47 protein-coding genes (2 of these 47 running past the window's edge) are annotated in these 57,671 nt (G+C 39.4%); 28 read left to right on the forward strand and 19 right to left on the reverse strand.

The window, feature by feature from the left end:
* Positions 1 to 417, forward strand: the end of a protein-coding gene (locus M2419_RS08575; RefSeq protein WP_153847344.1) for a DUF808 domain-containing protein. 453 nt of this gene lie to the left of the window's left edge; the window shows 417 of its 870 coding nt (coding positions 454-870); its start codon lies off the left edge, out of view; the stop codon is at positions 415 to 417.
* Between the two features lie 82 nt (positions 418 to 499).
* Here M2419_RS08575 and M2419_RS08580 read toward each other — a convergent pair whose 3' ends face one another.
* The 3 genes from M2419_RS08580 to acnA form a co-directional block, all read right to left on the reverse strand.
* Positions 500 to 1,885: a WG repeat-containing protein gene (locus tag M2419_RS08580; RefSeq protein WP_159726657.1), complete on the reverse strand. Its 1,386-nt coding sequence runs from the start codon at positions 1,883 to 1,885 to the stop codon at positions 500 to 502.
* A gap of 138 nt (positions 1,886 to 2,023) precedes the next feature.
* Positions 2,024 to 2,608 carry a pentapeptide repeat-containing protein gene (locus tag M2419_RS08585; protein ID WP_153847342.1) on the reverse strand — a complete coding sequence of 195 codons (585 nt, stop codon included), beginning with the start codon at positions 2,606 to 2,608 and terminating at the stop codon, positions 2,024 to 2,026.
* A gap of 278 nt (positions 2,609 to 2,886) precedes the next feature.
* Complete coding sequence (gene acnA, locus M2419_RS08590; protein ID WP_227550275.1) at positions 2,887 to 5,655, reverse strand: aconitate hydratase AcnA; 2,769 nt, start codon at positions 5,653 to 5,655, stop codon at positions 2,887 to 2,889.
* A 224-nt stretch (positions 5,656 to 5,879) separates the two neighbouring features.
* On the opposite strand from acnA, the gene M2419_RS08595 reads away from it, so the two are divergent.
* The 4 genes from M2419_RS08595 (at position 5,880) to M2419_RS08610 (ending at position 9,845) form a co-directional block, all read left to right on the forward strand.
* Positions 5,880 to 6,410, forward strand: a complete 531-nt coding sequence (locus M2419_RS08595) for a TlpA disulfide reductase family protein (protein ID WP_259254779.1) — start codon at positions 5,880 to 5,882, stop codon at positions 6,408 to 6,410.
* Positions 6,411 to 6,523: 113 nt separating this feature from the next.
* Positions 6,524 to 7,465, forward strand: coding sequence for a homoserine O-succinyltransferase (gene metA / locus M2419_RS08600; RefSeq protein ID WP_259254780.1), 942 nt, complete (start codon positions 6,524 to 6,526; stop codon positions 7,463 to 7,465).
* Between the two features lie 61 nt (positions 7,466 to 7,526).
* Positions 7,527 to 7,730 carry a hypothetical protein gene (locus M2419_RS08605; RefSeq protein ID WP_153847338.1) on the forward strand — a complete coding sequence of 68 codons (204 nt, stop codon included), beginning with the start codon at positions 7,527 to 7,529 and terminating at the stop codon, positions 7,728 to 7,730.
* Positions 7,731 to 7,841: 111 nt separating this feature from the next.
* The gene (locus M2419_RS08610) at positions 7,842 to 9,845 is read left to right on the forward strand and encodes a M13 family metallopeptidase (RefSeq protein WP_159726661.1); all 2,004 of its coding nucleotides are present in this window, start codon (positions 7,842 to 7,844) and stop codon (positions 9,843 to 9,845) included.
* Positions 9,846 to 9,918: 73 nt separating this feature from the next.
* On the opposite strand, the gene M2419_RS08615 is transcribed toward M2419_RS08610, so the two are convergent.
* From M2419_RS08615 to M2419_RS08640, 6 genes are all read right to left on the reverse strand, one after another.
* Positions 9,919 to 11,133: an MFS transporter gene (locus M2419_RS08615; RefSeq protein ID WP_153847336.1), complete on the reverse strand. Its 1,215-nt coding sequence runs from the start codon at positions 11,131 to 11,133 to the stop codon at positions 9,919 to 9,921.
* Positions 11,134 to 11,255: 122 nt separating this feature from the next.
* A complete protein-coding gene (locus M2419_RS08620) occupies positions 11,256 to 12,215 on the reverse strand; it encodes a bifunctional UDP-sugar hydrolase/5'-nucleotidase (RefSeq protein WP_182981621.1) in 960 nt (319 codons plus the stop codon).
* Complete coding sequence (locus tag M2419_RS08625; protein ID WP_259254781.1) at positions 12,193 to 12,954, reverse strand: 5'-nucleotidase C-terminal domain-containing protein; 762 nt, start codon at positions 12,952 to 12,954, stop codon at positions 12,193 to 12,195. Before M2419_RS08625 ends, M2419_RS08620 begins: the two co-directional genes overlap by 23 nt.
* Before the next feature lie 145 nt (positions 12,955 to 13,099).
* On the reverse strand, positions 13,100 to 14,167 hold the full coding sequence (locus M2419_RS08630) for an EamA family transporter (protein ID WP_259254782.1): 1,068 nt from the start codon (positions 14,165 to 14,167) through the stop codon (positions 13,100 to 13,102).
* Between the two features lie 18 nt (positions 14,168 to 14,185).
* A complete protein-coding gene (locus M2419_RS08635) occupies positions 14,186 to 14,659 on the reverse strand; it encodes an Lrp/AsnC family transcriptional regulator (protein WP_046673335.1) in 474 nt (157 codons plus the stop codon).
* Between the two features lie 184 nt (positions 14,660 to 14,843).
* Complete coding sequence (locus M2419_RS08640) at positions 14,844 to 15,347, reverse strand: FUSC family protein (protein WP_075992664.1); 504 nt, start codon at positions 15,345 to 15,347, stop codon at positions 14,844 to 14,846.
* A gap of 214 nt (positions 15,348 to 15,561) precedes the next feature.
* Between M2419_RS08640 and M2419_RS08645 the strand changes: the two genes are divergently transcribed.
* The 8 genes from M2419_RS08645 (at position 15,562) to M2419_RS08680 (ending at position 27,758) form a co-directional block, all read left to right on the forward strand.
* Positions 15,562 to 18,483 (forward strand): FAD-binding and (Fe-S)-binding domain-containing protein, encoded by a 2,922-nt coding sequence (locus M2419_RS08645; RefSeq protein ID WP_259254783.1) that lies wholly within the window; start codon positions 15,562 to 15,564, stop codon positions 18,481 to 18,483.
* A 93-nt stretch (positions 18,484 to 18,576) separates the two neighbouring features.
* Positions 18,577 to 19,227, forward strand: a complete 651-nt coding sequence (locus M2419_RS08650; protein WP_153847333.1) for a hypothetical protein — start codon at positions 18,577 to 18,579, stop codon at positions 19,225 to 19,227.
* A 139-nt stretch (positions 19,228 to 19,366) separates the two neighbouring features.
* Positions 19,367 to 20,581, forward strand: a complete 1,215-nt coding sequence (locus M2419_RS08655; RefSeq protein ID WP_159726667.1) for a DUF763 domain-containing protein — start codon at positions 19,367 to 19,369, stop codon at positions 20,579 to 20,581.
* Positions 20,582 to 20,665: 84 nt separating this feature from the next.
* The gene (locus M2419_RS08660; RefSeq protein WP_153847331.1) at positions 20,666 to 21,067 is read left to right on the forward strand and encodes a hypothetical protein; all 402 of its coding nucleotides are present in this window, start codon (positions 20,666 to 20,668) and stop codon (positions 21,065 to 21,067) included.
* Positions 21,068 to 21,245: 178 nt separating this feature from the next.
* A complete protein-coding gene (locus tag M2419_RS08665; RefSeq protein ID WP_145326753.1) occupies positions 21,246 to 22,328 on the forward strand; it encodes an efflux RND transporter periplasmic adaptor subunit in 1,083 nt (360 codons plus the stop codon).
* 21 nt (positions 22,329 to 22,349) lie between these two features.
* Positions 22,350 to 25,514, forward strand: a complete 3,165-nt coding sequence (locus M2419_RS08670) for an efflux RND transporter permease subunit (RefSeq protein WP_153847330.1) — start codon at positions 22,350 to 22,352, stop codon at positions 25,512 to 25,514.
* Positions 25,507 to 26,946 (forward strand): TolC family protein, encoded by a 1,440-nt coding sequence (locus M2419_RS08675; protein WP_259254784.1) that lies wholly within the window; start codon positions 25,507 to 25,509, stop codon positions 26,944 to 26,946. Before M2419_RS08670 ends, M2419_RS08675 begins: the two co-directional genes overlap by 8 nt.
* A 125-nt stretch (positions 26,947 to 27,071) precedes the next feature.
* Positions 27,072 to 27,758, forward strand: a complete 687-nt coding sequence (locus M2419_RS08680) for a Bax inhibitor-1 family protein (RefSeq protein WP_259254785.1) — start codon at positions 27,072 to 27,074, stop codon at positions 27,756 to 27,758.
* Between the two features lie 79 nt (positions 27,759 to 27,837).
* Here M2419_RS08680 and M2419_RS08685 read toward each other — a convergent pair whose 3' ends face one another.
* The 5 genes from M2419_RS08685 to M2419_RS08705 form a co-directional block, all read right to left on the reverse strand.
* Positions 27,838 to 28,350 carry an SRPBCC family protein gene (locus tag M2419_RS08685; protein WP_153847327.1) on the reverse strand — a complete coding sequence of 171 codons (513 nt, stop codon included), beginning with the start codon at positions 28,348 to 28,350 and terminating at the stop codon, positions 27,838 to 27,840.
* A gap of 138 nt (positions 28,351 to 28,488) precedes the next feature.
* Positions 28,489 to 28,929, reverse strand: a complete 441-nt coding sequence (locus M2419_RS08690) for a carboxymuconolactone decarboxylase family protein (protein ID WP_153847326.1) — start codon at positions 28,927 to 28,929, stop codon at positions 28,489 to 28,491.
* A 126-nt stretch (positions 28,930 to 29,055) separates the two neighbouring features.
* On the reverse strand, positions 29,056 to 29,421 hold the full coding sequence (locus M2419_RS08695; protein WP_153847325.1) for a VOC family protein: 366 nt from the start codon (positions 29,419 to 29,421) through the stop codon (positions 29,056 to 29,058).
* 27 nt (positions 29,422 to 29,448) lie between these two features.
* Entirely contained in the window at positions 29,449 to 30,480 is a 1,032-nt protein-coding gene (glsA, locus tag M2419_RS08700; RefSeq protein WP_153847324.1) for a glutaminase A, read from the reverse strand.
* Positions 30,481 to 30,583: 103 nt separating this feature from the next.
* Complete coding sequence (locus M2419_RS08705; protein ID WP_259254786.1) at positions 30,584 to 31,975, reverse strand: family 10 glycosylhydrolase; 1,392 nt, start codon at positions 31,973 to 31,975, stop codon at positions 30,584 to 30,586.
* A gap of 323 nt (positions 31,976 to 32,298) precedes the next feature.
* Between M2419_RS08705 and M2419_RS08710 the strand changes: the two genes are divergently transcribed.
* From M2419_RS08710 to M2419_RS08735, 6 genes are all read left to right on the forward strand, one after another.
* Positions 32,299 to 33,465 (forward strand): porin, encoded by a 1,167-nt coding sequence (locus M2419_RS08710; RefSeq protein ID WP_153847323.1) that lies wholly within the window; start codon positions 32,299 to 32,301, stop codon positions 33,463 to 33,465.
* Positions 33,466 to 33,485: 20 nt separating this feature from the next.
* Positions 33,486 to 34,916 carry an anion permease gene (locus M2419_RS08715; RefSeq protein ID WP_075992653.1) on the forward strand — a complete coding sequence of 477 codons (1,431 nt, stop codon included), beginning with the start codon at positions 33,486 to 33,488 and terminating at the stop codon, positions 34,914 to 34,916.
* 15 nt (positions 34,917 to 34,931) lie between these two features.
* Positions 34,932 to 35,588, forward strand: coding sequence for a succinate dehydrogenase cytochrome b subunit (locus M2419_RS08720; RefSeq protein ID WP_153847322.1), 657 nt, complete (start codon positions 34,932 to 34,934; stop codon positions 35,586 to 35,588).
* 12 nt (positions 35,589 to 35,600) lie between these two features.
* Positions 35,601 to 37,517 (forward strand): fumarate reductase/succinate dehydrogenase flavoprotein subunit, encoded by a 1,917-nt coding sequence (locus tag M2419_RS08725; RefSeq protein WP_153847321.1) that lies wholly within the window; start codon positions 35,601 to 35,603, stop codon positions 37,515 to 37,517.
* An 11-nt stretch (positions 37,518 to 37,528) separates the two neighbouring features.
* Positions 37,529 to 38,278 carry a succinate dehydrogenase/fumarate reductase iron-sulfur subunit gene (locus tag M2419_RS08730; protein WP_075992650.1) on the forward strand — a complete coding sequence of 250 codons (750 nt, stop codon included), beginning with the start codon at positions 37,529 to 37,531 and terminating at the stop codon, positions 38,276 to 38,278.
* 249 nt (positions 38,279 to 38,527) lie between these two features.
* Entirely contained in the window at positions 38,528 to 39,424 is an 897-nt protein-coding gene (locus M2419_RS08735) for a polysaccharide deacetylase family protein (RefSeq protein ID WP_153847320.1), read from the forward strand.
* A gap of 43 nt (positions 39,425 to 39,467) precedes the next feature.
* Here M2419_RS08735 and M2419_RS08740 read toward each other — a convergent pair whose 3' ends face one another.
* Positions 39,468 to 40,010: a GNAT family N-acetyltransferase gene (locus M2419_RS08740; protein WP_194932908.1), complete on the reverse strand. Its 543-nt coding sequence runs from the start codon at positions 40,008 to 40,010 to the stop codon at positions 39,468 to 39,470.
* Positions 40,011 to 40,502: 492 nt separating this feature from the next.
* On the opposite strand from M2419_RS08740, the gene M2419_RS08745 reads away from it, so the two are divergent.
* Both M2419_RS08745 and M2419_RS08750 read left to right on the forward strand, forming a co-directional pair.
* On the forward strand, positions 40,503 to 43,718 hold the full coding sequence (locus M2419_RS08745; RefSeq protein WP_153847319.1) for a TonB-dependent receptor: 3,216 nt from the start codon (positions 40,503 to 40,505) through the stop codon (positions 43,716 to 43,718).
* A 36-nt stretch (positions 43,719 to 43,754) separates the two neighbouring features.
* Positions 43,755 to 45,632 carry a RagB/SusD family nutrient uptake outer membrane protein gene (locus tag M2419_RS08750; protein ID WP_259254787.1) on the forward strand — a complete coding sequence of 626 codons (1,878 nt, stop codon included), beginning with the start codon at positions 43,755 to 43,757 and terminating at the stop codon, positions 45,630 to 45,632.
* Between the two features lie 45 nt (positions 45,633 to 45,677).
* Here M2419_RS08750 and M2419_RS08755 read toward each other — a convergent pair whose 3' ends face one another.
* Together M2419_RS08755 and M2419_RS08760 are read right to left on the reverse strand one after the other, a co-directional pair.
* Positions 45,678 to 46,889: an MFS transporter gene (locus M2419_RS08755; protein ID WP_153847317.1), complete on the reverse strand. Its 1,212-nt coding sequence runs from the start codon at positions 46,887 to 46,889 to the stop codon at positions 45,678 to 45,680.
* A gap of 88 nt (positions 46,890 to 46,977) precedes the next feature.
* Positions 46,978 to 47,637 (reverse strand): FadR/GntR family transcriptional regulator, encoded by a 660-nt coding sequence (locus M2419_RS08760; protein WP_153847316.1) that lies wholly within the window; start codon positions 47,635 to 47,637, stop codon positions 46,978 to 46,980.
* A 204-nt stretch (positions 47,638 to 47,841) separates the two neighbouring features.
* On the opposite strand from M2419_RS08760, the gene M2419_RS08765 reads away from it, so the two are divergent.
* From M2419_RS08765 to M2419_RS08775, 3 genes are all read left to right on the forward strand, one after another.
* On the forward strand, positions 47,842 to 48,201 hold the full coding sequence (locus tag M2419_RS08765; RefSeq protein WP_153847315.1) for a hypothetical protein: 360 nt from the start codon (positions 47,842 to 47,844) through the stop codon (positions 48,199 to 48,201).
* A 375-nt stretch (positions 48,202 to 48,576) separates the two neighbouring features.
* Positions 48,577 to 50,373: a serine hydrolase gene (locus tag M2419_RS08770; RefSeq protein WP_182332033.1), complete on the forward strand. Its 1,797-nt coding sequence runs from the start codon at positions 48,577 to 48,579 to the stop codon at positions 50,371 to 50,373.
* Positions 50,374 to 50,412: 39 nt separating this feature from the next.
* The gene (locus tag M2419_RS08775; RefSeq protein ID WP_088161582.1) at positions 50,413 to 50,679 is read left to right on the forward strand and encodes a hypothetical protein; all 267 of its coding nucleotides are present in this window, start codon (positions 50,413 to 50,415) and stop codon (positions 50,677 to 50,679) included.
* An 81-nt stretch (positions 50,680 to 50,760) separates the two neighbouring features.
* Here the strand turns inward: M2419_RS08775 and M2419_RS08780 are convergent, their stop codons facing one another.
* On the reverse strand, positions 50,761 to 52,281 hold the full coding sequence (locus M2419_RS08780) for a Na+/H+ antiporter (RefSeq protein ID WP_288062412.1): 1,521 nt from the start codon (positions 52,279 to 52,281) through the stop codon (positions 50,761 to 50,763).
* A 425-nt stretch (positions 52,282 to 52,706) separates the two neighbouring features.
* Here M2419_RS08780 and M2419_RS08785 point away from each other — a divergent pair, with 425 nt between their 5' ends.
* Entirely contained in the window at positions 52,707 to 53,042 is a 336-nt protein-coding gene (locus M2419_RS08785; protein ID WP_200845519.1) for a pentapeptide repeat-containing protein, read from the forward strand.
* Between the two features lie 168 nt (positions 53,043 to 53,210).
* Here M2419_RS08785 and M2419_RS08790 read toward each other — a convergent pair whose 3' ends face one another.
* A complete protein-coding gene (locus tag M2419_RS08790; RefSeq protein ID WP_075992641.1) occupies positions 53,211 to 53,675 on the reverse strand; it encodes an Lrp/AsnC family transcriptional regulator in 465 nt (154 codons plus the stop codon).
* Between the two features lie 192 nt (positions 53,676 to 53,867).
* Here M2419_RS08790 and eat point away from each other — a divergent pair, with 192 nt between their 5' ends.
* The 3 genes in view from eat to M2419_RS08805 are tightly spaced (at most 7 nt apart) and all read left to right on the forward strand, a layout consistent with a single transcriptional unit that may run on beyond the window.
* On the forward strand, positions 53,868 to 55,190 hold the full coding sequence (eat, locus tag M2419_RS08795) for an ethanolamine permease (protein WP_182332037.1): 1,323 nt from the start codon (positions 53,868 to 53,870) through the stop codon (positions 55,188 to 55,190).
* Positions 55,187 to 56,548 (forward strand): glutamine synthetase family protein, encoded by a 1,362-nt coding sequence (locus M2419_RS08800; protein ID WP_159726690.1) that lies wholly within the window; start codon positions 55,187 to 55,189, stop codon positions 56,546 to 56,548. Before eat ends, M2419_RS08800 begins: the two co-directional genes overlap by 4 nt.
* A gap of 7 nt (positions 56,549 to 56,555) precedes the next feature.
* On the forward strand, positions 56,556 to 57,671 hold the 5' portion of the coding sequence (locus M2419_RS08805; protein ID WP_182332039.1) for an iron-containing alcohol dehydrogenase. Its footprint extends 42 nt past the window's final position; only the first 1,116 of its 1,158 coding nucleotides appear in the window; its start codon is at positions 56,556 to 56,558; the stop codon falls past the right edge of the window.

The following is a 57,671-nucleotide window of genomic DNA, read 5'->3' on the forward strand; positions in this document are numbered from 1 at the left end:
GTCATTATTGCTTTGGGAACGGTTTTGGGAAAAAGCTTGTCCTTACAAATTATTACGGTTTCGGTTGTTGCTTTTCTGGCCACAGTTGGAGTCTATGGTATTGTAGCACTTATCGTTCGTATGGACGATGCCGGTTATAAATTGATTAAAACCTCACGTGAAAAAGGCCCTATTGCGAGCCTAGGTCGGTTTTTAGTCCGTGCGCTACCCTTTGTTATCAAATTATTGGCTGTTGTAGGTACATTTGCTTTAATTCTGGTTTCAGGCGGAATATTTGCGCATTATATTGATTTCTTACACCATGCGCTACCAGCTCTGCCAGGAATGATAAAAGAGCTGTTATTTGGCCTAGGGGGAGGTCTTATCGTGGTGGTTTTATTTACGATCGGCAAAGGGCTGTTTAAAAAGAAAAAATAAACTCCTATTGATCTTTGATGATCGGCAACCCTATAACAAAAAGCAGCAGATATATCTGCTGCCTTTTTTTATTATAGGGTTCTTAAATTGTGTCTGTTGCCTCTGCCGCGGCATCCATTTCTACACGTTCACCTTTTGTATTAATCAAAATTACATCGTCCGAATCCGCTAAAGAGACAGAAGCCACGCCATCACTGAAAGAGGTGGCCCCGCTGTATATAAATGGTATGGCCACTTTTCCCTGGCCATCTAAATAACCATACTTTCCATCTTTACTAGCAAGGAAAAGATTAGGTTCTTCTGTAACTGAAATCAAATCGTAGTCGGGAGCAACGATTTTATTGGTTTTTATTTCAGTAAGATTATACGTGTCGTTTTCGATGCTGATGAAATGCGTTGAATTATTTTCAGAAATATAGCTATACGTCGCCGGGACAATTATTTTGCCCGCCTGATTCAATATACCATATTTATTTTTCTGTTGAAATACGGCATAACCACCGTTAATAAACGATATCATATCATAATTTGCGGAAATTAAAATTTTGCCGGATTTATCCATGACCCCATATTTTTCGTTTAGTCCAAAAACCAGTTGCCCAAGGTGATCATCGTAACCTAAATAATCGTATTGGAAGGGGATGATTGGTTTACCGGCCAGATTAATGGCACCATATTTTTCATTTTTATATTGAACTATACTAAGATCGCCAACAAATGGTGCGATGTATAGGTATTGTGCTGGTACAATTGTTTTTTCTTCGCCGTCTTGTACCCCTATGAGATTAGTTGCAGCATCTTCAAATAAATACAGATTTTCAGCAATCTGGTTGCTCTCTTCCGAATCTTCCTCGTCGTCATAAATGGATGCTACTTGCTCATAATCCTCAGATACGATAAAATCTTTATCGTCCAGTTGGCTATCGGCGATGTTCTGGGCAATCATATCCATTCCAAGAGGTGTTGTTAGCTGTAGCACAGCCCCGGGGATTTTTTTGAACAGATCAAATCCCTCCCAATAGGTGACTGGCAATTTATCGCTATACCAGATCGATAAGGTGCTGTTTTCCTCGTTATCTTCTGAAATAGGAATTTCGACCTGAGCTAGTTTGCAGGGATAACCGGCAATCATTTTCGTTTGGTTTGGGACGAATTTGATCGCATGTGGGCTGAGCTCATTTTCTTTAACGACGTATTTTGCCAGTCCTGGGTACAATATAATTGATTGTTCTTCATTTTTTTTAATGAGAAAGATTGACTCTTCGCCGTCTCCGGAAGCCGATATAACTTTTATTTTATCATTGTTAACATACGCTTCGTAAACAGAAACTGGAGCTGCTTGTGCTTCTTCGCTGGGATCGACAGCATACGTAATGGCATAGTTGATCTTGAATGCTTTATTGATCTGGGCAAACGACATTGTGCTGGCCGCTAAGATAGCTGCGAATGATAGGGATATTTTTTTCATCTTCTTAAACTTTGAATGACAAATATCCTGATTCAAAGTGAGGTGTTTTATCCCTGAAATCCGTTATTTAACGATAAATCAACATGTTTCAAATGAATACATTGATTTTGGGAGTTAGTTGAACGGCCTTTCCCATATTTAATCAATAAACAGTTGATATTTAAGTAGTAGACCAGGCAGTTGTTCCGGACCAAATTTACTTTTTTTCATACGATTGACCTCTGGATCTAGCTGGATATTGATCGAAGACCGAAAGTCACAGCCCTCGAGATTGCATTGTACAAATCGGGCATTTAACAAATTCGTTTTTTTAAACAGCACCTGTTGAAGGTTGGCCCGTTCAAAATCCACATGTTGCAAAGAGCATTGTTCAAACTGGAACTTCTTTATATTTCTTTCAAAAAAAGAGGAGTAATCCAGAACCGAGTTGCTGAAATTGGCATGAAAGGAAAATGAACTACATTCATTAAAGTGTATGCCTAGCATTTTGCAGTCATTAAAAACAACATGATCTAATTGTGTGCCCTTTAGACTGACATTGGAAAGATTACACGATTTAAATTCACAATTTGTGAATAGGAGATCTACGAGTTCTGCGTTCTGGAAATCACATTGCTCAAAGGTGCATTTGTAGAATTCCTGAACTTGCTTTAGTTCAGGTGTAAATGTTTGTTTAGTGATTGTTTGTTCGACAAGTTCTTCCATTCTGTATCGTGTTGGCATTGATTTTAGCGAAAATAAGCAATTCTCCCGAATGATTTTACTTTAAAATAAAGTCAAAGGCGCTATTTCCGCTTGCGGACAAAATACCTGATTTCAGGGATAAAAAGGGGGATTTTTTATAGCTATTTTTGGTGTAGCCATAAAACATAATTCTTGGGGTGCTGGGGGGAAGACTGACGTATTGTAGAACTCTGGTAGGTTTTAATATAGTTTGTTAAAGGGCACTGATCAGTGCCCTTTACTATTTTAGGTATTCCGATCCGCTAATTTGCACAATGTTAGTTGTTCTTTAAATACTGACGCAGCACATATTGTAGAATACCGTCATTCTTAAAATACTCTATTTCAATGGCTGAATCAAGTCTTGCTTTCACCTGAAATGTGGTTGTTTTTCCATTTTCATGAACAGCATTTACCGTGAGGAGTTTATGAGGTGTTAAATCGGTCTCAAGTCCCGTGATGTTATAGACTTCTGTTCCATCTAGTCCTAATTTCTCTGCGTTTTCGTCATTGATAAATACAAGAGGTGCTACGCCCATACCGACAAGATTACTTCGGTGGATACGCTCGAAACTTTCAGCGATAACCGCCCGTACGCCAAGGAGGAATGTCCCTTTCGCTGCCCAGTCTCTCGAGGAACCCGAACCATACTCTTTTCCTGCCAGTACGATGAGCGCTGTGTTGTTTTTGCGATATTCCATTGCGGTTTCAAAAACAGTCTTCACCTCATTGGTGGGGAAATACCGACTAAAACCACCCTCACGATCGGTAATTTTGTTTTTAATACGCACATTGGCAAATGTTCCGCGCATCATGACTTCGTGGTTTCCACGTCTAGATCCATAAGAGTTGAAATCTTCTTTACTTACCTGATGTGATCTGAGGTATTGTCCAGCTGCAGTTTCTTCTTTGAATGAACCAGCGGGTGAGATATGATCCGTTGTCACCGAGTCACCAAGATAGAGTAATACCCTCGCATTCTGAATATCCTGTATTGGATTAGGAATTGCTTGTAAATTTTCAAAAAATGGCGATTCTTTGATGTAGGTGGACGTGTTGTCCCACTGGTAATTTTGATCAAGATTCACTTCAAGTTCTTGCCAGTCTGTCGACCCGTCGAAGATGACATCATAGACTTCTTGGAAATCCGATTGTTTGACGCAGGCATTGACGGTTTCGATAATATCCTCGCGGCTTGGCCAAATATCTTTCAGATATACGGGCTGACCGTTAGGGTCGTAATCCAATGGTTCCTCCAAGAGATTAATATCCACTCTTCCGACCAGTGCATAGGCAACAACAAGCATCGGCGACATTAAGAAGTTCATTTTTACCTGTGGATGCACACGGGCCTCAAAATTTCGGTTACCGGATAATACCGAGGCAACAATCAGTTCACCTTTTTCTACCGCCTCTGCTATTTGTGGTGGAAGAGGACCGGAGTTTCCAATACAGGAGGTACAACCGTAACCCACGGTGTGAAAACGCAGGGCATCAAGATCAGCACTAAGTCCTGATCTTTCAAGGTATTGTGTAACGACTTTTGAGCCAGGGGCTAAAGAGGTCTTTACCCAGGATTTGGTGCGAAGTCCGCGCTCGATGGCGTTACGGGCCAATAATCCTGCACCGATCATGACAGTAGGGTTCGAGGTATTGGTACAGCTTGTTATAGCTGCAATCGCAATACTGCCATCACTGACAATATACTCCTTATGATTGTGTTTGATGCGAACGGCATGAATAGACTCTTGAATAACTTCATGCGGTGAATCATGTTCGACGGGTACCTTACCAAAGGTAAACTCTGTGCCAGAGCCGCCGTCAGCAAGCCAGGCAGATTCCGATCGTTGCAAAACAGGGACATATTGTCGATGGTGTTCGCTGTCTAAGAGTTGTGAAAATGTGGTTTTTAAATCCTTCACTAGAATTTTATCCTGAGGCCTTTTGGGGCCAGATACAGTTGGCTCCAGGCTCGATAAATTGAATTCAACAACCGACGAATATTGAATTTCTTCCTTGCCTGTGCGCCAGAGTAAGTTGCTTTTACAATAATCTTCAACAATTTTAATCTGCTCTGCACTTCGATTGGTGCTATGCATGTATTCAAGGGTTCGGTCATCAATCGGAAAATAGGTAACCGTACAGCCAAATTCGGGGGACATATTGGAGATTGTGGCACGATCTGTCACCGAAAGGCTGTCCAATCCATCGCCAAATACTTCAACAAATTTACCCACAACACCTTTATCGCGAAGTATTTTTGTTATCGAAAGGACCATGTCGGTCGCGGTGCATGTCGCTGGTATTTTGCCCATAAGTTTAAGGCCGATAACTTCAGGACAGGTGAAAAAAATAGGTTGTCCAAGCATGGCTGCTTCAGCCTCAATGCCACCAACTCCCCAACCTAGTACACCAATACCATTGACCATTGGTGTATGTGAATCCGTCCCTACTAAGGTATCCGGAAAAAGCCAATTGTCGCGTTCAATTACTCCTTTGGCAAGATATTCCAAATTGACCTGATGGCAGATACCCATACCCGGAGGAACAACGGTAAAATTTTTCAATCCTTTCTGTGCCCATTTAAGGAGTTCATAACGCTCGCGGTTGCGTTCATATTCCAACTCGACATTCTTGTCATACGAGTAGTCTGTGCCAAAGTAATCGACCTGAACGGAATGATCAATAACTAGATCCACAGGGATAGCGGGATTTATTTTTTGTCCATCCTTGCCATGACGGATAAATTCGGCACGTAGGGAAGCCATATCGACTACAGCAGGTACTCCGGTAAAATCCTGCATTAAAATTCTGGCCGGTTTGAAGGGTATATCTTTGTCAACAGGCTGTGGAGTCCAATGAATCAGGGTATTGACATGCTCGTCCGTGATGCTAAATCCATCATGGTTACGCAATACATTTTCCAGTAGTATCCGGATACTAAATGGTAGGTGCGTGATATTACCTTCGGGAAGATCTTTAATAGCACTATACTGGTAAACTTTTCCGTTAATTTCAATTTCTCGTATTGATTTCTCTTTGCTCATATTCATTTACTTATTTTCATACTATATAATACACATATCCCCGAATTTGTTTGTAATATCTTTTACACATATCTTTCGGCTTTTGTATTCCAAAACGGAATTTATGCCTTTGTAAATAATGAATTAAAAAATTGGATAAAAAAAAGATTGCTTTTTCTGATTTAGAGACAATCAAATTAGGATGCAAACGTTATGTTAATGTTTATGCTTAGAAACAGTGTTGTATGAGAAAAAGAGTAAATTATAGTGTCCTTTTCTTGGTTAGTTTGTTGTTTTGCAGCCCATTTCCGGGTAAAGCAAGTACACTTTCTGTTGCCGAAGGGGAGGACAATGGCTGGACCGAAGGGTATGATCTTAGCTTTAGGGACAGTAAAAACAATGTGTTGACCCTAAATCAACTCAAGGGGAAAGTTGTGGTTATTAATTTATGGGCGACATGGTGTCCACCTTGTCTTGCTGAGATGCCTTCATTGGATCAACTCTATAAGGACTTTAAGGGCAACGACACTATTATTGTTTTGTCTGTCGATATTGATGGAAATCTTAGCGCTTCGAGAAAATTTATGGCGAAAAGGAAATATAGTCTACCTGTCTATCAGTTAAATTCGGCGTTGCCGAATGGATTGAGTACCACAAGCATACCCACAACAATTATTTTGGACAAGGCTGGTAAGCTGGTCATTAAGCATGTAGGTGGAATGAATTTTGGCTCGCAGAAATTCAGAAAATCCCTATTGGATTTAAGTAAGGAATAGATTTTGGTGTTGGAGATTATAACAATATAATGGAAGATAATTTATGTTTCATTTAGCATTTATGGCATTTTCTTGCTAATTTTGCATGCTAATTGTATAAGGAGAAATTATCTATGCCGGTCAAACTTCCTAATAACCTTCCTGCCATTGAGCTGTTGAAAAAGGAGAATATATTTGTCATGAGTGATTTAAGAGCAAATGAGCAGGACATTAGACCGCTTCGCGTTTTAGTGCTGAACTTAATGCCGCTTAAAATTACGACAGAGACAGATTTTATTCGTTTGCTGTCAAATAATCCTTTGCAGGTAGAAATGGAATTTTTGCGACTTGAAACGCATGTTTCAAAGAACACTCCCGAAGAGCATTTGGAGATGTTTTATAAGAGCTTGACTGAGGTTAAGGAGAATTTCTACGACGGGATGATTATTACTGGAGCTCCAGTTGAAATGGTTGCTTTCGAAGAAGTGACCTACTGGGCAGAAATTCAGACCATCTTCGATTGGGCACGAACCCATGTAACATCAAGTTTGTATATCTGTTGGGCGTCTCAAGCTGCATTGTATCATTTCTATGGTGTAGAGAAGAAGCCATTAGCGGAAAAGCTTTTTGGTGTATTTAAGCATACTACGTTAAACAAAAGACATCCGCTATTCCGTGGATTTGATGATGAGTTCTTTATACCGCACAGTCGCCATACGACTATTGAGAGGGATGATCTCCTGGCAAAACAGGCTATAGAAATTCTTTCGGAATCGCCGGAAGCAGGTATTGCTATTGTTTCTTCACGAGGTGGACGAGAGTTTTATTTGACGGGACATTCAGAATATGCTCCTTTTACACTGGATGAAGAGTATAAAAGAGACTTAGAAAAAGGGCAGGAGATTGCTATGCCAGCAAATTATTATGTCGATGACAATCCCGAAAACCGTCCTCTAGTACGCTGGACAAGCCATGCAAACCTCCTTTTCAATAATTGGTTGAATTACTTCGTGTATCAAGAAACTCCTTTTGATCTAAAAGATGTGGTTTACTTAGGCGAAATCAAACAAGGATAATTTAATTCATTTCAAACAAAAACGGCTAAAAAAGCATTCTATTCATGTTAAGTGATTAAATATGAAAAAGACTGCTTTACTAGTTTGTTCTGTTCTTTCATTTTTTTTATTGAAAGCACAGGTTACGCTAGAAGAAAATCAAAAACTCAAAGAAGCGAATGGTACTTTATGGTATGCTAATCCGTGGATCTGGATCGCAGGTATTGCCTTATTCTTACTGATTTTTATCCTTGTACTACGTAAATCAACCCGCAATAAAGCATAGACCTAGCTATGCTTCTTAATTTTGGTTGTCATTAGAACCATATTTGCTGCATCAACAATAGAAGAACTTTTCTTAAGTTTGTGTATAGCGATAAACAAACTAAATTTTTATATGAAGAAAAATCTACTTTTAGCTGCCTTGTTAGCCTGCGGCTCGTTAGCAGGTCATGCGCAAAACAATGCAATCAATGTGAGTTACATGGATAAAAGTGTTCGTCCTCAAGATGACTTTTATAATTTTGTGAACGGGCAATGGATGAAAACAGTTAAAATACCTTCCGATAAAGCACGGTGGGGTTCTTTCGACGAATTGCGTGAAAATACCGATATTGCTACTTTGAAGGTTTTGCAAGAATCATTATCTGGACAGTTCCAAAAGGGTACAGACAATCAGAAAATAGGTGATTTGTATAAATCATTTGTGGATATGAAAACACGTAATAAACTTGGTTTAGCGCCTGTTAAACCTTATCTCACTAAAATTGCTGCAATTAAGAATTTCGATGATTTATATAAATATCTTGTTGAGGTAGCACCCATTGGTGGAAATCCTTTTTTTAGTGGCTATGTATATGCGCATCTTAAAAATTCCGATGTCAATACGGTATACCTCGGCGGCGGAAGTCTAGGGTTGGGACGTTCTTATTATCAAGTAAAAGATAAGAAGAACGAAGAAACGTTAACTGACTATTCAAATTATATTTCTGCACTTTATGCTAAATCGGGCCAGGTTACGAAGGATTTAAAAGGTCCAAAAATTGTTGCCTTTGAAAAACAGATAGCGGCAAACCTTAAAACTGTTGAGCAATCACGTGATGCTAATGGTCGATATAATCCGATCGCTGTAGCTGATCTAAAAACGATGGTGAAAAACATCGATATTGCAAAGTACCTAAAGGATGTCGGTTTTAAGGCTGATACTGTTATTGTGCCGGAAATAAAGTATTATGAAAATTTGGATCGAGTTTTCAGTCCTGAAAACCTACCTGCAATCAAGGAGATATTGACATTTCATATCTTAAATAATGCAGCGTCATATACCACACAGGAGTTGAATGATCTGTATTTTGACTTCTGGGGTCGTAAGTTAAAAGGACAAAAGGAGCAGCGTGCTTTAGATAAGCGTGGTGTGGAATTTGTCAATTCGATCGCAGGAGAATTATTAGGGAAATTATATGTGAAAGAAAACTTCCCTCCGAAGGCCAAAGCTGAAGCTGAAGAACTTGTAAGCTATCTTGTTAAATCTTTCGGGCAGCATATCAAGGGATTAACTTGGATGTCGGATGAAACGAAAGTAAAGGCATTGGACAAACTGGCTAAGTTTAAAGTTAAAATTGGCTATCCGGATAAATGGAAAGATTATAGCAAACTTGATGTTGGTACATCGTTATATGAAAATGTATTGGCTTCGAGTAAATGGGCATTTTACCAAAATTTGGCGAAGCAAGATAAGCCAGTTGACAAATCTGAATGGGGGATGACTCCGCAGACTGTGAACGCTTATTATAGCCCATTGTTTAACGAGATCGTCTTTCCGGCAGCGATTCTTCAGCCGCCATTCTATGATTATAAGGCTGATGCTGCAGTTAATTTTGGTGGTATCGGTGCGGTAATTGGTCATGAACTTTCGCATGGATTTGACGACCAGGGTGCTAAATATGATGGAAATGGAAACCTGAACAACTGGTGGAGCGATGGTGATAAGGCGAAATTTGAAGCAGCGGCTGATGCTTTGGTACGTCAATTTGAATCCTATGAGCCTGTACCGGGCGTTTTTGTGAACGGTCGCTTTACATTAGGGGAGAATATTGGGGATTTGGGAGGCTCATCAGTTGCTTTTGATGCATTGCAACTTTATCTGAAAGATAAAGGAAATCCTGGATTAATAGATGGTTTTACGCAGGACCAGCGCTTTTTCCTTTCCTGGGCAACGATATGGAGAACGAAGACTACAGACGAGTTTGTGGTCAATCAAGTGAAAACTGACCCACATTCTCCGGCACAGTACCGCGCTTTTGCGCCGATCATTAACCTGGATGCTTTCCATAAAGCTTGGGATACAAAGAACGGCGACAAAATGTTTGTTCCGGTCGATAAACGTATCAAAATTTGGTAGGTTATCAATCATTTTACAAAAAGCGGGTGTATTTAATTTTAAATACACCCGCTTTTTGTTTATTTAGTTTATACTATTTCATCCATTTCAGAACCAAATAGAACCCGATTGCCGTTGCAGATAGGGTCAATGCAGTTGCCCACCATAGTGTTGTAAAACCAAAGGAGTCGACTATGCTTGTCCCTAAAAGTGGTGAAAATATATTTGCAGCTGAAAAAGCAAGGGAATTGAAGCCCATGTATGCTCCTTGTGTTTTGGGTGTCGAGCGGTTAACAGAAACCGTTGCCATAAAAGGTAATGTCAGCATTTCGCCGAGACCAAAAATAAAGAATGTGAAATATAACCAACCGAGCCCGCCAGTAAAATTTAGCATGGCATAAGAGCTGGCACATAAAAATGTTCCAAAGACGAGCGTGCTAATTAACGAAAATCTTTTTTCAGCGATATGGACGATAAACATCTCCAGCAATACAATAACGAAACCACTCCAACCGAGTAGAAATCCGATTTGGTGATCGTTCAAATGATGAACCTCACGGTAGAAAAGTGGTAAAGTCGTAATCAGCTGAAAGAAACAAAAAGAGAAAATACAACAAAAGATATTGAATAAGACAAAGGGCAGGTCTGTATAAGGATTTCGTCTTTTTTGAGGCAATTCGTTTTCAGGAATAATCTCTTTTTTTGATTTGATATCGCTTCTTTTTTCTCGTTTATGAAAAAAGACAAAGAAAATCACTGCAGCGCAAAGGACGGCAAAAGAATTTCCATAAAAGATCCAATTGAATGAGATGGTGGCCAAAAATCCAGCAACTGCTGGGCCGATTGAAAATCCCAAATTTATGGCTAAGCGATTCAATGAAAAAGCACGCGTGATATTTTCTGGTTTAGCATAACTCGCCACTGACACCGAGTTTGCAGGTCTAAAGGCATCGAAGATTAAGCTTAAGGTAAAAATCATGATGGATAACGACTGCACCTCTTTGAAATGTGGAATCAGTAAGAATAAAGGAGCGGCTAATACGAGACTTCCGAACTGAACCTTGAAACTACCAATCCGGTCAGTCAGCCAGCCACCTATATAGGAACCACAAACGGAGCCGAATCCATAACTCATCAATACCACACCAACTTGTTTAATGTCAAAATGTAGAACCTGGGTCATGTAGAGTCCAAGAAAGGGAATCACCATACTTCCCATTCTATTAATAAGCATGACTATGGCAAGTAGCCATGCGGCTTGAGACAGTCCCTTGAAGGAGTCGAGGTATATCGATAAAATTCTTTTCATTAAATGATGAATCAGCTTGTATAGATCGTATAAGTTTTTTAATTCATACGTCTTCTTGTAATATTGGTAAAAAAAATGCCAAATTGATTAGTCAACTTGGCATTTATTAAAATTAGATCATATTATGCCAACATGGACTCTGGAATTGTAGGATTGACCTGATAGGTACTTGCGACCATTTGTTTCTTCTCAGACCCCGGCTCCATAATAAAGTCAATACGTCCTAGATTAATCCCGGCAAAACCGACTTGATTCACAACGGTCTTTGTTCCTTTTAAATTTGTAACCAGTGTTGGTTCATTTAAGAAGGTATGGGTATGGCCGCCGATAATTAGGTCGATGTCCGAGGTTTTAGCGGCAAGGATCAGATCCGATACTTTATCGTTTTCATATTGATAACCTAAATGCGATAAACAGATGACCAAATCACATTTGTGTTTTTCCTTCAATATGCGGACCACCTTGTTGGATACTTCAATAGGATCCAAATATTTCATTCCCTTGAAGTTATTGGGGTCAACCAATCCTTCAATATCTACCCCTAGTCCAAACACACCTATTTTTATTCCACCTTTATGGAATATGGTATAATCCTGGGTTTTCCCCTCCAATACAGTCCCTTTGAAGTCGTAATTGGCTGTTAAGAATGGAAATTTAGCGTGATCCAGGTACTTTACAAGGCCGTTAAGACCATTGTCAAATTCATGATTTCCGAATGTTCCCGCATCATAACCCAGCTTTGTCATGAGATCAAGTTCAAGTTTTCCTCCAAAAAGATTAAAATAGGGGGTACCTTGAAACATATCGCCTGCATCTAGTAATAGAAGGTGTTCTTCTTCTTTGCGGATTTTATTGATAAGTGTACTTCTGCGCGCAACACCAGCCAATCCCTGATATTTACCGCCGTCCATTGGAAACGGTTCAATACGGCTATGAACATCGTTGGTATGTAAAATTGTAAGCTTTACCTTTTTGCTCTTCGCGTCGACTTGAAAAGGAAGTGATCCCAAAGCAACTGCAGCAGAAAATCCACCAACTTGCTTGATAAATGATCTTCGGTTAATTGATTTTAATTCTTCCATCTAATTCTGCATTTACTTTTTTGCCTTCTTTCGTTAATTCACTCACATATTCAATCAAACCTTCACGCATACGTTGCGGATAATCTGCCCGCGATACAGGTTGTGTCAACAGGGTAAGGTTGTCACCACCATTGGCAAGATAATCATAGGTCACTAGTTTATATAACTTATCGTCTTCAATAGCTTGACCTTTGATCTTGATGTCCTGAACTTTGTTGCCTGTAATTGTCAAAGTCATTCCAGCAATAGGTTGACCATGTGTTGTTGCAATATAGGCAGCAAGCTGACGAATTTGACTACCTTTAAGTTCAAGGATGGTCAATGTATTCTCAAAGGGCATAACCTCGAAAATATGTCCTACGGTAATATCTCCTGCTTTAAGGTCGTTTCGAATCCCACCCTTTGTTGCGAACGCTAAATCCGCAGGATTATGGGCATTATGTTCACTCATCCACAACAAGGCTTCACAAAAAAAGTTGCCCATTAATGTTTCCGCTGTTTTCTCTTTTGTCAATGCCTTGTCCGCATGTCCAATCACACGGTTCATTTCCGCTTCCATTTTGTGTTTGAAGGGCTCGTAGATTGATACGACTGCAGGATCAGCTTGCATATCGCTATTGATATGATATTGTTGGAAATCTTTTTGCGTTGGATGGAGCTGTTTTGTACAACCTGTAACCATCAAAAGCGAAGTGACACCAAGGCTACCAATAAAGGCAATTTGCTTCGATATATTCATTCTTTTTAATTTAACCAAATACTTTGCAAAGTTAGCCAATTATATATGAACAAATCTTATCCAATGTTAGCTAATTTTTAAAAACAACAAAAGCTTAACATTGTTACACATTAAGCTTTGTCCATATAATTAGAAAAATAACAACCTAGTGAACTAATTCCGTGTCAGGAATAGTATTGGCATCCATTTGGCGATCTGCTGTTTTCAAGTTCTCCAGCTCATTACCTTGTTGGAGGACCTTTTTCCTTTTGCTGCGCGACGACAGTTTGGTGCGATACGCTTTCCAGTTCATCAACAAGACTGAAAATAGAATAACGGCTAAACCGACAATTTGCAAGGAGGTTACCACGTGCGAAGTGAAAAAATGACTTAAAATAAGTGCAATAATTGGGTTCACATACGCATAGGTACTTACTTCCATTGCTGGACGCACCTGCAATAACCAAATATAAGAGCTAAAAGCAAGAATTGAGCCAAATGTAACTAAATACCCCAAATTGAACCAGTCTACAGGTGCCACACTACGCAGTGTAAATGATGTATATTCACCGGTAAAAAGCGCCGTGATATTAAAGAGGACACCTGCGGTAACCATTTGCCAAGCGGTTTTCACCATAACATGTAGATCCTCTTTTTCTTCTTTTTCAGATTTTTTAAAATACTTGGAAATCAATGAACCTACAGTCCAAGCGACAGAACCCAATACTAAAATCGATAAGGCAATCACCTTAAGGGTGCCATCTGTATTGTCATTGGTTGCCATGATCTGTTCAGCAAATAGCATCACAACACCACAGAAACCTAATGCTACGCCGGCAACTGTGCTAATGCTGCTAAAGTTTTCTTTCCATTTTGGTTTGTCCAATAATATAAACCAGATTGCAGCAGCAGCAGCAATAATAGCGGCAACACCACCAGATACATATTGCTCCGCCCAGATAACCCCTGCCATATCGACAAAGAGCAATAAAAAACCTACGATTGCGGCCTCCTGAATAGAGCGCTTGTTAAATAATTTAAATCCTTTTATGGCGCAATATGTCATTAGGATTGCACTGGCTGCAACAAATCGAAACGAACCCAAAATAAATGGGGGGAAACTGTGTAATGCTTTTTCTATAAAGAAAAAGGTAGAGCCCCATACCACATAAATAATGAAATAAGCAACAACAACCATTACTGGACTAGCTGCCTTTTTTTGTCCTTGCAACATAATTAAACCTCCTTTCTATTACTCAGGTATCACAACCTGCTGATCTTCCTTGACTGTCTGAAGTACAATTGTTGTTCGCGTTGAAATAATACCTTCAACTTTACTTAATGTATTCCGCATGAGATCCACTAAACCTGTAGAATCTGCAGTTCTTACTTTAATAAGGTAACCATCATCACCTGCAATATCATGTACTTCTTGAACTTCAGGGATTTCGGCAAGTGCCAACCCTACACCCTGTTCGCCAATAATATCATTGGCTTTGATAAAAATAAACGATAAAAGTTTCTGATCGACCGCGGCAGGATTGATCTTGGCACTATATTTTAAAATCACATCTTTTTGCTCAAGCTTCTTTACGCGCTCGAGGATTGCTGATGGTGCCATGCCTAATTCTCTTGCGATATCAGCATTGTTGATCCGTCCATTATCCTGCATTAAGCGCAAGATTTTATAGTCGACTTGGTCTAAATTATATTCTACTTTTGTCATTTCGACTGCAAAGGTAGGTAAAAAAGCATAATATTCAAAATTATTTATACAATTCTGAATATTATTCTGATAAAGCGGAACGATATGTGAATTTTATTCGAATTCATTGTAAAGAAATCTTAACCATCTGGGTTATGGTACTGAAAGTAAGTATATTGCTTTTTAGGTTGCCTAGCGATATAATTCAACAATTATACCTTTTTCTTAATTTCAGAATAATATTTCTTGTAGACAGGATGACCCCCAATCCAATCAGACAACCTAGACAGACACAGCCAAAGCGATCCAAGGCGGCGAAGTAGGAGCGGCTTTGCTGTTCATGAAGGTAGACGATAATTAGTGCGACCATAGATGTTCGCGCCACAGCCATGATGTTGAGTAGCTTACATGTAATCAACGACGCGACAATGCCGATAATCATGGCGTACAGTTGTGAAATAGGTACAAAATATAAACTAAGCCCAATTGCCGAACCTATAAAATTGGATTTAGCGCGATCGATAGCTATTTTTTTTGATTCATTCTCTTGTGGCGAAATGACCAGTATAATCGATATGAGTGTCCAAGAAACAGAATACTGGGGAAAGGATACAAAGAGTGGGTAACCTATAAGGAAGCCAATCAATACCCGAATGGTGTATATAATAAAATCAGAATGAAGCGTATAGCGAAGGAATAGATTACGCATATAAGGAAGATATCAATCGTTAACTAAATGATGTAGCGCCACAAAAATACACGCATTGTTTGAAGGAACGAAATAAAATTGACTTTTGTGGTAAATTACCCTGTTTTGCGTTTTTATGCGTTTTTTGTTTTTGATTTGTGCGTTTCTTGCATTCATCTCTTTTTCCGATGCATAAATTTGACTAAATTTGTTTCATACATTAAATGCAGATTAAGTGAAAGATCAAAATCAATTAACCTTATTAGCGTCTCAACTCAAGGGGGAGCTCTTTTATACCAATGAAACCAAGGATCAAACAATGTTGCTTGCCTATTCGACCGATGCGTCTGTTTATCAGGAAAAGCCGTTGGCTGTAGCAATACCAGCTGATATTGATGACATTAAAAAATTAATTGATTTTGCGCAGCAGCATAGGATAACTATAATACCACGTACTGCTGGTACCTCTTTGGCGGGACAGGTTGTAGGCCATGGTATTATTATGGATATTTCTCGTCATTTTAACGGTATTATTGAACTTAATGTCGAAGAGCAGTGGGTTCGGGTGCAACCAGGCGTGATCCGTGACGACTTAAATAGTTATCTTAAACCATTCGGACTGATGTTTGGGCCTGAAACTTCGACGGCAAGCCGTGCCATGGTTGGCGGAATGATTGGTAATAACTCTTCGGGTTTGCATTCAATTGTCTGGGGAGATACACGGCACAATTTGATTTCGGCCAACGTACTTTTGGACGACTGTTCTGAAGTGACTTTTGAGGCGATTGATGAAGCAGCATATTTTAAGAAATTATTATTAGCTGGTCGTGAGGGCGATATCTATCGCAATATGAATGAATTATTGACAGATCCACAACATTTAAGTGCCATAGAAGCGGGCTACCCCAAACGATCCATCACAAGAAGAAATACCGGTTATGCATTGGATATTCTTGCTGATCGTTCGGCCCCTTTCAATATGTGTAATTTATTAGCGGGATCCGAGGGAACTTTGGCTATCGTTACAGAAGCGAAACTCAAACTGATGTCCTTACCACCTCAAGAACTAGGTTTACTCTGTGTTCACTTTGCAGATATGGTGGAGTGTATGCATGGCAACGTGATTGCCCTGGAGCATAAGCCAGAAGCATCTGAACTGGTAGACAAATACATCATGGATTTCACGGTTGGGCATCCAACCTATAAGTATAATCGTTTTTTTATTGAGGGTGATCCCCAGGCTTTATTGATTGTTGAGTTTAGGGGGCAGACAGCAGCTGAAACAGAATCGAAAGCGATGGCCTTGAAAGCGGATCTAATTGCCCGTGGCTTAGGATATGCCTATCCTTATATTACCGGTATTGAACAGACGAATTTAGTTTGGGATGTGCGCAAAGCAGGACTTGGTTTAATCCGTAATTTGCCTGGGGACAGTCAGCCTGTAAATTTGATTGAAGATTGTGCTGTTTCACCTGAGGACCTACCTGCTTACGTGAGTGATATTCAAAAGCTTTTGATAGAAGAGGGAGTACATGCATCTTATTATGCGCATGCAGGAGCTGGAGAGCTACATATCGAACCCTTTGTAAATCTGAAAACTGCAGCGGGGAAACGTACTTTTCGTTCAATCCTCGAAAAAACGAGTGATCTTGTATTAAAATATAACGGTTCGCTAAGTGGAGAGCACGGTGATGGTCGCCTACGCGGAGAGTTTATTGGCAAAGTGCTTGGTGAAAAAGTTTACAAATTACTTGAAGATGTAAAATCCATCTTTGATCCACAGGGTGTTTTTAATGCAAATAAGATTGTCAACACACCGCCAATGGATTCTCATCTGCGTTATGACAACGATAGCAACCGAACAGCAATAAAGACCTACTTCGATTTTTCTAAAGATGAGTCTATCCTTCGGTTGGCGGAGAAATGTTCAGGTTCGGGAGATTGCCGCAAGACTGAAATTACCGGTGGAACAATGTGTCCGTCGTTTATGGCTACGCGCGATGAAAAAGATACAACACGGGCGCGGGCAAATATGCTGCGTCAGTTTTTAACAAATTCCACAAAGAAAAATCGTTTTGATCATGAAGAGATCAAGGAAGTCATGGACCTCTGTTTAAGCTGCAAAGGCTGTAAAACGGAGTGTCCTTCCAGTGTGGATGTAGCCAAAATGAAAGCCGAATTTTTGCAGCACTATTATGATGAGCATGGTGCGGGATTTAGAACAAAATTAATCGCTAATTTCACCCAGTCTCAGAAACTCGGATCGTGGGTTGCACCTCTTTATAATTTTGTGGTCAAAAATGATTTCTTGTCAGGAATGGTCAAAAAAACAGTAGGATTTGCGCCAAAGCGTTCCTTGCCAACAGTCAATGGAACGACCTTAACCCAATGGGTAAAAAAACAAGCGGCGGTAAGTGATGCCAAGCGTCGTGTTTACCTTTTTTCGGATGAGTTTACCGAATATAATGATGCAGAGATCGGTATTACAGCGTACAAATTATTGACGGCATTGGGGTATGAAGTAGTCATTCCAAAACATGTGCAAAGTGGGCGCACTTATCTTTCCAAAGGGTTTGTGAAAGAAGCAAAGAAGATTGCCAATCAAAATATCCATTTCTTAAAGGGATTAATTACGGATGATACGCCACTTTTAGGTGTTGAACCATCAGGGATAATTACATTTAGAGACGAGTATTTAAGTTTAGTAGACGATGATTTACGAGTTGACGCACAAAAAGTAGCCAAAAATGCGTTGATGATTGACGAATTTCTGTTGACTGAAATGAAGGCAGGACGTATTCATCCGGAACAGTTTACTGGAACAACAAAAAAGATAAAGCTGCATGGTCACTGTTACCAAAAGGCTTTTCACCTCGTGACTGTGACAGAACAGGTTCTATCATTTCCAACGAACTTTAGCGTAGAAACTATTCCTTCGGGCTGTTGTGGTATGGCAGGGTCATTTGGTTATGAGGCTGAACATTATGATGTTTCGATGAAAGTGGCCGAGCTGGTTTTGTTACCAACCATACGTAAAACATCATCCGATACTTTAATTGCTGCGGCGGGTACTTCCTGTAGGCATCAGATTAAAGATGGTGTAGGAAGAAAATCTTATCATCCTGTGGAAATTTTATACGATGCTTTATTGAAATAAAATAAAAACATTGATAATAGTTGTTTGTTATCAGTAATAATGGTAATATTATAAGAGCAATATTCATTAATAACTGATAACAAACAATTCAATATGTACAAGATTCAATCTATAGCATTTCTTGCAACCGCTACGGTGCTGATGGCTAGTTGCGGAAATTCCAATCAAAAGAAAACTGATGGAAGTGATACAACAACGGTTAACAAAATTGAAGGTGTAAAAATCGAACAATTTACGAATGGTACACCGGGTGCAGAAAAGAAGAACTTTTTTCTACGTATCACAGATGAGATCTTAACCGATTCAAGTCGGATCTATATCACAAAATCTCTTTACAAACAAGATACTGTAGGAGCGAAGTTTGAGGTTGTAGATTTTATACCCGCAGGTATAATAGATGGCAAGCCGAGTGATGACGTCGGTTTTACCAAAGGTAAAATTAGAATCTCGTCATCGGGTCAACAGTCCGACAATTTAATTAAGGCGTTAGGTGACTTATTTCAGACTCCTACAACGGATTCTTTTACAAAAGATGTAATTCTTCCGAATGTGTTTTCATCCAATAAGGTGAATGCTGACTTGTCCAAAAAAACAGCATATAGCTTTAAACTATTTTTGGACAATAAAAAAGCTGCTCCAGCGGAGCTCTTCTTTAATGTAGACACGTATAAGCATTCTATTGAGTTTTCTGAAAAAGATCCTTCATTCCGAGCTGGATTGTTATCAGCCTTAACTGGCAAATAAACGGGTTTTGACATAGGGTAAGCTATATATGCTTATGTCTTATGAATAGATTGATCTTAAAATAAAAAGGCTAGATGGATTCTAGCCTTTTTATTTTCGCAAAAAAAAGATAGATTTGTGCTAATATATTTAGTTTACAATGAAACGGTCCGGCACTGCAGATCTCCCATTACACTATGGAAAAGTACCAGCGTGGCTTTACGAACGTATGGCTTCCCTAGGTCGTTCAATAGTTGAAGTTATCCTAATGGATTATGGTAAAGATGAAGTTTTAAGAAGACTGGCGGATCCATTCTGGTTTCAGAGTTTTGGTGCCGTGCTCGGGATGGATTGGCATTCTTCAGGGATCACAACAGCTGTTATGGGGGCATTAAAACGCGCTATTAATCCAGATGCGAAGTCGCTGGGGCTTTATATCTGTGGGGGGAAAGGCAAATTGTCTATGCAAACTCCACAGGAACTACTTCAGTTGTCAGATCGAATTGGGTTGGATGGCAACGGCTTGATTCGCAGCAGTAAGCTTGTCGCTAAAGTGGATAACACAGCCATTCAAGATGGTTACCAACTGTATTTACATAATTTTATCGTAACAGATCGTGGTAATTGGTCTGTTGTCCAGCAAGGTATGCATGAAAAGGATGGGACTGCTCGTCGCTACCATTGGCATTCTGAAAAGGTCAAATCGTTCGTTGAAGAACCTCATGCTGGTATCAGTGGGCCTTCGCAAGGTATAATCCTTAACTTGACAGCTGCAGAAGCGGCAGCCAATAGAGCAGGTATTATGACTATAGTGGGAGAGGATTCAACTAAAGTAATGCAAGATTTCGCTAAACTTATTATGCCATCTCATCACGATGTACGTGCTGCAGATGTTGACTTGAAGAGGTTGGGGGCGATGTTGTACGTCGCCCGAGAAAGTCAACCAAGCCATTTTGAAGACCTACTGCTTTTAAAAGGAGTTGGTCCCCGCACGTTACAGTCATTGGCCTTGGTTAGTGAGGTGATCCATGGAGCTCCTTCACGGTTCAACGACCCCGCACGATTTTCGTTTGCTCATGGCGGAAAAGATGGACATCCTTTTCCGGTTCCATTAACCATTTACGATGAGAGCATTCAGATTTTACAAAAAGGTGTTGAAAAATCTAAACTGGGTTATGGTGAAAAATTAAAATCAATCGCCAAGTTGCACCAGATCGTGCTGGATAGCGAAAAAGATTTTCAGCCTCAGTTTGATATTCAACAGATTATAGCGGAGGAACGAAGGGATTCTTGGAAGTATGGGGGCAGAACAGTCTTTGGAGATGCAGAACCTTTGAGAACAAAAGGAAGGGGTTTGCAATTATCACTTTTCTAGCGGAAATCAGCGGATTGTAATTGTTTTGTTAAAATGTGTTAAAGATCGTTAAAATTATTTGTACGCTAGTATATTTGCTCCGCAATGAAAGCGGTTATTACCATACTCCTTTTCCTATGCTTCTTATTTATCAGAAGCAGTAATAGCCATGCTGTGCTCATTGAATCCGATCGACCAGCTGTTAGTTTTATGTTTCAGCATAATCATGCTGATGTGCAGAAGTATATTGATGCATCGGTTGATCACATAGATCCGCTATTTTATGGTAATATACACAGTGATAATCCCGTTATAGAGGAGTTTGATGCCGAGAATTTTCAATTGACTAAGGATTTGCAGGTAACGTCTCAATTTGTTGCGCTGCTGCTTTTTGCAATTGTCCTTTTTGTTTTTGTTTTTCGATTTGCAAAGAAGATTCCTTTTTGCAATTTCATAGCCTATCTTTTCCCTCAAAGATATGTTCTTCAACAAAACTGGAGAATCTAAAACATACCCTTCGAAATTTCATATGCTTTGGTGGATATCTTAAGGGATGCTCCATTGAGTTGTAATCGATTTGTACAATCTATTAACAAGTCGGAAGGACCATAAGCCAAAGTAGAGGTTATTTCACCAACCAGCACAACAAACAATCAAACTTATTTTTTTAATTAGACGCTTACAAATGAAAAGAGTATTTATGCTCGCTAGTTTGGCTATTAGCTTATGCCAAATCGGGTGTACTTCCAAAAAGGAAGAAAAGGAAGAAAAAGAGAAATTTACAGCGACCTCTCCGGTACAAATGGATACAACTATCCGTAAGGATTTTGTCTCCCAGATTAGATCTTTCCGAAATATTGAGCTTCGGGCTCAAGAGAAGGGCTATCTTGAGCAGATTTTCGTGGATGAAGGACAATTTGTCCATAAAGGGCAACTACTTTTTCGGATTATGCCGAAGATGTATGAGGCCGAATACCGCAAATCTTCTGCAGAAGTTAATGTAGCGGAAATTGAAGTTCAAAATACAAAAACATTAGCTGATAAAAATGTTGTATCGCCCAACGAACTCGCTATGGCTAAAGCGAAGCTTGAGCAAGCCAAAGCTGAGGCAGCGATTGCAAAATTACATCTCTCCTTTACAGAAATCAGGGCACCTTTTGATGGAACGATTGATCGGATTCCATTGAAATTGGGAAGTTTGGTGGATGAAGGCGAATTATTGACAAGTCTGTCCGATAATAGTGAGATGTTGGTTTATTTCAATGTTTCCGAACCAGAATATTTAAGTTATCAAACTAACGTGAGTAAACGCGGGGATACCCATGTGGGCCTCTTACTTGCCAATAATGAGCTATTTGCTCAAAATGGTCTTGTAGAGACCATAGAAAGTGAATTTAACAGTGAAACAGGAAATATTGCTTTTAGAGCGAAATTTCCCAACCCAAACCGTCTATTAAAACATGGCGAGAGTGGCAAAGTGGTGATGAACTTTCCGTTGAAACAGGTTTTAATTATTCCACAGAAAGCGACATACGAAATGCAGGACCGTAAATATGTGTATGTAGTCGATAAGGATGGCAAATTAAAAGCTCGTCATATCACAATTGGTAACTCCCTACCAGATCTGTATGTGGTAACGAGCGGACTTCAAAAAGATGATAAATTTTTGTTGGATGGTATTCAGAAAGCGAAAGAGGATGATAAAATCAGCTACAGCTTTGTGCAACCTAAAGACGCCATTTCAAATTTGAAGTTAAAAACAGAATAGACCCCTTACACTTAAATTACTATGTTTAGTCGTTTTATAAATAGACCAGTACTTTCGATCGTTATATCACTGATCATTGTGTTTTTGGGTGTGCTTTCTATGGTACAGCTTCCTGTAACACAATTTCCATCTATATCGCCACCGAAGGTGAATATCACTGCCGAGTATCCTGGAGCAAATGGTGAGTTGATGATTAAATCAGTTATCATACCGCTAGAGCGGGCGATAAATGGGGTTCCGGGCATGAAATACATGGCTTCTGATGCCGGTAACGACGGGGAAGCAAGTATCCAGGTGGTATTCAACCTAGGAACAGATCCGAATCAGGCTTCGTTAAATGTGCAGAACCGTGTGGCTTCTGTGGTCAATAAGCTTCCTCCAATTGTGGTACGTGAGGGGGTGAAGATTACACGTGAAGAATCCAATATGCTCATGTACATCAATCTCTATAGCAAAGACAAAGAGCTTGATGGAAACTTTATGTATAACTATGCGGACATGAATATTGTATCCGAATTACGTCGTGTAGACGGTGTTGGGGTAGCTAATATTCTTGGAACGCGCGAATTAGCGATGCGTATTTGGTTGAAACCAGATCGTATGACAGCTTACAAGATTTCTGCAGAAGAGGTGATGAAAGCCTTATCAGAGCAGAGTTTGGAAGCTTCACCAGGTAAAGCCGGCGAGTCGTCTGGTATGACCTCCCAATCTTTCGAATATGTATTGAAATACCCGGGACGTTTTACGACAACTGAAGGTTATGGCAATATCGTATTACGTGCGGGTGAAAATGGTGAAATGTTACGCTTAAAAGATGTTGCGGACATCAAATTCGGTTCAGCGATGTATGATATCTATTCTACACTGAATGGAAAACCATCCGCAGCGATTGTCTTAAAACAATCCTATGGAAGTAATGCTTCTCAGGTAATCCAAGACGTTAAAAGCAAAATGAAGGAATTGAAGGCATCTTTTCCTAAAGGGCTGGATTACGAAATTAGCTATGACGTTTCAAAATTTTTGGATGCATCCATGGAAAAAGTAGTCCATACTTTATTGGAAGCATTTGTGCTTGTTGCTATTGTCGTTTTTCTATTCTTAGGAGATTGGCGCTCGACGTTGATTCCAACTATTGCAGTGCCGGTTTCATTGGTGGGATCGTTTTTGTTCATGCAGTTTTTTGGAATTACCATCAACTTGATCACCCTATTTGCATTGGTGCTTGCCATTGGTGTGGTTGTGGATGATGCGATTGTGGTTATTGAAGCTGTCCATGCCAAAATGGAAGAGCTTCATATTTCGGCTTATAAGGCGACCAAAAAAGCGATGCATGAAATCAGCGGTGCCATTGTTGCGATCACATTCCTTATGGCGGCGGTTTTTATCCCCGTTGCCTTTATGTCTGGTCCAGTAGGGATATTCTATCGGCAGTTTTCCATTACCATGGCAACATCAATCATCTTATCGGGTGTTGTGGCATTGACACTGACTCCAGCATTATGTGCGATCATGCTGAAGAATAATCATGGCAAGCCAAGAAAGAAATCCATTATCGATAAGTTTCTTGATTCTTTCAATAGATTGTTTGATAAGATGTCCAACAAATATGTTTACTTGTTGAAAGGGATAGTGGATAAACGGGTGTTTACATTTTTAGTATTGATAGGTTTTTGTATTGGAGCCTATTTTTTGAATAATGCTGTTCCTGCAGGTTTTATCCCCAATGAAGACCAGGGGATGATTTATGCTATTATTCAAACGCCGCCAGGGTCGACATTGGAAAGAACCAATCTAGCGGCCCAAACATTGCAAAAAGAAGCTGAAAACATTGATGGTGTACAATCGGTATCGTCGTTAGCTGGTTATGAAATCCTGACTGAAGGAACTGGAGCAAATACAGGTACTTGTTTGATCAACTTGAAAAGCTGGGAAGAACGTAAAGAATCCTCGCAAGAGATTATTGAGCAACTAGAGGCTGCTGCCAAAAATATCCCAGGGGCGTCTATCGAATTTTTCCAACCACCGGCCGTACCGGGCTATGGTGCCGCGGGTGGATTTGAGCTTCGTCTTCTGGACAAAGCCGGTTCTGGTGACTACAAGAAAATGGAAACGGTAAGTAGGGATTTTGTGCGTGAGTTGAATAAGAGACCTGAATTATCATCCGTATTTACCTTCTACAGTGCGAGTTTCCCACAGTATATGTTGCATATAGACAATGATCTGGCGCAACAGAAGGGGGTTACTATTGATAATGCACTGAATACGCTTTCGACTTTGGTTGGTAGTAATTACGAAACGAACTTCATTAAGTATGACCGCCAATATAAAGTTATGGTTCAGGCTTTGCCGCAATACAGGGCTTTGCCGGAAGATATCTTAAAGCTATACGTGAAGAATGAAAAAGATGAGATGGTTCCATTTTCAGCATTTATGCATATGGAAAAGGTTTACGGTCTTTCTGAGATCACCCGACACAATATGTATATGGCGTCCGAAATCTCAGGCTCTGCCGCACCGGGTTACAGTAGTGGTGAAGCAATTCAGGTGATTAATGAAGTCGCCGCTAAAACTTTGCCTCGGGGCTATGGTATTGATTGGGCTGGTATCTCCAAGGATCAGGTAGGGCGCGGAAATCAGGCGATTTATATCTTCTTAATTTGTCTTGGTTTCGTTTATTTGATACTTTCCGCACAATATGAAAGCTTTATTATGCCTTTTGCGGTGTTGCTTTCTTTACCAATCGGGATCTTCGGTGCCTTTCTACTATTGAAGTTATTGGGATTGGAAAACAACATTTATGCACAGGTCGCTTTGGTCATGCTCATAGGTCTACTTGGCAAAAATGCCGTGTTGATTGTTGAGTTTGCCGCTCAGCGGCATTCGCAAGGATTGAGTATCATCGAAGCTGCCTTGGACGGTGCAAAAGTGAGGTTTAGACCTATCTTGATGACATCTTTCGCCTTTATCGCCGGGTTGATTCCTTTAGTTATGGCATCTGGTCCTGGGGCGATAGGTAACCGTACGATCGGTACAGCAGCAGCGGGAGGTATGTTGTTTGGAACAGTGTTCGGTATTTTAGTGATACCAGGCTTGTACTATATCTTTGGAACTATTGCCTCTAGACGTAAGCTTATTAAACACGAGGATGAAAATCCATTAACTGAAGAACTTGATAATAATGACTAATCGCAGAAAAATACAATGGGTCATTGCATTTTCGCTTTCAGCAGCAGTGACGGGATGTAAGGTTCCGAAAGCGACACAAATACAGGAGAATAAATTTGTTCCGCAGCAATTTACAGACGTAGATAAATCTGACACAACGAATTCAGCATCGGTTAAGTGGCGTGAATTTTTTACTGATCCAAATCTAGTTGTATTAATAGATACAGCTTTGAAAAACAATCAGGAACTGAATGTTACTTTGCAGGAGTTGGCAATTGCAAAAAACGATATTCTTTTACGAAAAGGGGCGTTGAAACCTACCGTTGGTTTACGTGCCGGAGGAGGTGTTGAAAAAGTTGGACGATATACCAGTCAGGGGGCGGGTGATGCCAGTACAGAAATTGCTCCTGGAAAGGAAATGCCGGATCCACTGGGAGATTTGACAATTGGTGCGTATGCAAGTTGGGAAATCGACGTTTGGAAAAAACTTAAGGACTCCGAGCAAGCCGCACTCAACCGCTATCTTGCTACTGTAGAGGGGAAAAATTTTGTCTTGAGTAGCCTCATTGCCGAGGTTGCCCGTTCGTATTATGAATTATTGGCATTGGACAATCAGTTGACCATTATCAAACAGAATATCGAGCTACAGGACAATGCGCTTGCGGTAATCCGATTGCAGAAACAGGCTGCTCGTGTAACAGAACTGGCGGTTCAAAAGTTTGAGGCTGAAGTGTTGAAAACCAAAGGTATGGAATTTGAGACGAGGCAGCAGATCAAAGAAACTGAAAACCGTATTAATTTTCTGTTGGGGCGTTTTCCACAAGAGATCAAACGCGACAAAAGCAATTTTGTCGATTTGATCCCGGCGAAGGTTCAAACAGGTATACCGAGCCAATTACTGAGCAATAGACCTGATATTCGTGAGGCAGAGTATGAGCTCGCTGCCGCGAAGTTGGACGTACAGATCGCGCGGAAAGAGTTTTATCCTTCTTTGGAGATTTCGGCGGCTTTGGGTTTACAGGCATTCAAGCCTTCCTATCTATTTAAGATGCCTGAATCAGTTTTATATAATCTAATAGGGGAGCTTGCAGCGCCATTGATAAATAAAAATGGGCTTAAAGCGGAATTTAATACGGCCAACGCGAAACAAATACAGGCGGTATATAATTACGAGAAGACAATTCTGAATGCTTACTTAGAAGTCTCTACACAACTTTCTAATATTGAAAACCTAGGGCGCAGCTACGATTTCAAAACAAAAGAAGTTGAGGTTCTGAATAATACCGTGTCTGTGTCCAATGATCTCTTTAAATCAGCGAGGGCAGACTATATGGAGGTTTTAATGACACAACGCGATGTGCTGGATTCGAAACTTGAATTGATAGAAACGAAGAAGCAGCAGCTCAATGCTGTTGTCAATATCTATAAAGATTTGGGAGGAGGCTGGAAATAAGTTGTTTGTTTGAATGGACCCCGCTAGGCGGGGTTCTTTTTTTATAAGCCTATGCAAACTTCTTTCTTGTGGAAATAGAATTAATGCTTATTTTTAATCGTTATTTAATCAATCGTATTTGTTTTATGGAATCACAAGAGTACGTTCTTATCAATGATGACGCTGAAAGGGGAGTGTTTTATAAAAAAACTTATCTTCATGTTGCGCTTTCGATTTTAGCATTTATCGTTTTGGAAACTTTGCTGATCAAATTGATCCCTTATGATTTTATCGTTTGGATGGTTAGCGGAAAATTTATTTGGTTGTTTTTATTGGGATGTTTTTGGTTAGGGTCCACACTTTCATCAAGATGGACACTTTCGCAAAGCCGTCAAACCCAGTATCTAGGACTAGCTTTCTATATTGTACTGGAAGCAATCATCTTCCTGCCGATGATTTTTATGGCGGTGTTTATGACCGAAGGAATTAGTGTCATTTATCAAGCAAGTATAATGACTTTGGCATTGTTTACTGGGCTTACTGTCGTTGCATTTGTATCCAATAAAGATTTTTCATTTCTCAGGAATATCCTGGTAATTGGGGGCTTCTTATCCTTGGGGGCAATTGTCGCTGGAGCTATTTTTGGTTTTGAACTTGGATTATGGTTCTCGGTTGCAATGATTACACTTGCTTCCGGAAGCATACTCTATCAAACTCAAAATCTGAAGTATAGTTACGGCAACGAACAATACGTTGGGGCGGCCCTACAGCTATTTTCATCAATAATGTTGCTATTTTGGTACATTCTACGAATTTTAATGCGCAGAAGATAAATTTTGTTCATTTTAAAAATAAGAAACGGTGGTTAAAGTAAAGTTTATTTTAATCACCGTTTTTTACTTTGTATAGTCTCTATTTTAGTCTATTTTTTAGATTCTTCAACCCTTGATCGAAATCTTTGTTCATATTCATAAATAAATTCATAAAGTTCCATGGATAGGGCGATTTTCCTGAAATACCCCAAGTCACTGAGGTTTGATTAGGCGAGATCTCTTTTAGGATAAAATAACCTTTGGCTGGTTCGCCCATGCCGAAATCGAGGGACGTTTCGATCGTTTCGCCATCGACGATTTTTGTAATAGTCTGTGAACCTTTACCAACTTTCTTACCATCCCAGCTGGATTTATAGCCAACTTGACCATCTACACCCTGTTCAGTTTTTTTCATTTGGGGATCTGAGAGTTGCCATACACCAAAGTTATCTTGGTTCTTAAGCATTTTTACATAGTTGAACACTTCCTGCTTTGGCTTATCGATCGTGATCTCACTTTGGGCCGAGAAGTCTTTACTGACGAAGATCGCTGTAATTAAGGGTATAGCGATGATGATCGCTAAAACAATTAGGATTTTTTTTATAATTTTCATAATCATGTATTTATATAGGTTTTCCTAATAAAGATAAATGATAATTGTGATTTTAACAGGAAAATAAAAGGAAATTATTTGTAAATGAAAAAGCCTTTTCCAATATTGGAAAAGGCTTTTTTGCGAAAGCGCCTAAAACTACTTTAATAGTTCCAAATGCGTGCTGATGCCAATTCTATTCCACGCATTTATGGTAATAATTGCCATAATAATCTGTGCAATCTCCTTTTCTTCAAATATTTCTTTTGCTTTTTGAAAAGTGCTTTCTGTCAATCCCTTTTGATGTATCAATGTGATCTCTTCTGTCATCTCCAACAATATCTGTTCTTCCGTAGTGAATAGATCCGTTTCTCGCCAGGCATTTAATAAAAATATCCGTTGCGGAGTTTCACCATACTTCAACGCATCCTTTGTGTGCATATCTAAGCAAAAAGCACAGCCATTGATCTGTGAAGCACGTATTTTTATGAGTTCCTTTTGAATAGGATTTAAAAAAATATCGTTGAGATATGTTTCCAATCCCATCATCGCCTTATAGGCGGTTGCATCTACTTTTGCAATATTAAATCGTGTGGTCATTGTTTTAAATTTTGATAAGACAAAGTTGCATCAAACATTCAACACAAAAGTTAAACTGGTTTAAGAACGGATATTTTTTACTGATGAATACAATCCAACATGCGATTGACAAACAAATAGATCTGACTAGGCTGATACAATCAGGTAATAGTTATCGGGGTCACGTAGGATAAATTGATCCTTCAGAGAATTCTCATTGTAATGTATATCTTTCTCAATGACTGCATTTAGCAAAGTAGCGTTTTCGAAAATTTGCTGTAAATTGTCTACTCTAAAGAATAATATGAATCCATTCCCTGCATTTATTTGATCGAGCATAGTAGGGTGATCATGTTCACCCCATTTGTGTAAACAGAGAATAACAGTTCCGTTATCCGTGAGAATTTCAAATGTTTCTCCTCCATGTTGACCGGTACAGCCTAAAAGCTTTTGATAGAATTGTGAGCTTTTGGGAACGTTATCCACTGCGATGATTGGTTCTGTCCGTATCATGTTATAGTTGATTTTAATTTACTAAGGTTAATAAAAGAGACTTAGTGATTTCTCTTCCACCAAATCTAATATCATGCGATATGCAGCCACAGAGTTACCGTGTTGATCCAAGGCTGGACTATAGGCCCCTATACCCATTTTATTCGGTACACTTACTGCGATTCCGCCACCAACGCCCGATTTACTCGGAAGTCCCACAGTTCTTGCATATTCGCCACTAAATTCGTACATCCCTGCAATGAGCATTTGCGATTGAACTAACTGGGATAGACTTGGATTATTGTATTGCTTATTTCCATCATAGCGCACACAATGATTGGCAAAAAAGAAACCTATTTTAGCCAGATCCTCTGCGGTTATCTCAATTGAGCACTGTTTAAAATAATTATTTAGTTTATCTTCACCTTCACCATCAATGAGTCCATTGTTGCGCATCAGGTAGAACATACCTCTGTTTCGATTTCCAGTCTCCCGCTCCGAATTATATACGGATTTACTATAATCAATATTTTCATTATTTGTTATAAAACGAATCATATGGAGTATTTTAAGAAAAGGTTCCTCACCTGTTCCTTTAATGAGCGATGTTGTTAAAATGGCGCCGGCGTTCATCATCGGATTGAGCGGTTTGCCCGATGTTTCCAAATTCGCAAAATGATTGAAAGGTTTGTCTGTACCAAAGTACCCCATTTTATCAAAAATATTTTGTTCTCCGTTTTCCAATACAGCAACCATTAATGAAACAATTTTTGAAATACTCTGAATGGTAAATCTTTGTTGTACATCTCCGATACTAACGATTGTTCCATCACTATTTACAACCGAAAGAGCAATGGATGATGCGTTGGCTTTACCCAATTCCGGAATATAATCGGCCACTTTACCTTCTTTGAATGACTGTCTATTTTTATCCAATATTCTATCCAATAATGCCTTATCAATAATCGCGGTTTTAGGACCCTGCTGGTTTTGAATGCTATTTTGAGCAAAGGCTACAGGAATTGATCCGCAACATATCAAGCCAATAATACAGGCTGCCAACCTAAGATTTTTTCTCATTTTTTAATTATTTGTTCGTTCCAAAGATAGGAAACAGTGTATTAAAAAGAAAAGAGGTGCTAAATAGATAACGTTTTAGCACCTCTTCTTAGTAGGTCATCCTTTAGGCTGCATTTGGAGCTGGATCAACATTCCAACCGGAAAGTATTCCGCCATAGAAAAAGAAGGTGACGTAAAAATTCTTTTTGCTCACCTTATCAGTAACGAGGTACTTTTGAGTGACATCATATGCATCTATTTTTTTATATTTAGATAATGCTATCGTGCTGGCAGCAGGGTTTTCTGAGCGGACCAAATCTTGTATCTTTTGGTTGATTAATTTCATAATACCTTCTTTTTTGAAGGGATTATTTTCGATTTTCACGTGCGCCAAACGTGTTAAAGTTCCATTATTTTGAGCTTTTCTCGCTTTCGCAGCAGTTGTATAGGCTCTGAATTTTTCCCTGATCTGAGGATCTTTTAAGCTATGGATGGTAAAAATAGAAATTCCCTGCGCACCATTATTTAGTGCCTCATCCATATCGGCAAATATTTCCTCATTATTTTTAGCCATCAATCCACAATATAGGGTAGTATTTGCACCTTTGTCGCGCACATTTTCTAAGGTACAATCGCTAATAAAGCTTGGATCTTCTGTATAAAAATTGCTGTATACCATCGGAAAAACAACATCTAAATTCCACTTACCCCAATCTTGACGTACCATACGCGAAGCCATTTTGGGGGTCGGAAATGGGGATGCTGCCATTGTTTTGCCATGAGAATGAACAATTTCTGCAATCATATTGGCGATATCTGTTATCTGATCGCAACGAAATTGGCGCCATTTGAGATCTTTCGATGGATCTTTTTGTGCACGAGGGTCATAGCCATATTGTTTTTTAAATTTTTCTATAGCAATGGGATGGTATCCGTAATCCCAAGCGGGATACTCGCGATCTTGGACAATATTATATTTAGGCCAAAGGGTTGTGGGGAGGACAACATCCACATAACGATTGTAGTCAATAGAGATACCCGCCAATCCCTCAACTTCACAATAGGATTCAATTTTCTTTTTGATATATTCTTTTACTCCTGGTACTACAGGCGATAAAAATTTATAATAACCAACGTATGCAGTGGTATCTGCGAGACTTTTTCCGTTGCGATTGACACTGAACCAATCTGGATGCTCTTTAAGTATTTTATCTCTATCATGTTCCAGATTCATCGTCCAAAGCCACGCGATAACTTGGATGCCATATTTTTTTGCAATAGGAATTGCTACACGATACTCATCTGGACTAGCAGCATTTAACATCACGCCATCGATTCCTAGGTAGTTCATCTCACGGCAAATAGAATCAAAGTTTGTTTTGGCGTTGTAATCTAGCCAAGTCCAAAACATGGCAGGTTTTTCCTTGTCTGAGGCGTGAGCGCTTGATACTGAAAAGCTTTGGATCAAAAGAAGCGCAAGGCCAATAAAGCATGTTCTGATTAGTTTTTCTTTCATAATATATTTATCGATTCTAAAATGTATTACATATTTAAATGACGAAGTTTTTTCATGAAGTGCAAAATTCATGAAAAGATCAATCTATAGGTTTTAAATTTAGATTGTATTGAAATTCGCCTGTGAAATTACATAAAAAGGTGGAATTTATACCTGATCTTTTTTTAATCAGTTTGATTTTCTTACAGTTATTAAATTTTATTAGAATAACAAAACATTTTTTAAAGCTATGTGTTGTACCTACAACATTAGATTTAGAACGACAAGATTATTAACAATGAGAAGTAAGCTGGGCTACTGGCTAAGAAAAAAATTGTTTAAGTATGAAGAAACGCTATATTCCAATTTCTATTGCATGTTTATTGAGCCATACCTTGGTCAAAGGGCAAGAACCAGGTACTGTACAAGAGAATAAAGTTGATTCTGTGCAACAAAAAAAAGACGACACGACGTATCCCAAGCTTCAGGTGAAAGGTTTGTTTCAGGCCCGTTACCTTGTTAGTGCTACAAAAGATGTTGATGTCAATGGGCTACATCACAGTGATGGTTCAGGTACGGATAACAATTTTATGGTGAAATATATGCGGGTACAGATGCGCGCTCAAATTAGCAAGCGTACTGAAGTTGCCGTATTAGCTAACCTCGCAGATTTCAAAAGCGATCCCAAAACAAAAGTGCTCGAAAATGCCTACTTGAAATATACATTTAGTCCCAAATTGGCAATCACAGTGGGCCAATTTCGTCCTTGGTTTGGCATCGAGGAAACTTACCCTATTGACATCATCAAATCTTTGGACTGGTCGAACCAGTATCTTGAATTCGGTAAATTAGGTTGGGCAAGTTTTCAAATCGGGGTTGCTGCGACAGGCGAGACTACACTAGGTGATATGCCCTTTAGTTATTCCTTATCTGTGGTAAACGGGAACGGGAAGAATCAAGTTGTTGATAACGATAATGGTAAGCAATATGCCACCCGTCTGGTCTTTGGGCTTTCAAAGAAGTATGGTGTTAATTTAGGGCTTAATGGTGGCGTAGGTGATGTGATGAAAAAACAAGTACATGCATTGGGGGTAGATCTAACTGGTAATGTTAGTTTTGGTAAACGATGGAATCTTGATATGCAACTGGAAGCAAAACAGGCGATCAATCATAACCTGTATTATTCTTTGGAAGAAAGTGCGCGAACATCCAAGTTGAGCGACTATTTGGTCCGCGGTATCTATTTTCTACCCAACTTAAGATATGAAGTAAATTATTTCAATCTAAGTGCTTTTGAGCTATCATGTCGGTATGAGTATATTGACCCAAATTACAAACTCAATGCAAATGCGCGTCAAACATATACGCCGATGTTTGGCTTGGAATTTTTAAAAAATTATGGTGCAAGGATACAATTGGGACTTCAATTGGACCGATATAAAAAGCAGACAGAGAATACCAGCGAATTCAACAAAAATTTATTTATTGTTCAAGTACAAAGTCGATTCTAATCTATTAAACTACGTTTATCATGAAAGAAATAAGTATTAAAAATGTTGCCATTACTTTCTTAGTAGCACTCATTTTATGGTTTATCCCAATACCGAAAGGCGTCAGTCCGGAAGCCTGGCATTTATTTGCAATTTTCGCCGCAACCATTCTTGGGATTATTTTAAAAGCGGCTCCTATGGGTACCATGTGTATGATGGCCATTGCGTTTACGGCCCTGACACAAGTATTGGCCCCTGGAGATGCGGGTAAGTCGATTACTAAAGCTTTGACGGGTTTCGGAGATAAGGTAATTTGGTTGATTGGTATCTCATTTTTTATTGCCCGGGGGTTTATTAAAACTGGACTGGGAAATCGAATTGCCTTTCTTTTTATTCGAGTTTTTGGAAAGAGTTCATTAGGGTTAGCTTATGGATTGGGGTTGGCAGATGTTTGTTTAGCTCCGGCGATTCCCAGTAATACAGCCCGAGGGGGAGGGATTATTTATCCCATCATGAAATCGATGGCAATTAGTTTTGATTCTGTTCCAGATAAGCCAGAGACACATCGAAAATTGGGATCCTATCTAACTTTAAATAGTTATTATATGAATCTAATTGCGTCTTCGATGTTTTTGACAGGAACGGCCAGTAATCCAATGTGTCAAAAATTTGCTGCGAACCTAGGAATTGATATTACCTGGATGTCCTGGGCTATTGCTGGATTTATACCTGGTATTGTCGCATTTTTTGTAGTACCGCTTGTTCTTTATAAGTTATATCCACCTGAATTGAAAAAAACAGGTGATGCACCTAAGATGGCGGCGCAGAAATTAAAAGAGATGGGACCAATTTCCAGGAATGAATGGTTAATGCTTTTGGCGTTCTTTATCTTGTTGGCATTATGGATTTTTGGTGGTTCTTTTTCAATTGATGCGACAACTACAGCCTTCATCGGTTTGACGCTACTTTTACTGACCTCTGTATTGACCTGGGAGGATGTTAAAGCCGAAAAAGGAGCATGGGATACGATTGTTTGGTTTGCTGTTTTGGTTATGATGGCCAGTTCTTTAAATGAGCTTGGCTTTATCGGTTGGTTTAGCGACCTGATCAAAGTACAGATTGGTGATTTAAGTTGGCAAATAGCCTTTCCGGTAATCATTCTTGTTTATTTCTTTAGTCACTACATTTTTGCGAGTGCTACCGCCCATGTTGCGGCTATGTATGCGGCCTTGTTGGGGGTTGGTGTTTCTTTGGGTATTCCGCCAATGCTGCTTGCAATGATGCTTGGATTCTTGGGCTCTATCTATGGTGTTTTGACACATTATGGCCATGGCCCTGCACCGGTATTTTTTGGAAGCGGATATGTCGATTTAAAATCATGGTGGCTGCGTGGACTGGAAATTGGTATCGTATTATTGGTGATTTATATGGGTGTCGGTGGATTGTGGATGAAGGTTATAGGCTATTATTAAAATTAAGATCTTATTATGTTATCTACATTATCAAAGAAGATGCTTATGTGTCTGACGGGTTTATTTTTAGCGTTCTTTTTACTGATTCACTTTCTAGGGAACTTACAGCTATTCTTACCGCAGGAACAAGCACATCTACAATTTAATGCCTACTCACATTTTTTGGCAGGCAATATCTTGATCAAAATTATTTCTTACGTACTTTATGCCAGCATTATTTTGCATGCTTTGGACGGATTGATCATTACCGTAAAGAATAAAAAGACCGGTGCCCACTATGTTTCAGATCATCGGGGAAGAGCAAGTAAGTGGTATTCGCGCAATATGGGGATTTTAGGGACCCTGATCCTCATTTTTTTAGTTATCCATTTCCAGAATTTTTGGTACGTGTACAAATTTGGCGCTCCTCCACTTGATGAACGTGGTAACAAGGATTTATATGTGCTTGTAATCGAGGTTTTTCAGCAATGGTGGTATGTTCTTATTTACGTTTTATCGATGGTTGCCCTGTGTTATCATCTTATTCATGGGATTCATAGTGCGATTCGAACTTTAGGCTTATTCCATCCCAAGTTTGTTAAATGGTTTAAGATTATTGGTATCAGCTATTCGGTCATCATCAGCATTGGTTTTGCTTTGATGCCCATTTATATATTTTTTACAGCTAAATAAGGGGGAGAAGTCATGACATTAAATTCAAAAATACCGGATGGACCATTGGATCAAAAATGGACTCGTTATAAAAAGACTGCCAAGCTTGTTAATCCTGCAAATCGTAAAAAACTAGATGTTATCGTTATCGGAACCGGATTGGCGGGTAGCTCCATTGCAGCTTCTCTTGGGGAGATGGGGTATCAGGTAAAATCCTTCTGCTTTCAAGATAGCCCGAGAAGAGCGCATTCTGTGGCTGCTCAAGGTGGTGTAAATGCCGCAAAAAATTATAAAAATGACGGGGACAGTGTTTATCGTATGTTTGTTGATACCCTAAAGGGTGGTGATTTTCGTGCCCGTGAGGCCAATGTATATCGTATGGCCGAATGTTCGCTCAATTTAATCGACCAGGCAGTTGCACAGGGTGTTCCTTTCGGTCGTGAATATGGAGGCTATCTGAACAATCGATCTTTCGGAGGTGTACAAGTAAGTCGTACCTTCTATGCGAGAGGTCAAACTGGACAGCAGCTTCTTTTGGGAGCGTATCAGGCACTTATGCGTCAGGTCGGCAAAGGTGCCGTACAGCTTTTCTCCAGACATGAAATGCTCGACATCGTTGTAATAGATGGAAAGGCCCGTGGCGTTATTGTTCGAAATCTCGATACAGGGGAGCTTGAACGACACGCTGCACATACCGTTATACTAGCAACCGGAGGGTATGGTAAAATTTATTATCTATCGACACTAGCAATGGGCTGTAATGGCTCTGCCATTTGGCGGGCACACAAGAAGGGGGCATTAATGGCCTCCCCGAGCTGGATTCAGATTCATCCGACTTCGTTGCCGCAGTCTGGCGATTATCAGTCTAAATTAACACTAATGTCAGAGTCGTTACGCAATGATGGAAGGATTTGGGTTCCGTTGAAAGAAGATGAGAAGCGGGAACCAAACGCTATTCCTGAGGAAGAGAGAGATTACTATTTAGAACGTCGTTATCCGGCATTTGGTAATCTTGCTCCAAGGGACATTTCATCTCGAGCGGCCAAAGAACGGATTGATGCTGGCTTTGGGATTGGTCCACTTAAAAATGCTGTTTACCTTGATTTTGCGAAAGCTATTAGAGAACAGGGGAAACAGAAAATACAAGAGAAATATGGTAATCTGTTCGATATGTATGAAAAGATTACGGGATATGATGCTTATAAAGAACCAATGATGATTTCACCTTCCGCGCATTTTTCAATGGGGGGATTATGGATAGATTATGAGCTGATGACAAGCCTACCGGGCTTATTTGCCTTAGGTGAGGCTAATTTTGCAGACCACGGTGCAAATAGATTGGGCGCCAATTCCTTACTCCAAGCCTCTGTGGATGGTTATTTTATTGCGCCCTATACGATTGCAAATTATTTGGCAAACGATATTCACACGGGAAAAATTTCTACAGACCATATTGAGTTTGAACGTGCAGAGGTAGGTGTCAGAGCGCAAATTGATCGATTTTTAAAGATTAAAGGCAGTAAAACCGTGGATTATTTTCATAAAACACTGGGTAAAATACTCTATGACTATTGTGGGCTCGCACGCAATGAAAAAGGGCTCCGTCATGCTATTGTAGAGATTAATAGACTGAAGCAAGAGTTTTATAAAAATGTTATTGTTAGTGGTGAAGCCAATACTTTAAATACGGAATTGGAAAAAGCTGGACGTGTAGCCGATTACTTTGAAATTGGAGAATTGATGTGTTATGATGCGTTGACGCGGAACGAATCCTGTGGTGCACATTTCCGGGAGGAATATCAGACTGCAGATGGCGAGGCATTACGGAATGACGCTGAATACCAGTTTATTTCCGCTTGGGCCTGGAAAGGAGAGGGACAAGAACCTGAGCTAATTCGGGAACCATTAATTTTTGAAGAGATACAACCAACTGTAAGGAGCTATAAATAAATAGAACGATTATGGATTTACACCTTAAAATATGGCGGCAAAAAGATCGCAACGCTACAGGAAAATTAGTTACTTACACCTTAACAGATCTCAATCCACATATGTCGTTTTTGGAGATGTTGGATACCCTGAATGAACAGCTTATTACGCATGGAGACGACCCTGTAGAGTTTGACCATGATTGTCGTGAAGGGATCTGTGGACAATGCGGTATGATGATCAATGGCATCGCACATGGACCTCTTAAGCATACAACCACCTGTCAGCTACATTTACGTTCATTCAAAGATAACGATACGATTCTTATTGAACCTTTTCGATCAGCAGCATTTCAGGTTAAAAAGGATTTGAAAGTGGACCGTTCGGCATTTGACCGAATTATTTCTTCTGGGGGATTTGTATCCATCAATACTGGTCAAGCCCCAGATGCTACAGTGATCCCTATTTCTCATGAATTAGCTGAGTCAGCATTTGACTCAGCAGCCTGTATTGGCTGTGGTGCTTGTGTTGCAACGTGTAAAAATGGTAGTGCTGCACTATTTACCTCTGCAAAGATTACCCATATGGCTTTGCTTCCACAGGGAAAAGAAGAGCGCAGTGAACGCGTTTTAAATATGGTGAAGCAAATGGATTTGGAGTCATTTGGTCACTGTACGAATACAGAAGCCTGCGAGGTGGAGTGCCCACAAGGTATATCAGTTTTGAATATAGCGCGCATGAATTTTGAATATAACAAAGCACTATTTTTTAAAAAGAAATAGAGACCAACTGTCGAAAAAAGTGGCACGATTGTTTCTTATATCGGATTTATAATAAAAACTGAAGCCATAAAAAGAGGTGTACGGGATTGTTGAAGGTTACTAACCTTATCCCTGAAAATAGGGATTTGTAAGATTTTATGGTTAATAAATAGGTTTTTGTAGTAATTTTGAAAAAAGAAATTCATTAAAGTTATAGCGATTGATATGAAGTGTAGTAGGTTGTTTGTGGTACTTTTCATTTGTAGTACAATGTTTAGTGTAACCGCATGTAAGGATTTTTCAAACAAAGTCTTGGGGAAAGGCGAGCTGAAGGACACACTTACGGAGAAATTGGTTGTCAAGGAAAAAATACCACATTTGTTGAATAGGTGGGATTCGCTTCAGAAAAATCAGATTCAATTTACAGTAGATAGTTTGCATCCTGTTCCGATCAAACAACAAAAACGTGAACTTAAGGATTCGCTGCGGAAAGCATTTAACACGTATCCAAAACATATCTACCTGACTTTCGATGACGGACCATTGATTGGTAGTGCCTTTATTGATTCTATTGCGAAAGAAAAAAACATTAAAGTGAGTGTATTCTTGATTGGTAAGCACGCTAATATGAGCAAAGGGAGGAAACGTGATCTTGCCCGTTATGAATCCAATCCGCTTATAGCCTGCTATAATCATAGCTATACGCACGCAAACAATCAGTATTCTCGATTTTATAATAATCCCCAAAATGCTTTTGCTGATTTTGAAAAGAATGAAAAAGATCTCAATCTAAAACATAAGATCGTTCGACTTCCGGGCAGGAATATTTGGATATATGATAATGTTCGTAAGATCGACCTTAAAAATGGATCTAGCACCGCCGATCTATTACATAAAAACGGATATACAATTTATGGTTGGGATGTCGAGTGGCGGCTTAATAGCATCACTGGTGCACCTATACAAAGCCAGGAGTCTACTTTGTCACACATTCGGAATTACATGAACAATAAAAGCTCAATGGTGCCTAATAATGTTGTTTTCTTGATGCATGATGATATGTTTCAAACGCAAAAGGGACAGCAGGAGTTGTCTTCTTTAATAGATGCATTGAAAAAAGATGGTTATCAGTTTGAATTTATGCAAGACTATCCGATTAAATATTAAATAGGATTGTTAATTAGCATCAAATCATAATGAAGAGTTTGGTTTATGAAATAACACCAAACTCTTCTGGATAATGGACAGTGCCCTGTATACCTTTTAAGGAATTGTCTGTTAGTTCTTTTATCATACAATTTTCATCAGGAACATCAAATGGAAATTTTATACCATAGACTGATGCAGGTACATATCCAAATTTAGGATAATAGTCTGCATGTCCGAGCACAACTACCGATCCAAAACCTAATTCTATTGCTATCTGATGGGCGCCAAGAATTAATTTACCGCCAATTCCCTTTCCTTGAAACTGAGGTAGCACAGCGACGGGAGCCAAGGCAAGAGAATCGAATGCTTTTTGATTCTCTTTATCAATAATCTGAATCTTTGTCAGGAGGATGTAGCCTGCTATTTCTCCTTCAACTTCTGCCACCATAGAGAGTTGTGGTATAAATTCTGCTGTCTTTCTCAGTTTTTCTACTAAAATGTGCTCTTGATGATCACTAAACTGTTCGTTTTCAAAAGCGAGTCGGATCAGTTCGAATACAATAGTTGGGTCACTTGATTTTTCTTGCCTAATTTTAATGTTCATAGTTTTGTTTGTAGATATAAGTATTTCGTTGCTATTAATAAAGCCGTATTTGGCTCCATTGTTTGTACATACATAATTGTTTTTAAAAAATCAATTATAGATCTAATTATAAAGGATAAAGATGCATATTATTATTTTAAAAATTGATAATATACTTTCGATATACTAGAGTTTACTTTTCTTGCAAAAATTTCGTTTAAAGACGAGCTGTTAGCGATTTTTGTACCATGTATCATCCTCATAAGGCTGGATTATATCTGTTCGAAAAATAAGGCTAACCAGTTTGCTTTCTCAAACCGCTTACTTTCAATTGATTAATGTTAAAATGTTAAATAGTGTAAAATTAACACTTGCTTTGTATATTTATTTTCGTATTTTCATGTTAGATAAACAATTATAAACCACTTCTGATAAGACGCCTAAACCGACATGTCTTTAAGAGGTAAAAAAATAACTAATTAAACACAAAATTTAAACAATTAAACAGTTTTTATGATTAACTGCCATTATTTCTCAAATCAATGGAAGAGAGCGTTTTGGACTGGATCATTGTGCTCTTTAGTGGCCCTGAGTCCTCAAATCGTTGATGCTGCAACCCTCGCAAGCCATGGAATTCTCTTTCAACAGGAGCTAAGTGTTTCTGGAACGGTACATGATGAAACAGGAATGCCAATTCCTGGAGTAACAGTATCTGTAAATGGAACGAGCCTAGTAACAAAAACCGACAATCAAGGTAAGTACAAATTGGATAAGGTCCCTATGAATGCGATCATTAATTTTCGTATGGTGGGTAAACAGTCGATGGATGAATCTGTAAAAGGACGGCATGCGATAGATGTCACGCTTTTGAATTCGGAATCCAATCTCGAAGAAGTCGTTGTTGTTGGTTACGGGAAGCAACGTAAAGAGACTGTTACAGGTGCTGTAGCTACTGTCAAGGGAAGTGACCTTGCTCAATCTCCCGCGTTGAACGTTTCCAATGCATTAACAGGACGGGTACCGGGAGTTACAGCGACCAATGGGAGTGCTGAGCCTGGATACGATGGTTCCAATATCAAAATACGGGGTACGAATACATTAGGAAATAGCAGTCCTTTAGTCGTTATTGATGGGGTTCCTGCACGGGAAGGCGGAATCGACCGGATCAATCCCCGCGATATAGAAAATATCTCGGTTTTAAAGGATGCTTCTGCTGCCATTTATGGTGCCCGGGCAGCAAATGGGGTTATTCTTGTGACGACAAGAAGAGGGAAGACAGGAAAGCCTCAGTTTTCTTATACTTTTAATCAAGGGTATTCTCAGCCGACTGTAATACCTAAATTGACCAATGCAGCTCAATTTGCTGAGATCCGTAATGAACTTGAGATCTATAATCTTCCTGTTGAAGAATGGTCTGCGGCTTACACGGCTATCAGTGATAAAGGTAGTTACAATAAGCAAGGTGGCGGAGTATTAGATGCGCCATTTAAACCGGAAGATATCCAAAAGTTCAAGGATGGATCAGATCCTTGGGGACATCCGAATACGGACTGGTATAAGGCAACTTTAAAAGACTGGTCTCCTCAACAACGGCATAACTTGCAAATTAATGGGGGTACCGAGGATGTAAAGTATCTCATGTCTTTGGGGTATCAAAATCAAGATGCCTACTATAAAAATTCGGCTACAGGATATAAACAATATGATTTAAGGATTAATCTAGATGCTAATATCAGCCAGTATATCAAAACACAATTTGGTGTTTTAGGAAGACAGGAAAATCGGAATTTCCCTACTAAGAGTGCTGGTACTGTCTTTAGGATGTTGATGCGGGGAAATCCGACACAACCAGCAATATGGCCTAATGGAATGCCAGGACCAGATATCGAAAATGGCGAAAATCCGGTGGTAATCACCACTAATGCGACAGGCTACGATCACGATAAACGCTACTATTTTCAAACAAATGGGCAGGTTGAGATTACAAATCCATGGATAGATGGCCTTAAATTAACATTGAATGCCTCTGTTGACAAATATGTAAAAAATCAAAAAACATGGGTTACACCCTGGACATTATATTCTTGGCAAGGGGCTTATGAAGCGGATGGTAGTACACCACAACTGGTTCCGGGAAGACGCGGGCCTGCCGATCCAAATTTGAATCAAAGTAATGAAGATCAGTTAAATATCTTACTCGGAGGGATCTTGAGCTTTGACCGAAAATTTGGTGACCATCAAGTGAATGCTATTGCTGGTATTAACAGAGAAACAATCGATAATGATAAATTTAGTGCATATCGTCGCTATTTTCTTTCAAATGCCATCGATTATCTTTTCGCGGGTGGAGAACAGGAAAAAAATAATGACGGATCTGCATGGAAAAGAGCAAGGTTAAATTACTTTGGTCGATTCGGCTATAATTACAAAAGTAAATACATCGCGGAATTTCTGTGGCGTTATGACGGCTCGTATATGTTCCCTGAAAGTGAAAGATTTGGATTTTTCCCAGGTGCTATGGCGGGCTGGGTCGTATCGGAAGAAAATTTCTGGAAGGAAAATGTACCTGTAATTAATTATTTCAAGATACGTGCCTCCTATGGCCAGATGGGGAATGACAACATCTATTATGATGACAAGTTACAAGAATATCAATATTTTTCAACCTATTCTTTTGGAACCTATATCGTCAACGATAAACTAGCCAAGACTCTTTATGAAAGTCGCGTTCCTAACGAAATGATTACTTGGGAGGTCGCCAATAATTATAATCTTGGATTTGACTTTCAGTTTTTGCAAGGAAAGTTAAATTTCGAGTTTGACATCTTTAAAAATCGTCGTAATTCTATTCTATGGCGGAAAAATGCTTCCATACCGCAAAGTACAGGGATGACATTGCCAGCAGAAAATATTGGTAAAGTGGATAATAAGGGCTGGGAGTTTAATTTAGGTTACCGTGGTAAAGTGGGAGATTTGGGCTATACTGTAGGTGTCAATGGTGGTTATGCGAAAAACAAAATTATCTTCTGGGATGAAGCTCCTGGCGCGCCAGCATGGCAACAAAGCACAGGTAAACCTATCAAAACGGATATTTATTATGTTTATGATGGCGTATTTCGCGACATGGAAGACATTGCCAACAATAAGTTGGATTACAGTGCCATTACAAAAACTCTACGTCCAGGAGATATGAAGTATCAAGATTTCAATGGTGATGGAAAAATAACACCAGATGATAAAGTTAGACGCGACAAAAATAGTGATCCTACGTTCCAGGGCGGGTTCAATTTTAGCTTAACCTATAAAGACTTTGATCTATCGGTACTATTTCAGGGAGCTACAGGTGGAGAGATACGTGTAGGCACGGATGAATCGGGTTCTATCGGAAATTTTGTAGAAGAGTTCTACGATAAACGTTGGAGCATTAGTAACCCGAGCAGTGTATACCCCCGTTTGACAGATCGTGGTAATCAATATTATTCCTATAACAACACCTATTGGATGCGCAGTACAGATTATCTAAGGTTGAAAAACGTAGAATTGGGGTATAATTTAGCCTCAAGTATTTGTAGCAAAATTGGTATTGGTTCATTACGTCTCTATGCAAATGGGATGAACCTCATTACTTGGAGTAAGATAAAAATGTACGATCCAGAAGCTGTGAATGCGTTGGGCCAATATTATCCGCAGGCGAGATTGATTAATGTCGGTGCATTATTATCGTTCTAACCAGCTGTTATCGCAAGAACTTAACTAAGAAAAAAAATGAAAAAAATTAAGAATATATCCCTTATACTACTTGTACTTTCTGCTTCATTACAAGCTTGTAATGACGATTTTGTAAGCACAAAGCCACTCAGTGAAGTGCCACAGGAGATCGTTTGGTCGGATGCTGGGTTGTCTGAGGCTTTCGTGACAGAAATCTATAACGGTTTTGGAGTAGGAGGCTTTTATGAACAGGAAATGGCATCCATGACAGACGAGGCTTTATTTACACACCCTAACCGCGGAATAAATACTGTCACCGAATCTCGATCAAATCCAGCTGATCAAGGCTATATAATGGATACTTATGAATATGGACGTATGTATACGCGTATACGGGCAACAAATATCGCCATTGCTAATTTAAGCTCACCCAAGTTTGACAAAGCAAAGGCTGACAAGCTTTTAGGCGAGGCTTATTTCCTACGTGGGTATTATTATCAACAGCTGTTACGTTTTTATGGAGGTATACCAATTGATAATAAGATCTATACATTGAATGATAAAGACTATATGGTGCCAAGAAACAGCTATGAGGAGTGTGTCAATGCGATCGTGAAGGATCTCGATAGTGCAGCTCTTTTGCTAAAGGGTATTTCATCGGCAAAGGGACGTGCAAATGAAACCGCTGTATTGGCCTTAAAGTCAAGAGTGCTATTATATGCTGCCAGTGACCTCCATGATGGAAGTAAAGCAAAAGCAAAATCTACCTTATTAGCAGGATATAAAAATCCAGAGTATTTAATGTATACCAATGGTAGTCAAATGGAACGCTGGACTAAAGCAAAAACTGCAGCAAAAGCCGTATTGGATCATACAGAATTCGCCTATAAGTTAGACTTGACTCAACCAGCGTCACCTAGTGAGGGAACGGCCAACTATATGGCTTTATCATTAGGAGGGGGTAGTAAGACCGTTGATTTTACAGCTGGAAAAGATATAATTTTAGGTCGATTCTTTATTGATGAAAAAGATGAGCGAGGTGGTTGGGTAGGACGTGACAATGGGCCAAATGGTTATCACAACTGGGCAGGAAATACACCGATTCAGCTATTGGTAGACGACTATGAGACTAGTAATGGCCAAAAATTTGATTGGTCCAATCCTTCTATGGCCGCAAGCCCTTATCAAAACCGCGACCCACGTTTAAAGGCAACGATTTTATATGATGGTGCAGATTGGAAGCCTAGGACAGCAGATGTTGCTGAAAGAGATAAGGCAAATCAAATTCAAACTGGACAATACGAAGTAATTAATGCGAAAGGACAGAAGGTTATTCAATTTGGTCTCGATACAAGAAAGAGTCCAATTGAAGACTGGAATGGTTCGAGGACGGGGTATTATATTCGTAAATTTACAGATCCAGATCCTACAATGGAAGATCAAAATACACGACAACGTATTCCTTGGCCAATGTTTCGCTATACGGAAGCGATATTGAACTATGTAGAAGCATGTATTGAATTAGGGGAAGAGAATGAAGCGAAAATATGGTTAAATAAAATCCGATTCAGAGCAGGAATGCCAGCAATATCCACAAGCGAAACGGGTACAGCATTAAAAGCACGCTATAGAAACGAGCGCCGTATCGAATTGGCCTACGAAGAGCACCGCTTCTTTGACGCTAGACGTTGGATGATAGCTGCAGAAACTATAGGTCGTAAGGCAAATATTATAAATATCACGGGAACCCTTAAGGCTGGTAAAAATGTGACTCTTTACCAATATAATCCAGAGAATTACACTTATACCTATGCTGTTTCAAATATAGATCCAGGAATTGAAAATAGAAGTTGGGACGACAAGATGTATTTTACCTCTATAAACAGAGATGAGATAAACCGAAATACTAAACTAATTCAAAATCCAGGTTATTAATACTGAAAAGCCCTTCTTTAATAGTAAGAAGGGCTTTTTAAAGGATTAATTTTTCCTTTGAGTAATATTAGGCAATAAGCCTGTAACTATTCCAATTAGTGGAAGATAAGCACAGATGTTGAATACATATTCAATTGAAGTACGATCTGCGAGCCAGCCCAACACAGCTGATCCAATGCCCCCCATGCCAAAAGCAAAACCAAAAAATAAGCCTGCAATCATCCCAACCTTTCCGGGGATAAGCTCCGTTGCATAAACCAAGATAGCTGAAAATGCCGAGGAGATGATCAAACCGATTATAATAGCAAGGACAATGGTTAGTCCAAGACCTACATGAGGTAATAACAAAGTGAAAGGTGCTGCTCCAAGAATAGACACCCAAATAATTAGCTTACGACCATATCGGTCTCCCAAGGGACCACCCAATATGGTTCCGGCGGCAACAGAAGCAAGAAATATAAATAAGTAAATCTGAGATTCCTGGACCGAAACATGGAATTTATTGATCAAATAGAAGGTGAAGTAGCTGGTCATCGAAGCCATGTAAAAATACTTGGAAAAAATGAGTACCAATAAAATCACAAGTGCAAATATCACTTTTGATTTTGGCAGGTCAGCTTTTAAAGCACTAACAGAAGTTGTTTGTGTCTTAGGCTTGAGGTGTATTTGATACCAATTACCGACATAAGTAAGAATCATAACGGCTACAATGGCCAATACGCCAAACACACCGATGTATTGTTGCCCCAAAGGGATCACAATAAGCGCTACAAGAAGGGGACCTATTGCACCACCAGCATTACCGCCGACTTGAAAGATAGACTGTGCGAGCCCCTTTTTGCCTCCGGAAGCTAAATGGGCAACTCGAGATGCTTCTGGATGAAATATAGACGAACCCATCCCAATAAGGCTTACAGAAAGGAGAATGTAGATAAAGTTTGACGCAAATGAAATGCATATCAAACCGGCTAAAGAGAAAAACATCCCCACGGCAAGTGACCGAGGTGTAGGGTTTTTATCTGTATACAAACCAACGAAGGGCTGCAAAATAGAGGCGGTAAGTTGAAAAACCAATGTTATAATACCAATTTGCGTAAAACTAAGGGCATAATTTGATTTTAACATGGGATACACTGCTGGGATGACAGATTGAATCAAGTCATTAAGCAAGTGTGAAAGACTAATCGCAAATAAAATCGGATAGACGGTTTCGGAACTTTTCCAAGATCCACTCGGGTTTAGTGATTGTGTTTTCATAAAGGAAATATTCATCAGGTCATCTGATGTTTTAATTGATAAAAATAGAATATATTGATATTGATAATTTGCATATGCTACAGGAAAATTACAGTTGTTGGATAATTCGGTTGGCAATATCAACAGCTTTTTTCACTTCTTTATCTTTGATTGCCAACATCAGTTCCTCGTGTTGCTGTTGTGAAGCTAAGAAGGGGACTGTATCCTTATAAATAGTCATGAAGAACTTATTGACATGCTCAGATAAGGTTGTATATAACGCGGTCAAAATACTGTTTCCACATGATTCAGCAATTGCACTGTGAAAGGATATATCAGCATTCACGCATGCTGTCAAATTTCCCATTTCGGCATATTTAGCTCTATTTTTAAGTGCTTGCGCCATATCTTTGAGGCCTTTCGAAGTACGATTTAAGGCTGCTTTTTCAATAATTCGCAACTCTAATACGTGTCTAACTTCAAAAATATCGTTAAAATTGGCTTTCTCAATTTTTGAATCAAGGGCATGATGACCCGTACTACTTTTGACAAAAGTACCAAGACCTTGTTGCACATTTAGATAGCCTGATTGACTTAAATATTTGACAGCTTCACGAATGCTGGATCTGCCCACAGCAAATTGTTTCATCAATTCTGGTTCGGTAGGAAGTTTAGATTCTACAGGAAATTCGCCCAATTTGATTTTTTCTTCTATTGCTGCGGCAACTTCCTCCGCCAAGGATCTTCGTACGATAGCTTCAGTCTTCATATAGTCATATCATCTGATGATTGCAAAGGTAGTAGAATTTTTTGAATTCTTATTTATTTTCAAAAATTTGATCAAACTAACCGAATATTGTTACGACCACATCAGATATTTATTACAGAGTTTACTGTATTAAATTTATTGGCAGTTTTAGGGTAATTAACAGAGAGGACGGTCCTCCAATGTATTTATCTAAAACTTAGAAACATGAAAAAATTAATGATGAGCGTCGTAGCCTTGGCTTTATTGTCATCTGCTACTTTTGCAAAAACAGGTCCAAAAGTGGTCGACAACAGTGTTGTTGAAAAATCAAAGATTTACAAATCACAAACTGAAAAAACTCATTTAAATATCGTGAGCGAAGTCAAAGAGATCAAGGTCGGAAAGTCTCGCACGCTATGTAGATTGACGATGAGTATCTATAATACAAGCGGTCAGTTGATCGAAACTCAGGTTCTCACATACAACAGCTATGGTGCCAATGATATGTATTATAGCAGCTGTGGAGCATGGTTTAGCGCTACTATTCAGAATTATCAAAACTATTATGGTAACCCCAATCATTAGGGATCAATTAATCAAACGATGTGGCGGGAGCTAGTATGCCCCGCTCATATTTTTCTGTAATACAACCAAAAGGAAACTTTTATTTACGATCCTACTACGACAATGAAGATGGCTGCTGCATGCGAACATGCGATAAGGCAGACAGGTGATGATGTTAGAAAATCGAGGTACCACTTAGCTAATTAAATTGATCGTATTCGGACATTAAATGTCCGAATACGATCAATTTATATTAAAGTATTGCTATATTAAATTGTCTTATAGCTACTTATCTTTTTGGCAATAAAATTGACATTAGATTTCAATGAAGAATTACAAAGCTAAAGATTGATAGGAGAGACGCTTTGTATTAACATTTAAATGATCATAAATAAAATGAAAGCTTTACCAATTACTGGAATTTTTGCGATACTAGTGTCAACCGCATTTGCTCAAACGGCCCATCAAAAAATAAATGAGATTTCTCATGTCGAATCCAGTCTAATACCCCCTGTTCGTTTTGAGGGTGAGCCGACATGGAATATTATATCGCGTATGGAATTCTATCAGGTTCCAGGGGTAAGCATCGCTGTGATAAAAAACTCTGAAGTATTATGGAGCAAAACTTATGGTTTTGCGGATCTCGATTCGAAAACGCCTGTCAGGTCAAATACCTTATTTCAGGTAGCCTCCATGAGCAAGCCTGTAAGTGCATATGCCGCACTGAAGGAAGTGGAGCTTGGCAAGTTGGAATCCAATGCCGATGTGAATTTGTACCTGAAATCTTGGAAAATACCAGAAAATAATTGGACCAAAGTGAAAAAGGTTACACTCAAAAATATCATTAGCCATACTGCGGGACTTACTGTAAGTGGATTCCCGGGGTATCGGATAACAGACCCAATTCCTACAGCGGTTGAAGTACTGAGTGGTCTAAAGCCCGCTAATACACCTATGGTTTATGTTGATAAACTTCCTGGCTCAAATTTTCGATATTCAGGCGGTGGGTATACGGTACTTCAACAGATGCTCGTTGACATTGAAGGAAAAGATTATGGCAGTATTATGGAAGAAAAGGTACTTTCACCTTTAGGTATGAAAAATAGCACTTTTGCCCAGCCTCTTCCTGAATCGAAAAGACAATTTGCGGCGACGGCTTATACGATGGATGGCAAAAAAGTCGAAGGAAGATATCATGTCTACCCAGAACAGGCAGCTGCAGGCCTGTGGTCAACTGCAGAAGATTACGCTAGATTCGTAATCGATATTCAACGGACCTTAAATGGCAAAAGTAGTCTTGTTATCTCTAAGAAGATGGCAGAAGAATTCACAAGTTCCTATATTGAACCCATTATAGGATTAGGTGTATTCCTAGAAGATTATAACGGCTCATCTTATTTTTGCCATGGTGGATGGAACGAAGGCTTTAGCTCCTATTTTATTGGAAATAAAACAAGCGGTGATGGAGTAGTTATTCTTACGAACACAAACAAACCTGAATTTATCAACGAGCTTGTCCGAGCGGTCGCATTAACTTATCAATGGCCCAATTATCTAGCCCCAATAAATAAAATTTTGCCACTAAGTCCTCAAGAACTGCATGACAATAGTGGACGTTATAGATCTGGAAAATATGGTGTTATAAGGGTCTATAATCAAAATGGCAAGCTAATGTCAGCGCAAAATCTAGACAAGCCTGTAGAATTGGTTAAAGTTTCTGCAAATACATTTGCTATGCGAGATCGAAACGTAAACGTCATATTTTCAAAGGATACCGAAAGCGGTCAATATGAGCTTGTACAGATTTTGCGCGATAAAAAGATTTATTCCAGAAATCCGAAAGTCAATGCAAATGACTGGACTCCGCTAGAGCTTATTTTAGAAGGAAATTTCGAGGATGGATTAAAAGCTTATCAAAAAGCAAAAGAACAGGATAGTGCAGATGATTTGCTTTCAGAAGGTTTCCTGAATGGCGCAGGTTATGAACTGCTCAATCAGCATAAAATAAATCAAGCTATTGATATATTTAAGGTGAATACGATGCTACATACTAAAAGTGAAAATGTTTATGATAGTTTAGCGGAAGCCTACCTGAAATCAGGACAAATAGATAGCGCTAAGGAGAATTATCGAAAAGTTTTAGAAATTAATCCTAAAAATGAAAAAGTCAGTAAGATTTTAGAAACGTTATGACACAAATATAATGAGCTTTTTTTTTGCTAATTTGCGACCATGTCAAATCAAGCTAATAATTATCGATTGTTTTCCAAGGAAATTCTCTCACTTTGGAAAAGCCAGGATGTATCATATATTAAAGTAGAAGAATTATCCATTGTTGAAGGAATCACTTTTTTTGAACTTATACCAGATTCCGAACTGTTGGATGAAGGCGGGGTAGAAACACTCTATGCCATAGATTCTGAAGATGTAGAGGATATGTTGGTGTTTAGCAAAAATATTCGTTTTGTTGTCCACGACATTTATTTGGATGAAGATTAAGTAAATTAGCTATTTATGATCGACAATTCAAACGGTATTGTCGATCATAAATATACAGCAGTAGGCTGATCTAGGGGTAAACTAACTTCTCATATTCAATCTTTCTTCCTGAAGATCTAATAAACGAAGGTGTTTTCGGATGATCTCTTCGTCCAATAAAAGTTCCTCGCGGTTTTTATTGATCAGCCAAATGCGTTGGGTTTCGAGGATATCGATATAGATTTTACGGTATTCGGTGTAATTAATGATGATCTCGGAGCTCCGCAATTGATTTTCGTACTTCTGTAGTTGATCCTTCAAGGTAGGAAAACTTTCAACTTTGTCCGCGTAATCATTACGAATCTTGTCAACGGCGACTTGAGCCAGTCTGTTCTGAATTTCATAATCGATCTCCTTTTCACTTCTTACAAAATCTCTATCTATTAATTTGATTTTTCTTAATATAAAGGGGAGCGTCAAGCCTTGAACAAGTAAGGTTAACAGAATCACGACAAATGTGATGAAAAGAATGAGGTTTCGTTGAGGGAAAGGAGATCCATCGGCTAAAGTTAATGGGATGGATAGTGCTGCTGCCAAAGAAACGACGCCACGCATTCCCGTCCAGCCGATAATCATTGGCGTTTGCCAACCGGGCGATTGAGCATCTGCAACCGTTATAAAATTTCTCATGATCAAGGTGGTTATTACCGCAGCATACCCTGCAAAAACTCGTACAAGAATAAGGACTATTGTAACGGCTACGCCATAGCCAATAGCAGTAGAGATATTAGTATCACCCAATCCAGAAACAATTTCCGGTAAATCTAAGCCGATAAGCATAAAGACGATGCCATTCAACAGAAAGCAGAAGCTTTCCCATACGGTTACTGTCCGGATCCGGGATGCACTGCTCAAAAAATCGTGACTACGATAAGAAAGAAATAAGCCGCCACTGACAACCGCAAGAACCCCAGAAGCGTGGAGCTGTTCCGCTACCAAATACATCGAGAAAGGTGCAATAAAAGTTAGCAATATATCTGTATTGGAATCGGTTGGTAAAAGTTTGTGCATTTTCAGAAAAACATAGGCAATTGTAAGTCCGATTCCCACTCCACCAACACACATCCAAATAAAGCTTCCGGCGGCTTGGTACCATACATATTGGCCAGTAGCAGCAGCAATCATTGCAAAGCGAAAAATTATTAATGAGGAAGCATCATTCAACAAACTTTCGCCTTCCAGTATGGACGCCAGCCTTTTGGGTACCTTCACGAATTTTAAAATTGCACCGGCACTAACCGCATCAGGCGGGGAAACTATTCCACCCAATAGAAAACCGAGAGCTAAGGAGAATCCTGGAATAAAATAGTTGGCAAAAACGGCAACGGATAATGCTGTAAAAAAGACGACAACAAAGGCAAAGCTGAAGATAATCCGACGCCATCGCCAGAGTTCTTTCCAGGAAGTTGACCAAGCTGCCTCGTAGAGGAGTGGCGGTAAAAAAATAATGAATATCAATTCGGGTTCTATCTTTATAGGAGGAACTCCCGGGATAAAACTTATTACAAGTCCCGCTAATACAAGTAAAACAGGGTATGCAACCTGAATTTTCTTCGCCAGCATTATCAACATAGTGATTAGTAGGACTAAAAAAAGGTAAAACTCAAAATTCTCCAACATATGTAAATTTTAGGTACATAAATATAGATCAAATTTCTAGAAATATTTAAACTAGCTTGGCGGTATTCATGGTTGCCTACGAATTGCTACAAGAAAGTCATCTACCAACTGGACAATTGAAGAGAACATGTTTTAACTTAGATTCCTATGGTAAATGTTCCTAAATTAGGCGAAATTTATCTTTGACTTTACCCCAAGATTTAAAATATTGGATGGCGTCACTATAAACAAAGCTTCGTCTTTTAAGAGTTTTTACTTAAAATCTTCTTTAAATAGCTGCATAGGGCTATATTTTAAGAGTAACAACGCGAAATTGTTAGAATACAACGATAAGTAGCCTAATTACAACTGGAGGTATTGGTATAAAGTTGGCTGATGTAAAATTTACAGCGTCGGATCTCAGAAAAACCATTTTTGAATACTGTGAATTTAATGGTGTTAGCTTTAAGTCTTGTGATATGAGAGGTATAAACTTCGATGGGCAAGTTTTTGTCGATGTAAAATTCGATAATGCAGACCTTGCAAACAGTTCATTTAGCGGGGTGATTCTTAGAAATGTTTCCTTTCGGCCAACGTTTGCGCTTACCAATAAATACTATAAGAGTATTAAAACTATTGATTTTGACGGAGCATCAATGGACAAATTAACCTACGCAGCTCTTAAGGGAGTGGGCGTATCGCTTGAGGATATTGTTCTCCTATAAACAACACTGCACATACAGACGGCATGGTTCTGCAGGTATGAACCATTGTCTAAGTATAATTGCTATACCAATGAAATCCATAATTTCGGGAGGCTAAATTAAGACAGTCATTGGTACAGAATCGGAAAGCTGAATCATTTGAAAGCCAAAATACGCTAGACTAAATTATCAGAGAAAGATTGGGAGACGAGTTGTATTCACGATTTCTTTCATCACAAAATAACTTTCCATATGTCTGATTCCCTTGATTGTTGCCAGTTTATTAAAATTGAATTCATGATAGTGATCAACATCCCTAACCATCACCTTTATTTGATAGTCAAATGCACCCGTTACATGAAAACACTCGACTACTTCTGGAAATTTTTGTATCTCTTCCATAAATAACAAGGCACTTTCATTGGAATGTTTTTCCATACTGATTGATACGAGCACCATTAGATTAAGATCAAGTTTTCTTCTGTCCAGCAGAAAGACTTTCTGTTTGAGAACGGAGGTTGCGATTAACTTCTTAATACGTTCGTATACGGGAGTCATGGATAAATTAACACGGTCAGATATTTCCTTGTTACTTATATTAGCATCCTGTTGCAACAGGTCCAGAAGCATGAGGTCCTTTTCATCCAATTTCATTATCGTAGTAAATTAAATCTAAAAAAAGTATATCTAAGACTATAGTTAGATCGTATACACTAGTAAATGATATCTAACCATATTGTTTTACTAAAATAGCTATAATTACAGATATATAACACTATCATTTAAACTATATGTAGTAAATTTAGGTTAGTTAATTACTATCAATTTACCAACCTAAATAAAATTATGAGTGAGCCTCAATTAAAAAAAGTCCTTGGTCCTGTTATGTTATGGGGATTAGGTGTAGGCTATGTTATCTCGGGAATGTATTTTGGATGGAATCTCGGTTTGGCGGAAGGCGGCACATTGGGATTGGCCATTGCTACAGTATTCGTTATTATCATGTACCTTACATTTACCTTCAGCTATACAGAGCTGGCTTGTGCGATCCCTCGGGCTGGCGGAGCCTTTGAATATGCAAATCGAGGACTGGGCAAGCATTTGGGATTTGTCGCCGGTATTGCACAAAATATCGAGTTTGTTTTTGCACCGCCTGCCATTGCCGCTGCTATAGGTGCTTATCTACATTTACTACATCCTTCGGTTGACTATCTTATTTTTGCGATTGGGGCCTATGTGATTTTCACTTCAATGAATATATTGGGGGTTAAGCTCGCTGCATCATTTGAATTGGTTGTAACTGTTCTTGCGGTTATTGAATTACTGATATTTGCAGGCGTTACATTTCCAGCTTTCGAATTTTCCAACCTTGAGCACAACGCATTGCCCAATGGGTTCTCGGGTATTTTTGCTGCTATTCCGTTTGCCATCTGGTTTTTTCTCGCTATTGAAGGTGTGGCCAATGTCGCTGAGGAAACTATCAATCCACAGAAAAATGTATTAATCGGCTTTGGATCGGCCATAGTGACTTTAATTGTGCTTTGTATCATTACATTTTTATCGGCGGTGGGTGTCGGGGGTTGGGAGGCTGTTGTGTATCCTGTCGGAAGCACTGAACCGTCAGATTCGCCGTTGCCACTTGCTATTGCACATGTCATTGATAATCGCCATATTCTTTATAAATTACTTATAGGTGTTGGTCTATTGGGTCTTATAGCCTCATTTCATGGTATCATTCTCGCTGGTGGCAGAGCTACCTTCGAGTTTGGGAGAGTGGGTTATGCACCGTCGATTCTTGGGAAAGTGCATCAACGATTTAAGACTCCGGCCAACGCACTCTTAATCAATATGGCTATTGGCATCATAGCATTACTGACCGGGAAGACCGCAGGCATTATTACCATCGCATGTTTTGGGGCAATCTGTCTTTACATTATATCCATGTGGTCATTTTTTGCCTTGCGAAAAAAGGAACCTGATCTGGAACGCCCATTCAAAGTTCCATTGTATCCGCTGTTTCCGGCGATTGCGTTGATTATTGCTATCGTGTGTCTCATTGCAATGATATATTATAACCCATTGACAGCTCTATTATTCTTTGGGCTTGTCATCTTATCATACCTCTATTTCCTAATCTTCCTTGACAAGGACAAAACCATCAAATTATGATAACTAAAAATGAAATAATTTCCAAACTAAAAGCTTGCACAAGTACTCACGTTAAAGTTGCCGTTGCAGATATAGACGGGGTCTTACGTGGAAAATTCATGCATCGCGATAAGTTTATCTCTGCACTGGACAATGAATTTGGATTTTGTTCGGTGGTGTTTGGATGGGATGTTAATGATCAGGTTTATGACAATGTGGAAATTACAGGCTGGCATACAGGATACGGCGATTTCCCGGCACGTATTGATGGAAATACATTTCGACAGATTCCCTGGCAGGAGGATATTCCCTTTTTTCTAGCTGATTTTGAATCTCCACTTTCTCAGGACCAAAATGTGTGTCCAAGAGCTCTCCTTAAAAACATAATTTCACAGTCGGAGACTGCTGGATTTAAACCAGTTTTTTCACAGGAATTTGAATGGTTTAATTTCGTGAAAACCAATGATACCTCTTCCCAAAATAGTTTTAGAGACATGACACCAATCACATCTGGTATGTTTGGCTATTCCATCTTACGGATGTCCGACAATTATGGTTTTTTTCAGGATCTTTTAGCTATGCTCGAAAGATTCGGCGTACCTCTTGAGGGGCTGCATACGGAGACTGGGCCGGGTGTACTGGAAGCTGCTATCCAATGTAGTGATGCTCTTGAAGCTGCAGATAGGGCTACTCTCTTTAAATCTGCCGTCAAAGAAATTGGGAAAAAACATAATATTACCGCGAGTTTTATGGCTAAACAAACAAAGGACTTACCAGGCTGCAGCGGCCATGTGCATCAAAGTCTTTGGGATCTCAACAAACAGAGCAACCTCTTTTATGATAAAGAAGATGAACTCGGAATGAGCCAGTTGATGAAGCATTTTCTTGCTGGGCAATTGTATTGTTTACCTGATATTCTACCGTTATTGGCACCTACTGTTAATAGTTATAAAAGGCTGACTGAAGGAGCATGGGCACCTACAACCCTGACCTGGGGCATAGATAATCGTACCACAGCACTCCGCGTCATTGAAGGTGGCCCTAAAGCTACGCGCATTGAACACCGTGTTGTCGGTTCAGATGTGAACCCTTACTTGGCCATAGCAGCATGTTTGGCTAGCGGGTTGTATGGCATCAAACATAAATTGCCATTGGACAATCGTCATACTATTGGTAATGGTTATGAAGATCTGCAACACGGCGTATTACCAAGAAATCTCTACGATGCGACCACTCGAATGGCGCAATCGCAAATAGCATCCGAGTTGTTTGGCCAAAAGTTTGTCGATCATTTTTGTAAATCAAGGTTATGGGAATGGCGACAATTTTCAGAGCAAGTAACAGATTGGGAAACAAAAAGATATTTTGAAATTATATAACTGAACGATGGATACAGCAAAAATTTATGGTTTTAATTTCCCTACACCGATCCGTTTTGGTGCTGGAGTGATCGACGAGCTCCCAGGCTATTTATTGGCCAATGGACTTAGCCGCCCTTTATTGGTAACGGATCCGACTATTGCCGAACTGCCATTTTTTAAGGAAGTTCAACAAAGGCTGACGAACAAAGGGATCGACGTTATTGTCTTTCATGAGTTGCACAAAAATCCTGTAAAATCTGATGTTCTCTTGGGAGGAGATGTCTTTAGAGGGCAAAATAGAGATTCAATTATTGGCGTTGGCGGTGGAGCAGCACTCGACGTAGCTCGGGCGATTGCCTTGCGCGCAAATCACCATCGTGATTTATTTGATTACGACGATCTGATCGGCGGCGATATCTATGTGACCAACGAGATACCACCATTGATTACTGTACCTACGACCGCCGGCACCGGGAGTGAGGTAGGCCGTAGTGCTATTATTTCAGAAGATGAAACCAAGAAAAAACGAATTCTGTTTAGTCCGAGATTGATGGCAAAAATTGTATTTGCCGATCCTTTACTTACAATGGACCTGCCACCGTTTATTACGGCGGCAACGGGAATGGACGCACTTACGCACAATATGGAAGCCTATCTGGCCAAAGGGTACCATCCAATGTGTGATGGTATTGCGCTTGAAGGAATGGCCATGGTGGCTACTTCGATTGAGTGCGCTACAAAAGAATCTGACTTGCCATCGCGCTCTAAAATGCTTTTGGCATCATTGATGGGAGCTGTTGCATTTCAGAAGGGATTAGGAGTCGTTCATAGTTTAGCGCATCCGCTTTCTTCGCTCCTCGATACTCATCATGGACTGGCCAACGCGGTGAATCTTCCTTATGGCATGCAGTTTAATTATGTCGGTTTTGAAGATCGTTTCGATAAGATGGCCATGGCTTTGGGGCTTGGCAACAATGCTGGAGACAAGGTTGTTGACTATCTGTTTGACCTCAATGTACGTTTGGGACTACCTACACAGTTATCCGCAATTGGCGTACAAAAGGAACATTTGCAACCTTTATCAGAACTTGCGCTTGCAGATTTCTGTCACCCATCGAACCCCAAGCCCGTTAGTAAAGCC

Origin of the sequence: Sphingobacterium sp. BIGb0116 (genome assembly GCF_024808035.1) — a bacterium.
GTDB lineage: Bacteria > Bacteroidota > Bacteroidia > Sphingobacteriales > Sphingobacteriaceae > Sphingobacterium > Sphingobacterium paramultivorum.

Bases quoted from the DNA above. Each gene is read 5' to 3' on its own strand.
- M2419_RS08580 (WP_159726657.1), bottom strand. From the start codon at position 1,885: ATGAAAAAAATATCCCTATCATTCGCAGCTATCTTAGCGGCCAGCACA.
- M2419_RS08585 (WP_153847342.1), bottom strand. From the start codon at position 2,608: ATGCCAACACGATACAGAATGGAAGAACTTGTCGAACAAACAATCACT.
- acnA (WP_227550275.1), bottom strand. From the start codon at position 5,655: ATGAGCAAAGAGAAATCAATACGAGAAATTGAAATTAACGGAAAAGTT.
- M2419_RS08595 (WP_259254779.1), top strand. From the start codon at position 5,880: ATGAGAAAAAGAGTAAATTATAGTGTCCTTTTCTTGGTTAGTTTGTTG.
- metA (WP_259254780.1), top strand. From the start codon at position 6,524: ATGCCGGTCAAACTTCCTAATAACCTTCCTGCCATTGAGCTGTTGAAA.
- M2419_RS08605 (WP_153847338.1), top strand. From the start codon at position 7,527: ATGAAAAAGACTGCTTTACTAGTTTGTTCTGTTCTTTCATTTTTTTTA.
- M2419_RS08610 (WP_159726661.1), top strand. From the start codon at position 7,842: ATGAAGAAAAATCTACTTTTAGCTGCCTTGTTAGCCTGCGGCTCGTTA.
- M2419_RS08615 (WP_153847336.1), bottom strand. From the start codon at position 11,133: ATGAAAAGAATTTTATCGATATACCTCGACTCCTTCAAGGGACTGTCT.
- M2419_RS08620 (WP_182981621.1), bottom strand. From the start codon at position 12,215: ATGGAAGAATTAAAATCAATTAACCGAAGATCATTTATCAAGCAAGTT.
- M2419_RS08625 (WP_259254781.1), bottom strand. From the start codon at position 12,954: ATGAATATATCGAAGCAAATTGCCTTTATTGGTAGCCTTGGTGTCACT.
- M2419_RS08630 (WP_259254782.1), bottom strand. From the start codon at position 14,167: ATGTTGCAAGGACAAAAAAAGGCAGCTAGTCCAGTAATGGTTGTTGTT.
- M2419_RS08635 (WP_046673335.1), bottom strand. From the start codon at position 14,659: ATGACAAAAGTAGAATATAATTTAGACCAAGTCGACTATAAAATCTTG.
- M2419_RS08640 (WP_075992664.1), bottom strand. From the start codon at position 15,347: ATGCGTAATCTATTCCTTCGCTATACGCTTCATTCTGATTTTATTATA.
- M2419_RS08650 (WP_153847333.1), top strand. From the start codon at position 18,577: ATGTACAAGATTCAATCTATAGCATTTCTTGCAACCGCTACGGTGCTG.
- M2419_RS08655 (WP_159726667.1), top strand. From the start codon at position 19,367: ATGAAACGGTCCGGCACTGCAGATCTCCCATTACACTATGGAAAAGTA.
- M2419_RS08660 (WP_153847331.1), top strand. From the start codon at position 20,666: ATGAAAGCGGTTATTACCATACTCCTTTTCCTATGCTTCTTATTTATC.
- M2419_RS08665 (WP_145326753.1), top strand. From the start codon at position 21,246: ATGAAAAGAGTATTTATGCTCGCTAGTTTGGCTATTAGCTTATGCCAA.
- M2419_RS08670 (WP_153847330.1), top strand. From the start codon at position 22,350: ATGTTTAGTCGTTTTATAAATAGACCAGTACTTTCGATCGTTATATCA.
- M2419_RS08675 (WP_259254784.1), top strand. From the start codon at position 25,507: ATGACTAATCGCAGAAAAATACAATGGGTCATTGCATTTTCGCTTTCA.
- M2419_RS08680 (WP_259254785.1), top strand. From the start codon at position 27,072: ATGGAATCACAAGAGTACGTTCTTATCAATGATGACGCTGAAAGGGGA.
- M2419_RS08685 (WP_153847327.1), bottom strand. From the start codon at position 28,350: ATGAAAATTATAAAAAAAATCCTAATTGTTTTAGCGATCATCATCGCT.
- M2419_RS08690 (WP_153847326.1), bottom strand. From the start codon at position 28,929: ATGACCACACGATTTAATATTGCAAAAGTAGATGCAACCGCCTATAAG.
- M2419_RS08695 (WP_153847325.1), bottom strand. From the start codon at position 29,421: ATGATACGGACAGAACCAATCATCGCAGTGGATAACGTTCCCAAAAGC.
- glsA (WP_153847324.1), bottom strand. From the start codon at position 30,480: ATGAGAAAAAATCTTAGGTTGGCAGCCTGTATTATTGGCTTGATATGT.
- M2419_RS08705 (WP_259254786.1), bottom strand. From the start codon at position 31,975: ATGAAAGAAAAACTAATCAGAACATGCTTTATTGGCCTTGCGCTTCTT.
- M2419_RS08710 (WP_153847323.1), top strand. From the start codon at position 32,299: ATGAAGAAACGCTATATTCCAATTTCTATTGCATGTTTATTGAGCCAT.
- M2419_RS08715 (WP_075992653.1), top strand. From the start codon at position 33,486: ATGAAAGAAATAAGTATTAAAAATGTTGCCATTACTTTCTTAGTAGCA.
- M2419_RS08720 (WP_153847322.1), top strand. From the start codon at position 34,932: ATGTTATCTACATTATCAAAGAAGATGCTTATGTGTCTGACGGGTTTA.
- M2419_RS08725 (WP_153847321.1), top strand. From the start codon at position 35,601: ATGACATTAAATTCAAAAATACCGGATGGACCATTGGATCAAAAATGG.
- M2419_RS08730 (WP_075992650.1), top strand. From the start codon at position 37,529: ATGGATTTACACCTTAAAATATGGCGGCAAAAAGATCGCAACGCTACA.
- M2419_RS08735 (WP_153847320.1), top strand. From the start codon at position 38,528: ATGTTTAGTGTAACCGCATGTAAGGATTTTTCAAACAAAGTCTTGGGG.
- M2419_RS08740 (WP_194932908.1), bottom strand. From the start codon at position 40,010: ATGAACATTAAAATTAGGCAAGAAAAATCAAGTGACCCAACTATTGTA.
- M2419_RS08745 (WP_153847319.1), top strand. From the start codon at position 40,503: ATGATTAACTGCCATTATTTCTCAAATCAATGGAAGAGAGCGTTTTGG.
- M2419_RS08750 (WP_259254787.1), top strand. From the start codon at position 43,755: ATGAAAAAAATTAAGAATATATCCCTTATACTACTTGTACTTTCTGCT.
- M2419_RS08755 (WP_153847317.1), bottom strand. From the start codon at position 46,889: ATGAAAACACAATCACTAAACCCGAGTGGATCTTGGAAAAGTTCCGAA.
- M2419_RS08760 (WP_153847316.1), bottom strand. From the start codon at position 47,637: ATGAAGACTGAAGCTATCGTACGAAGATCCTTGGCGGAGGAAGTTGCC.
- M2419_RS08765 (WP_153847315.1), top strand. From the start codon at position 47,842: ATGAAAAAATTAATGATGAGCGTCGTAGCCTTGGCTTTATTGTCATCT.
- M2419_RS08770 (WP_182332033.1), top strand. From the start codon at position 48,577: ATGAAAGCTTTACCAATTACTGGAATTTTTGCGATACTAGTGTCAACC.
- M2419_RS08775 (WP_088161582.1), top strand. From the start codon at position 50,413: ATGTCAAATCAAGCTAATAATTATCGATTGTTTTCCAAGGAAATTCTC.
- M2419_RS08780 (WP_288062412.1), bottom strand. From the start codon at position 52,281: ATGCTGGCGAAGAAAATTCAGGTTGCATACCCTGTTTTACTTGTATTA.
- M2419_RS08790 (WP_075992641.1), bottom strand. From the start codon at position 53,675: ATGAAATTGGATGAAAAGGACCTCATGCTTCTGGACCTGTTGCAACAG.
- eat (WP_182332037.1), top strand. From the start codon at position 53,868: ATGAGTGAGCCTCAATTAAAAAAAGTCCTTGGTCCTGTTATGTTATGG.
- M2419_RS08800 (WP_159726690.1), top strand. From the start codon at position 55,187: ATGATAACTAAAAATGAAATAATTTCCAAACTAAAAGCTTGCACAAGT.